Source organism: Xanthomonas sp. NCPPB 2933, assembly GCF_056725225.1.
Genome location: NZ_CM161518.1, coordinates 5013122 through 5070792 on the forward strand (window position 1 = coordinate 5013122; position 57671 = coordinate 5070792).

43 protein-coding genes and 1 other RNA gene (1 of these 44 cut by a window edge) are annotated in these 57671 nt (G+C 65.0%); 16 read left to right on the plus strand and 28 right to left on the minus strand.

Features of this window, described 5'->3' with window-relative positions; all coding sequences use genetic code 11:
• Positions 1-408 precede the first annotated feature (408 nt).
• The 3 genes from AC1PLU_RS21215 to AC1PLU_RS21225 form a co-directional block, all read right to left on the minus strand.
• Complete coding sequence (locus AC1PLU_RS21215; protein WP_481107164.1) at positions 409-2928, minus strand: PepSY domain-containing protein; 2520 nt, start codon at positions 2926-2928, stop codon at positions 409-411.
• 161 nt (positions 2929-3089) lie between these two features.
• Complete coding sequence (gene hemB / locus AC1PLU_RS21220) at positions 3090-4079, minus strand: porphobilinogen synthase (RefSeq protein ID WP_481107165.1); 990 nt, start codon at positions 4077-4079, stop codon at positions 3090-3092.
• Positions 4080-4166: 87 nt separating this feature from the next.
• Positions 4167-4409 carry a hypothetical protein gene (locus tag AC1PLU_RS21225; protein ID WP_176339772.1) on the minus strand — a complete coding sequence of 81 codons (243 nt, stop codon included), beginning with the start codon at positions 4407-4409 and terminating at the stop codon, positions 4167-4169.
• Between the two features lie 202 nt (positions 4410-4611).
• Between AC1PLU_RS21225 and AC1PLU_RS21230 the strand changes: the two genes are divergently transcribed.
• Positions 4612-5058, plus strand: a complete 447-nt coding sequence (locus AC1PLU_RS21230; protein WP_180314733.1) for a hypothetical protein — start codon at positions 4612-4614, stop codon at positions 5056-5058.
• An 874-nt stretch (positions 5059-5932) separates the two neighbouring features.
• On the opposite strand, the gene AC1PLU_RS21235 is transcribed toward AC1PLU_RS21230, so the two are convergent.
• The 4 genes from AC1PLU_RS21235 to AC1PLU_RS21250 all read right to left on the minus strand — a co-directional run bounded on the left by AC1PLU_RS21235 (position 5933) and on the right by AC1PLU_RS21250 (position 11760).
• A complete protein-coding gene (locus tag AC1PLU_RS21235; protein WP_481107166.1) occupies positions 5933-7732 on the minus strand; it encodes a DUF885 domain-containing protein in 1800 nt (599 codons plus the stop codon).
• A gap of 70 nt (positions 7733-7802) precedes the next feature.
• Positions 7803-8270, minus strand: coding sequence for a cytochrome c oxidase assembly factor Coa1 family protein (locus AC1PLU_RS21240; RefSeq protein WP_481107167.1), 468 nt, complete (start codon positions 8268-8270; stop codon positions 7803-7805).
• A gap of 243 nt (positions 8271-8513) precedes the next feature.
• Positions 8514-10742, minus strand: a complete 2229-nt coding sequence (locus AC1PLU_RS21245) for a S9 family peptidase (protein ID WP_481107168.1) — start codon at positions 10740-10742, stop codon at positions 8514-8516.
• Between the two features lie 328 nt (positions 10743-11070).
• Positions 11071-11760, minus strand: a complete 690-nt coding sequence (locus AC1PLU_RS21250; RefSeq protein ID WP_481108564.1) for a glutathione binding-like protein — start codon at positions 11758-11760, stop codon at positions 11071-11073.
• Positions 11761-12014: 254 nt separating this feature from the next.
• Between AC1PLU_RS21250 and AC1PLU_RS21255 the strand changes: the two genes are divergently transcribed.
• The 5 genes from AC1PLU_RS21255 (at position 12015) to AC1PLU_RS21275 (ending at position 19647) form a co-directional block, all read left to right on the plus strand.
• The gene (locus AC1PLU_RS21255; RefSeq protein WP_481094190.1) at positions 12015-15029 is read left to right on the plus strand and encodes a TonB-dependent receptor; all 3015 of its coding nucleotides are present in this window, start codon (positions 12015-12017) and stop codon (positions 15027-15029) included.
• 178 nt (positions 15030-15207) lie between these two features.
• The gene (locus tag AC1PLU_RS21260; RefSeq protein ID WP_481094259.1) at positions 15208-15909 is read left to right on the plus strand and encodes a SapC family protein; all 702 of its coding nucleotides are present in this window, start codon (positions 15208-15210) and stop codon (positions 15907-15909) included.
• Positions 15899-16912, plus strand: a complete 1014-nt coding sequence (locus AC1PLU_RS21265; RefSeq protein ID WP_481094189.1) for a cupin-like domain-containing protein — start codon at positions 15899-15901, stop codon at positions 16910-16912. Before AC1PLU_RS21260 ends, AC1PLU_RS21265 begins: the two co-directional genes overlap by 11 nt.
• A gap of 12 nt (positions 16913-16924) precedes the next feature.
• On the plus strand, positions 16925-18490 hold the full coding sequence (locus AC1PLU_RS21270; RefSeq protein WP_481094188.1) for a tryptophan halogenase family protein: 1566 nt from the start codon (positions 16925-16927) through the stop codon (positions 18488-18490).
• A gap of 140 nt (positions 18491-18630) precedes the next feature.
• The gene (locus AC1PLU_RS21275) at positions 18631-19647 is read left to right on the plus strand and encodes an energy transducer TonB (RefSeq protein ID WP_481094187.1); all 1017 of its coding nucleotides are present in this window, start codon (positions 18631-18633) and stop codon (positions 19645-19647) included.
• Between the two features lie 480 nt (positions 19648-20127).
• Here the strand turns inward: AC1PLU_RS21275 and AC1PLU_RS21280 are convergent, their stop codons facing one another.
• From AC1PLU_RS21280 to AC1PLU_RS21300, 5 genes are read right to left on the minus strand one after another with little or no spacing between them, the layout of a single operon-like run.
• Positions 20128-21321: an ABC transporter permease gene (locus AC1PLU_RS21280; RefSeq protein ID WP_317061135.1), complete on the minus strand. Its 1194-nt coding sequence runs from the start codon at positions 21319-21321 to the stop codon at positions 20128-20130.
• A complete protein-coding gene (locus AC1PLU_RS21285; protein WP_006449486.1) occupies positions 21318-22064 on the minus strand; it encodes an ABC transporter ATP-binding protein in 747 nt (248 codons plus the stop codon). Before AC1PLU_RS21285 ends, AC1PLU_RS21280 begins: the two co-directional genes overlap by 4 nt.
• 31 nt (positions 22065-22095) lie before the next feature.
• On the minus strand, positions 22096-23688 hold the full coding sequence (locus tag AC1PLU_RS21290) for an alpha/beta hydrolase (RefSeq protein ID WP_481094186.1): 1593 nt from the start codon (positions 23686-23688) through the stop codon (positions 22096-22098).
• Between the two features lie 60 nt (positions 23689-23748).
• The gene (locus AC1PLU_RS21295; protein ID WP_481094185.1) at positions 23749-23949 is read right to left on the minus strand and encodes a helix-turn-helix transcriptional regulator; all 201 of its coding nucleotides are present in this window, start codon (positions 23947-23949) and stop codon (positions 23749-23751) included.
• A complete protein-coding gene (locus AC1PLU_RS21300) occupies positions 23946-24533 on the minus strand; it encodes a hypothetical protein (protein ID WP_104551894.1) in 588 nt (195 codons plus the stop codon). Before AC1PLU_RS21300 ends, AC1PLU_RS21295 begins: the two co-directional genes overlap by 4 nt.
• 332 nt (positions 24534-24865) lie before the next feature.
• On the opposite strand from AC1PLU_RS21300, the gene AC1PLU_RS21305 reads away from it, so the two are divergent.
• Positions 24866-26437 (plus strand): GH39 family glycosyl hydrolase, encoded by a 1572-nt coding sequence (locus AC1PLU_RS21305; protein WP_481107169.1) that lies wholly within the window; start codon positions 24866-24868, stop codon positions 26435-26437.
• 26 nt (positions 26438-26463) lie between these two features.
• Here AC1PLU_RS21305 and AC1PLU_RS21310 read toward each other — a convergent pair whose 3' ends face one another.
• Complete coding sequence (locus AC1PLU_RS21310; protein WP_104551897.1) at positions 26464-26736, minus strand: metal/formaldehyde-sensitive transcriptional repressor; 273 nt, start codon at positions 26734-26736, stop codon at positions 26464-26466.
• 65 nt (positions 26737-26801) lie between these two features.
• On the opposite strand from AC1PLU_RS21310, the gene dmeF reads away from it, so the two are divergent.
• Positions 26802-27791 carry a CDF family Co(II)/Ni(II) efflux transporter DmeF gene (dmeF, locus tag AC1PLU_RS21315; protein WP_481107170.1) on the plus strand — a complete coding sequence of 330 codons (990 nt, stop codon included), beginning with the start codon at positions 26802-26804 and terminating at the stop codon, positions 27789-27791.
• Positions 27792-27880: 89 nt separating this feature from the next.
• On the opposite strand, the gene AC1PLU_RS21320 is transcribed toward dmeF, so the two are convergent.
• Positions 27881-28708: a ferredoxin--NADP reductase gene (locus tag AC1PLU_RS21320; protein ID WP_481107171.1), complete on the minus strand. Its 828-nt coding sequence runs from the start codon at positions 28706-28708 to the stop codon at positions 27881-27883.
• Positions 28709-28743: 35 nt separating this feature from the next.
• On the opposite strand from AC1PLU_RS21320, the gene AC1PLU_RS21325 reads away from it, so the two are divergent.
• The 4 genes from AC1PLU_RS21325 to AC1PLU_RS21340 all read left to right on the plus strand — a co-directional run bounded on the left by AC1PLU_RS21325 (position 28744) and on the right by AC1PLU_RS21340 (position 32271).
• Positions 28744-29763 carry an ABC transporter ATP-binding protein gene (locus AC1PLU_RS21325; protein WP_238601810.1) on the plus strand — a complete coding sequence of 340 codons (1020 nt, stop codon included), beginning with the start codon at positions 28744-28746 and terminating at the stop codon, positions 29761-29763.
• Positions 29760-30563 (plus strand): ABC transporter permease, encoded by an 804-nt coding sequence (locus tag AC1PLU_RS21330; protein WP_168959992.1) that lies wholly within the window; start codon positions 29760-29762, stop codon positions 30561-30563. Before AC1PLU_RS21325 ends, AC1PLU_RS21330 begins: the two co-directional genes overlap by 4 nt.
• Positions 30564-30568: 5 nt before the next feature.
• Positions 30569-31513 carry a 2-dehydropantoate 2-reductase gene (gene panE, locus AC1PLU_RS21335; RefSeq protein WP_481094180.1) on the plus strand — a complete coding sequence of 315 codons (945 nt, stop codon included), beginning with the start codon at positions 30569-30571 and terminating at the stop codon, positions 31511-31513.
• A 242-nt stretch (positions 31514-31755) separates the two neighbouring features.
• Positions 31756-32271, plus strand: coding sequence for a hypothetical protein (locus AC1PLU_RS21340; RefSeq protein WP_043889539.1), 516 nt, complete (start codon positions 31756-31758; stop codon positions 32269-32271).
• A 66-nt stretch (positions 32272-32337) separates the two neighbouring features.
• Here the strand turns inward: AC1PLU_RS21340 and AC1PLU_RS21345 are convergent.
• The 9 genes from AC1PLU_RS21345 to AC1PLU_RS21385 form a co-directional block, all read right to left on the minus strand.
• Positions 32338-32413: non-coding RNA, sX9 sRNA (locus AC1PLU_RS21345), on the minus strand.
• 65 nt (positions 32414-32478) lie between these two features.
• A complete protein-coding gene (locus AC1PLU_RS21350) occupies positions 32479-33138 on the minus strand; it encodes a single stranded DNA-binding domain-containing protein (RefSeq protein WP_481107172.1) in 660 nt (219 codons plus the stop codon).
• Between the two features lie 107 nt (positions 33139-33245).
• Entirely contained in the window at positions 33246-33653 is a 408-nt protein-coding gene (locus AC1PLU_RS21355; protein ID WP_481094178.1) for an acyl-CoA thioesterase, read from the minus strand.
• 386 nt (positions 33654-34039) lie between these two features.
• On the minus strand, positions 34040-34366 hold the full coding sequence (locus AC1PLU_RS21360; RefSeq protein WP_104552093.1) for a thioredoxin family protein: 327 nt from the start codon (positions 34364-34366) through the stop codon (positions 34040-34042).
• On the minus strand, positions 34338-34823 hold the full coding sequence (locus AC1PLU_RS21365; RefSeq protein WP_481107173.1) for a flavodoxin: 486 nt from the start codon (positions 34821-34823) through the stop codon (positions 34338-34340). Before AC1PLU_RS21365 ends, AC1PLU_RS21360 begins: the two co-directional genes overlap by 29 nt.
• A gap of 201 nt (positions 34824-35024) precedes the next feature.
• Entirely contained in the window at positions 35025-36068 is a 1044-nt protein-coding gene (locus tag AC1PLU_RS21370; RefSeq protein ID WP_006448529.1) for a ribonucleotide-diphosphate reductase subunit beta, read from the minus strand.
• Between the two features lie 181 nt (positions 36069-36249).
• Complete coding sequence (locus tag AC1PLU_RS21375) at positions 36250-38751, minus strand: ribonucleoside-diphosphate reductase subunit alpha (protein ID WP_481094177.1); 2502 nt, start codon at positions 38749-38751, stop codon at positions 36250-36252.
• Between the two features lie 1279 nt (positions 38752-40030).
• Entirely contained in the window at positions 40031-41071 is a 1041-nt protein-coding gene (locus AC1PLU_RS21380) for a DUF475 domain-containing protein (RefSeq protein WP_006449433.1), read from the minus strand.
• Positions 41072-41177: 106 nt separating this feature from the next.
• The gene (locus tag AC1PLU_RS21385) at positions 41178-43886 is read right to left on the minus strand and encodes a bifunctional acetate--CoA ligase family protein/GNAT family N-acetyltransferase (RefSeq protein WP_481107174.1); all 2709 of its coding nucleotides are present in this window, start codon (positions 43884-43886) and stop codon (positions 41178-41180) included.
• 203 nt (positions 43887-44089) lie between these two features.
• Between AC1PLU_RS21385 and AC1PLU_RS21390 the strand changes: the two genes are divergently transcribed.
• From AC1PLU_RS21390 to AC1PLU_RS21400, 3 genes are all read left to right on the plus strand, one after another.
• Complete coding sequence (locus AC1PLU_RS21390) at positions 44090-44875, plus strand: DUF4198 domain-containing protein (RefSeq protein ID WP_481107175.1); 786 nt, start codon at positions 44090-44092, stop codon at positions 44873-44875.
• A 141-nt stretch (positions 44876-45016) separates the two neighbouring features.
• Positions 45017-45916, plus strand: coding sequence for an EF-hand domain-containing protein (locus tag AC1PLU_RS21395; RefSeq protein ID WP_481107176.1), 900 nt, complete (start codon positions 45017-45019; stop codon positions 45914-45916).
• A 143-nt stretch (positions 45917-46059) separates the two neighbouring features.
• Positions 46060-48399, plus strand: a complete 2340-nt coding sequence (locus tag AC1PLU_RS21400; RefSeq protein WP_481107177.1) for a TonB-dependent hemoglobin/transferrin/lactoferrin family receptor — start codon at positions 46060-46062, stop codon at positions 48397-48399.
• A 91-nt stretch (positions 48400-48490) separates the two neighbouring features.
• On the opposite strand, the gene mgtE is transcribed toward AC1PLU_RS21400, so the two are convergent.
• Complete coding sequence (gene mgtE / locus AC1PLU_RS21405) at positions 48491-49858, minus strand: magnesium transporter (protein WP_481107178.1); 1368 nt, start codon at positions 49856-49858, stop codon at positions 48491-48493.
• Positions 49859-50406: 548 nt separating this feature from the next.
• Here mgtE and AC1PLU_RS21410 point away from each other — a divergent pair.
• Complete coding sequence (locus AC1PLU_RS21410; protein ID WP_481094172.1) at positions 50407-52218, plus strand: monovalent cation:proton antiporter-2 (CPA2) family protein; 1812 nt, start codon at positions 50407-50409, stop codon at positions 52216-52218.
• Positions 52219-52352: 134 nt separating this feature from the next.
• Here AC1PLU_RS21410 and zwf read toward each other — a convergent pair whose 3' ends face one another.
• The 4 genes from zwf to AC1PLU_RS21430 form a co-directional block, all read right to left on the minus strand.
• Positions 52353-54179 carry a glucose-6-phosphate dehydrogenase gene (gene zwf / locus AC1PLU_RS21415; RefSeq protein WP_481094171.1) on the minus strand — a complete coding sequence of 609 codons (1827 nt, stop codon included), beginning with the start codon at positions 54177-54179 and terminating at the stop codon, positions 52353-52355.
• Positions 54176-55975, minus strand: a complete 1800-nt coding sequence (locus AC1PLU_RS21420; RefSeq protein WP_481107179.1) for a glycoside hydrolase family 15 protein — start codon at positions 55973-55975, stop codon at positions 54176-54178. Before AC1PLU_RS21420 ends, zwf begins: the two co-directional genes overlap by 4 nt.
• Positions 55976-56038: 63 nt before the next feature.
• Positions 56039-56368 carry a low molecular weight protein tyrosine phosphatase family protein gene (locus tag AC1PLU_RS21425; protein WP_481108565.1) on the minus strand — a complete coding sequence of 110 codons (330 nt, stop codon included), beginning with the start codon at positions 56366-56368 and terminating at the stop codon, positions 56039-56041.
• Between the two features lie 26 nt (positions 56369-56394).
• Positions 56395-57671 carry the end of an ankyrin repeat domain-containing protein gene (locus AC1PLU_RS21430; protein WP_481107180.1) on the minus strand. The gene runs 2044 nt beyond the window's last position, so only the last 1277 of its 3321 coding nucleotides appear in the window; its start codon lies off the right edge, out of view; its stop codon occupies positions 56395-56397.

Genomic DNA, 57671 nt, shown 5'->3' on the forward strand with positions numbered 1-57671 from the left:
GCCCACCGTCGCGGGACACGCCGCAAGTACGTCCGTGTAGGCTCTTACGCGGCATCCATGCCGCGCAAGGTCCCGCGACGGTGGGCGGACAAGGACCAGTCGAGATGGTCGGTGTGCAAAGTGCAGGCAATGTGTGACTTGCGTTGTTTCGGGAAACGGGCAGTCCGATCAGTTTTCCAAAGAAAGCCGACTAACAGATGGCTCTTAACAAAGCAGCCAGAAAACTTCCTGGTGCGGTGTCCTCGCTGATTGCGGGACCGTGTGGCGGCATGGATGCCGCCACCGAGCCTCCATGGACGGATTTACGGCGTGTCCCGCGAGCGGTGAGGGCACCGCGCCCTCGACCAACCGGATTTTTTACGTGTTGTCAGCCACTCTAAGGCTGCGACACAGTGGTCATGACCGAGCTCAATACACATCGCGCCGATAACGCCCCGCTGCGGTCAACGACTCCAATCGCGTCTCACCCAGGATCTCGCGCAGCGCGGCATCGACTTCACGCGCCATGCTGTCCAGGCTGCCGCAGACGTACATCACCGCGCCGCGATCGATCCAGTGGCGTAGCGCATCGCCGGCTTCGCGCAGTTGATGCTGCACGTAGCGCTTGTGCGCCTGGTCGCGCGAGAACACCCAATCCAGTTGCTGCAGATGACCACTACGCTGCCAGTCCTGCAGTTCCTCGGCAAACAGCCGGTCGTGCGCGGCATGACGTTCGCCGAACAGCAACCAATGCCCGTGCACGCCTGCGAGTTCAGCCTCGCGCAACAAGCCGCGCAAGCCGGCGATGCCGGTGCCGTTACCGATCAACACCATCGGCGCGTGTTCGACACGATGGAAACCGGGATTGGTGCGCAGACGCGCATGCACTGGCGCGCCTACAGGCGCATGGCAGATCAACCAACCCGAGCCCAGACCGGGACTGCCATCGGCGCAGGTGGTCAGGCGCACGACGGCAGTCGCGGTGCCATCGGCCGGCACGCTGGCCAGCGAGTAGTCACGGGTGGGGAGCCAGGCGCAGGCATCCAGCCACGTTTGTGGATCGGGCGTGGAGGCCGGCGGCGTTGCTGGCGGTTCCGGCAACACGCGCTCGGCAGCGGCTTGCTGCAGCGGCAGCAGCTGCGCGTGCACATGCACCAGCGCATCGGGCTGCAGCCCCCACGCAGCCAGACAGGTGCGTACCTGCACGTCGGCATGCGCGGGCTGCACTTCTAGGATGTCGCCGGCCTGCCAGTGCGCATCGGCCGGCGGATGCAGATCGATGCGCCAGATCGGCGCGCCTTCGCTACCCGGGTTGAGGTGGGTGCGCGACGACAGTGTCAAGTGCATCAGCGTCGGCCGCGTCAATGGGACGGCGGCAACCGGTGCGCCGGCGATCTGCCCCAATTGCGCATTCCACTGCGCCAGGGCCTGCGGATCGGCGTTGTCCATTTCTACCGCGGGGAACAACGGCTGCGCGCCCTGCGTGTTCAACCATTGCTCGATCCGCCGCGAAAACCCGCAGAACTGCGCGTATTGGCGGTCGCCCAGCGCAAGCACCGCATATGCCAGCTGCGGCAGCGCCAGTCGCTGACGCAGCAACTCACGCTCGAAGCCGCGCGCCGCGTCCGGCGGCTCGCCATCGCCGAAGGTGCTGACCACAAACAACGCATGCCGGGTGCCTTGCAGGTGCTGCGCGTCCAGCTGCGCCAGCGAGCGCACCTGCACCGGCAGACCGGCGGCCTGCAAATGCCCGGCCGCCTGCCAGGCAAGGCGCTCGGCGAATCCGCTCTGACTGGCGAATCCGATCAACCACGGCTCGGCCTGCGAGGCCGCCGGTGCGCTGTGCAATACAACGCGCGCGGCGCGCAGTTCGCGCTTCTTGCGGCGGCGATCCAGGTACAGCATCCAGCCGGTGACGAAGAACACCGACATGCCGACACTGGCCAGCATCACCACGATGCGGCCCGGCAGACCGAAGAAACTCCCCGAATGCAGCGGGAACATGCTGACCAGCAACTGCTGCCCGTACGGCAGCAATGCGTAGTCCTGGCGTTTCAGCAGCGTGCCGCTGGCCGGATCGATTTCCAGATTGTCGTAAGCACGATCGTGGTCGGGATTGTCGGGCAGGAATCGCGCGCTCAGCGGTTGCCCGGCGCGGGGGGGAATACGTAGATCCAGCGCAGACGTGCGCGTGGCCGGGACGGAATCCAGAGTGCGCTGCACGGCTGCGAAATCCACCGTCGCCGGCCGATGATCGCGCCCGTCGCCGCGCATCGCCGGCTCGGTGCCGAGCAAGGCCACCATGCCATCGCGATACCAGGTGTAGGACCAGGTCAGCCCGGTCAACGCAACCAGCAGATACACCAGCAGACACCAGGTGCCGAATACCGCGTGCAGGCTCCACAGAAAACTGCGCCCCTGCCGACGCCATTCCACCGCCCACCAGGTGCGCAGACTCCACCAACGTCGCGGCCAACGCAGATACAGGCCCGATGCGCAGAAGAACAGCAGGATCAAGGTGCTTGCACCGGTCACTGCCTGGCCGCGCTTGCCGGCAGTCAGGTGGCGATGCAGATCTTCGATAAATGCAAACGCTCCGCTCAACCGCGGAGCGGCGACCTGTTCGCCGGTATAAGGATCGAAATACACCCGGCCGCCCCCTTTGCCGGCCAGGCGTGCGGTGGACGGACGCGCGCTGGTGGGGTCGATCAGCATGCGCGTGACCGCCTGCTGCTGGTCCAGATCGAGCTTGCGCAGCAATGCATCTATCGGCAACGGTCGCTCACCTGCCGCATGCCGCTCAGCCAACTGCGCGATGGCCGGATTGGCCAGCCGCACGATCTCGTTTTCGAAGGACATCAACGCGCCGGTCAGCCCCATCACCGACAGCACCAGCCCGGCGGTGATGCCGAGCAGCCAGTGCAGTTGGAACAGAACGGTCTTGAGCACGCGCGAGCAGCCTGGAGCAGTAGGCTCGCCATTGTAGATGAGAATCGTTATCGCAGTTTGGCGCACGGCTGGCGGTGCCGCGGCATTCGAATGCCGGCACGCCACGCTTGATTACTGCTCGATCCCCACCGTCATCCTTGTGCGTGCTGGCTGCACGGGAATCAGCCCTCGCGCAACCAACGCGCCACTTGCGGCGCGAAATACGTCAACACGCCATCGGCGCCGGCGCGCTTGAAGGCCATCAGCGCTTCCAGCACGCAGCGGCGCTCGTCCAGCCAGCCATTGGCGGCGGCGGCCTTGAGCATCGCGTACTCGCCGCTGACCTGATACGCGAAGGTCGGCACACGGAACTCTTCTTTGACCCGCCGCACCACATCCAGATACGGCATGCCTGGCTTGACCATCACCATGTCCGCGCCTTCTTCCAGGTCCAGCGCGATCTCGCGCATCGCCTCGTCGCTGTTGGCAGGGTCCATCTGATAGGTGGTCTTGTCGGCCTTGCCCAGATTGCCGGCGCTGCCCACCGCATCGCGGAACGGGCCGTAGAACGCCGAGGCGTACTTGGCCGAATACGCCATGATGCGCACGTTGAGATGGTCGTCGGCATCCAGCGCGCGGCGGATCGCGCCGATGCGGCCATCCATCATGTCCGAGGGCGAAATGATGTCCACGCCCGCTTCTGCATGCGACAGCGATTGCCTGACCAGCGCCTCGACAGTGATCTCGTTGAGCACATAGCCCTTTGCATCGATGATGCCGTCCTGGCCGTGCGTGGTGTACGGGTCCAGCGCCACGTCGGTCATGATGCCCAGCTCGGGAAAGCGTGCTTTCAGCGCACGCACCGCACGCTGCGCCAGACCGTCCGGGTTCCAGGCTTCGGCCGCGTCCAGACTCTTGCCGGACGGGTCGATCACCGGGAACAGATCGATCACCGGGATGCCCAGTTCCAGCGCGTTTTCCGCCTCGCGCAGCAACTCGTCCAGCGACAGGCGCTCCACGCCCGGCATCGAAGCGATCGGCGCGCGGCCGGATAACTCGTGCACGAACACCGGCCAGATCAAATCGTCAGTGGTCAGCGTGTTTTCGCGCATCAACCGACGCGAAAACGCGTCATGGCGCATGCGGCGGGGACGGTAGTGAGGATGGGCCATCGTGGGCTCCTGTCAGCAGCCGGCAAGTTTACGCCCGCCATCTGTCGCTGGACGCGCTGCGACGCTGTGTCGCAGCGCTGCAACGGGTCAGATCACCCCGCCGCCCAGGCCCAGGCGGATCACCCCGACCACGATCACCACGGCATTGAGCAGCAAGCCGGTCTTGGCACGCCCGCGGTTGCCGGCCGAGGTAAACAGCAGCGCGATCGCCGCGATCAGCGCGCCCACCGCCGCAAACGGAATCAGGAACCAGTTGCCCCAACCCAACAGGGGGATAAAGGCCAGAACCATCCACAGCAGCGCCACAATGCCCCACAGCAGGCTGATCAATCCCACGTGTCACCTCGTCATTCATAGAAGGCCTGAGCTTAGCGCCGCGCCCGCCAAGACGCAGTGGGCAGGTGGTCACCCTGACCAATGGCGGCTTGGCGGCAGCCTCACATGGGCATGGCTAGGGTGCGGCAAAGTCCGGCGCGATTCAGTGCGGGCGCCGGATCATCGCTGTCACTGTCGTTCAACAGGGGGCTTCACCATGAACAAGCATGTCGTCATCGCCGCTGGGCTCGCCATGCTCCTGGCCGGCTGCGCCAGCAGCTCCAAGGTCATGCTGGGCCAGGCGCGTGCGCCGATCGACCCGGCGCAGGTCCAGGTGTACTCCAACGCCCCGGTCGGCTCGGTGGAGATCGCCCAGCTCGAATCCACCAGCGCGGCCGGTTTCGGCACCCAGGGCCAGACCGATGCCGCCGTCATGCGGCTCAAGCGCGAAGCCGCCAAGCTCGGCGCCAACGGCGTGGTCATTGTGGGCGTAGGCTCGGAACGCTCCGGCGGCGGCCTGTCGGTGGGCGGCGGCAGCTACGGCGGCCGCGTCGGCGGCGGGCTGGGGATCGGGATCCCGACCACGCAGAAACGCGCGGCTGGTATGGCGATCTGGGTGCCTGCGGGGGTGGGTAATCCCACCAGTCCGTTGCCTGCGCGATAAAAGCTTTCTTTGGGTTCAGATATTCCGGCAAACGACCGGCATCAAAGGTGCTGATCGTTCTTGTTGGCCAACTAGTGCGCCCACCCTGCGCCTGCTTGTAGTGAAACCCAAAATCGGATGCAGTATCCTCCGGGAGCAACTAGGTTGGGACCGGCTAAGCACTCGCTTGCTGTTGTCTCGGTACCACGCTCGTAGTCACTGATCTTGGCTGAGCGCAACTCTTCACCTCAGTCATCTAAGGAATAGTCATGAAAAGCTGGATATGGATGTTGATGTTGGCGATGTGTTTCGTTGGACAAGCTGGGGCTCAAACCAAGGGGGTCAAGCTTGTCTGCCGATCCGATGACCCATTTGTCTTCTGTACGCAGGGTTGCAAAGATCAAGACAAGAATTGGACACCGATAGATCCAATTAGCGCTACCTGGGTCGCTGTACCTGGCTATTGCCTTTTTCCCAGTCCATCACCCTGTTGTGCAGGTCCAGTGTGCCTTCAGGCTTGGACTCCAACTGCCATTGCAGCTCTTAAGCAATATCAAAGCATTTGCCCTCAAGCAAAAAAACAGGGCAAGTGGACGGGGCAGCAGCGACCCGAGAATGTTCCATTTTCTCATTGAGCACATATGCTCACTTGGTGGTTCTGCAAATACAGCAGAATGCAGATCTTTGATCATGCGGCCGACTTATCAAACGTGACCTTTCCTAACGGGAACAGTCACGTTTGTTGTATTTCGAATAATCGCAATACCGCATTAATGCTGCTGCAAGTATGGACGTTACAAATCACCACATCGGCGCGGCCTTCAGGGCCGCGCCTTCGTTTTTTCAGTATTCGAACCACTCACGACAACCAGCTCAGCAAGAAACCCCGCTGCGATTACTTCCGCTGCGCAGGAACAAACTGCGTTTCCACCGCCTTGGCCAGCTGATCCGGCGGGAGCAGGCCTTGGTCGAGCAGGAAGTTGTTGAAGGCCAGGCGGTCGAACTTCTTGCCTAGTGCCAATTCGGTGCGCATGCGTAACTCGAGGATGCGGGTGTAGCCGTAGAAGTAGCTGCCGGCCTGGCCGGGGGCGCGGACGGTGTAGCGGTCCAGTTCCTGGCGGGTCATGGCGGGCGAGAGGCCGACGTCGTCTTCGAGCACCTGGCGGGCACGTTCGCGGTCGATCAGGCCGAGGTTGAGCATCGGGTCGAGCATCGCGCGGGCGGCGCGCAGCAGGCGGAACTGCAGGGCGATCAGCTGGCCGTCGAGTGGTTCGTACGGCACCATTTCGGCTTCGGCATACAGCGCCCAGCCTTCGACGTTGACCGAGTTGAACGCGAACATGCTGCGCGCCAGCGAGACGCCGCGTTCGACCATGGCGGTGAACTGCAGTTCGTGGCCGGGGCGGCCTTCATGTGCGCTGAGCGTCCAGGCGGCCGAGCCGAAGTTGAAGTCGTCGTACTGCTCCTTCTTGGCGCCATCGGCGGTCGGGTTGCCCAGTGGCAGCACAAACTGGCCCTGCTGGCCGGTGTTGCCGATCAGCGGTGCGGGCAGGAAGTGCGGTGCCGGTTGTGCGGCGCTTTCGGCGGCGCTGCCCAGGCGCATCTGCATGGGGCGCTTGGGCACATCGACGATGCGCTGCTGACGGATGATCGGGTCGATCTGGTCGATCACGCCGCGGTAGTGGGTTTCCAGCTGGTCGTCGGCGATGGTGTTGCCCTTGAGCGCGCGGATCACCTGCACGTAATCGCTGCCCTGCACGCCCTTGGCCTTGGCCACTAGCGGTGCGAGCTGTTGCATGACCGAGCGGGTTTCCATGAATTCCAGCTGCGCGCGCTGGATCAACTGCTGCGGGGCGATATCGATGCCGACCTGCTTGAGCTGGAACGCATACAGCGGCTCGGGCAGGCGGGTGTCCTTGCGCGCCTTGGGCAGCACCGTGGTGCGGGTCCATTTGGCGTAGTCCTTCAACTGGGTGGACATTGCTTTGAGCGCCTCGTCGGCGCCGGCGATCTTGTACTTGGCGAACAGTTCACCGATGCCGGCGACGTAGGTGTCCACGTTCGCCAGCGCCTGCTCCACTTCGCGTTCGGTTGGCTGCAACAAGGCCTTATTGCCGAGCTGTTCTTCGTAACGTTTGCGGGCCAGCGTGGTGGTGGGCGTGCTGCCCGGCACCAGGCCGACGTAACGCTTGAGGCGGTCCAGCGCCTTGGCGCGGCGCTCGGGCACGGTCTGGTCGGACAACAACCCGTTGAGGCCACTGAAGACCAGCTGCGGGGCGTCGCTCCACGGCAACAGGTAGCGCTCGTTGAGCTCGCTACCTTCGATGTTCTGTTCAGCCGCGCCGATCATGATCTGCAGATCCTGGCGCACGTTGGCATCGCGCTCGGTCGCCAGCTTGGCCTGCAACGCGGCACGCGCCTTGCTCATCGCGTCGCGATAGCGCGCGGCATTGTCCGGGCCCAGGTCGATGACCTGGTCGTCGTAGCCGGGCACGCCGAAGAAGCTGGCGTATTCGGGCTGAAACGGAGCCTGCGCAGTGAGCAGGATCTGTGCGTAGCCGTTGCTGGTCTGTACCCAGGCCGGCGTGGGGCGTTGGGCCGGCGCGGCCTTGGTCGTCTGGCTCTGGGCCGGGGCTTGGGACACCGGCAACGCGGTGCCCAGAACGAGCGCGACAGCAACGACAAGTGGTTTCATGGAAAGGCATCTGCAAAGAGAAGTAGCGCGACCCTACCCATCTGCGGCGGTGGCGGCAATGCGTCTTAGGTCATGGCTGGCAAGGCGGCGGCTGCGCGGTGGGCAACAGACTGATCGGATCGGCCTGTGCGCTGGCGAATGTCAACGTCTGGTACGTCCAGCGGCCGTGCCTGCGTGTGGCGTCCACTTGCACACTGCCCTGCCCGCGCGGCCCGTGCAGGCCAACACTGAAATGCGCTTCCCCTAGTGGACCGACATAACTGACGCTGCCGTCGGGCAGAAAAGCCTCGTCGATCGGCGTGCCCAGCGCTTGCATCACCCGTGTATCGGAGCGCGCGATGTGCAGCGCACCGCTGTACACATCGCTGGACTTCACCGCCCCGGTGATCACGTAGACCAGCGCGCCGACCACCAGCGCCAACACCACAAACAGCGCCAGCCCGATGCCGGGCACGATCCATTTCCAGTTGCGGCTCCAGAACTCGGGAGCTCGCACGCCGCGTTGCGGTGACCCCGGAATCAGTGGCGGGAGTGACATGGCAGGTCCTTTGCAGTGCGGTGAGCAACGGTTGAGGGGGGGCAGCTGGCCGCAACCACGCGTGCCTGTCAGTTGCACAAGAATGCCGACCCAGCACCGCTGGCGGAAGAACGGCAGACGTTGCGCCGACGCGGTGGCGCTTCCGTGTGATGGCCGCAGGTGTAGCGCGCCGCATCGATCACGATGAACACCAAGGCCTCAGTGAGCTGGCTGCGGCAACCGCGCAGCCAGCCGATGTCTGGATTAGGGCATCAAGCAACGCTGGATGAAGGCCTCTGCGGTCTTGTAACGATGCAAGGCAGTGCTGCCGGATAAGCCGTGTTTCGCACCTGGATAGGTCATCAATTCGAATGCAGTACCGCGCTGTTGCAGGTCGCTCATCAGCGCGGTGGAATTGGTGAACAACACGTTGTCGTCGGCCATGCCGTGGATCAGCAGCAGCTTGGCGCTCAGGCCGTCCAGATGAGTAGCGATGCGTGCGTGGCGGTAGCCGTCGGCGTTGCCGGCCGGCAGGTCCATGTAACGCTCGGTGTAGTGGGTGTCGTATAGCCCCCAATCGGTGACTGGTGCACCGGCCACGCCGCAGGCATACGCATCGCTGTGTTTGGCGAGCAGCATCAAGGTCATGTAGCCGCCGTTGGACCAGCCTTGCACGCCGATGCGCGTTGGATCGACCCAGCGCTGCGCCTTGAGCCAGGCCACACCCTGCAGTTGGTCGTCCACTTCGACAGTGCCCTGCTTGCCGTAAAGCGCACCGCCGAAGTCGCGGCCGCGCCGCGGGGTGCCGCGATTGTCCAGCGAGAACACCACATAGCCGCGCTGGGCCAGGTATTGATCGAACAACGCATCGCCACGGCTCGGCCAGGCATCGAGCACCGTCTGCGCGGCGGGGCCGCCATACACGTACACCATCACCGGATAGCGCTTGGCCGGGTCGAAGTTGTCCGGCTTGATCAGGCGATACTGCAGCGGAGTCTTGCCATCGGCAGCGGTGAGCGTGCCGAATTCCACCGGGCGCTGCGCGTCGCGGTACTTGGCGTAAGGGTGCTGCGGATCGGCCAGATCGTTCTTGAGCAGCGTGGCAATTTTTTCGCCATTGGCGCGGAACAGCTCGATCTGCGGCGGCGTGCTGGTGTTGGACCAGCTATCGACATAGACGCTGGCATTGCTGGCGAAACTGGCTACATGCGTGCCGTTGGTTTTTGAACGTTTTTCGATCGCACCACCTGCCAGCGGCACGGCGTAGATGTGGGTCTGGGTCGGCGACTCCTTGCTTGCGGAAAAGTACACCGTGCCGGCGTGCTCATCGACGGCGAGCAGTGCGTCGACCACCCAGGCGCCGGAGGTCAGCGGCGTGAGCGTGGCGCCGTCTTCGGAGGCAATGTAGAGATGCTCGTAACCGCTGCGCTCGGAGTTCCAGACAAAGCGGCCGTCCTTGAGAAAACGCAGGTCGTTGTTGAGCGGCACCCAGGTTGGCGAGGTCTCGGTGATGAGCACGCGCTGCTTGCCGCTGGCAAGCGTGGTTTCGATCAGCTCGAGTGTTTTCTGATCGCGCGATTGGCGTTGGAAGGTCAGCCGTTGCGGGTCGCGCCAGTCCACGCGGGCGAGATAAATATCGGAGTTGTTGCCCAGATCGATCCAGCGTGGCGTCGCACTGGCACGCGGTGCGATCACGCCCAGTTGCACGGCCACATTCGGTTGCCCCGCTTGCGGATAGCGCTGTTCGATCACCTCGGTGTGGTCGGCATAGACTTCCGGGCGTTTCTGCACCGGTACGCCGGATTCGTCGATGCGCGCGAAGGCAATCGCCGAATCGTCCGGCGCCCACCAATAGCCGGTGTGGCGATCCATTTCTTCGTCGGCGACGAACTCGGCCACGCCATTGCCGATGGTCTCGCTGCCATCGCGAGTGAGCTGCAGCTGTTTGCCGCTGGCCAGATCGATCACCCACAGATTGCGTTCACGCACGAAGCTGACAAAGCCGCCTTTGGGCGAGAGCTTGGGGTCGGTGGCGAAGCCTTCGCCGTGGGTAAGTTTGCGCACCGCCGCCGCGCCGGTCTTGCGCAGGTCGTACAGATACAACTCGCCGCCGAGTGGGAACAGCAACGCGTGCGCATCCGGCGCACATTGGTAATCGACAATGCCGGCGAAGGCGGCGATGCGTTGGCGTTCGCGGCGGGCCTTTTCGACATCGCTCAAGACTTCGGTGCCGGGCAACACGACCTTGGAATCGACCAGCAGGCGGGTCTGGCCGCTGGCGATGTCGTACTCCCACAGATCCAGTTGATTGCGGTCGCTGTCCTTGCCGCGCAGAAAGGTCACGCGCGAACCATCGGGGGCGACCTTGGGTTTCATCAGCGTCGGGCCGGACAGCGGCAACGGGCCGGTGATGGCGTCGAGGGTGAGTTTTTCGGCGTGGGCGGTGGTGATCGTGCTGAGCATGAGGGCAAGGGCGGCGAACAGGGAACGCATCGAAGATCCTGTCTGAAGACTGCGCACAGGATGCGGGGGTACTACGGATTTGAGAAGCGCGGCGATCCTGGCGTTGGCCGCTCAGGCGTGTGCGCGTGGGGATGGGTGGTGCCGGGGATGTGCATGTATCGCGAGCTGTCTGTGGGCGGTGGGGAATGACAAACGCGTCGCCACGCGTGGCGAGAGTGAGCAACTGGGGGTTCGCTGTCAGTCTCCGGCGACACCGTACCCTCACCCCAACCCCTCTCCCGAGGGGAGAGGGGCTTTGTGCAGATGCGTGTGTTGATTGGCTGCGCGTTCTGCAACGCTACTGCGCGTATCGCCGCCTTCAGCGCTTGCCGAACAAATGCTTGCGCTCTTCCTCGCCCAGCGGCTTGCCGGCGTTGGGGTTGACCTGGTCCTTGAGCGCATAGGCGCGGTGCGTGGCCGGGCGCGCGGCGATGGCGTCATGCCAGCGCTTGAGATGCGGGAAGGCGGCGTAGTCCGGCTTGAGGTCGCCATAGACCTCGATCCAGGGGTAGCTGGCCATGTCGGCGATACCGTACTCGGGGCCGGCCAGGAACGCGTACTCGGCCAGGCGCTTGTCGAGCACGCCGTGCAATCTGCGCACTTCGGCGTTGTAGCGGTCGATCGCGTAGGAAATCTTTTCCGGCGCATAGACGTTGAAGTGGCCCATCTGGCCGCTCATCGGCCCCAGCCCGCCCATCTGCCAGAACAGCCATTCCAGTGCGGCGATGCGGCCACGCGCATCGCGCGGCAGGAAGCGGCTGGTTTTTTCCGCCAGGTACAGCAGGATCGCGCCGGATTCGAACACGCTCTGCGCGGGGCCGCCATCGGCCGGTGCGTGGTCGACGATCGCCGGCATCTTGTTGTTGGGCGAGATCTGCAGGAAGGCCGGTTCGAACTGTTCGCCTTTGCCGATGTTGACCGGCTTGAGCGTGTAGTCCAGCCCGGCTTCTTCCAGGAACAAGGTGACCTTGTGGCCGTTGGGGGTGGGCCAGTAATACAGGTCGATCATCGGGTGCTCCAGTTCGGAAGGGGTTTGCACGCAGCTGCGTGCCGTGGCGTTCGATGGTACGACCAAGCCCGCTACCAGCGCGTGCGCTCGCCGTGGCCCCGAGTGGAACGATGTGTGACGCGATTGGGTCGCGACCGATGCTGCAGTGCAAATTGACTTCGTTAAGCCTGCGCTAACAAATGCGTGATTGTTTCATCGACCTTTGCCAGTCCTGACTTGGGGCCGGCTTTTTTTCGCTTGGGGAAGAAATCATCGTGAGAGAGCTCCGCACCCTGCCGCGCACGCGGCGCTTGACGTCTGCCTTGTTGTTCGCATTGTCGACGCCGCTGGCAGCGCAAACCGCGCCGGCGCCGCAGTCGGCCTCGACCGTCCCCGGCTCCAGCCAGGCCGACCCCGCCACGCTCGATACCGTGCAGGTCAGCGGTATCCGCGGCAGCCTCACCTCGTCGATGAACGTCAAGCGCGATGCGCAAGGCATCGTCGACGGCATCGTGGCCGAGGACATCGGCAAGTTCCCCGATACCAATCTGGCCGAGTCGCTGCAGCGCATCAGCGGCGTGTCGATCGACCGCTCGCTGGGCGAAGGTTCGCGCGTGACCGTGCGCGGCGTCGGCCCGGACTTCAACCTGGTGCTGTTGAACGGCCGGCAGATGCCCGGCGCCAGCATCGAAGAATCCAACGCCTCCAACTCGCGTGCGTTCGACTTCGCCAACCTGGCGTCCGAGTCGATCTCCGGCATCGAGGTGTTCAAGACCAGCCGCGCCAGCACGCCCACCGGCGGCATCGGTGCGACCATCAACATCAAGACCGCCCGGCCGCTGGACAACCCGGGCATGCATGCCAATGTGGGTTTGAAGGGCGTGCACGATGCGTCCAACGAGAACTTGCCGGGCCGCCTGCAGGGCGATGCGCTGACGCCGGAAATCTCTGGCATCTTCAGCAACACCTCGGCCGATGGACGCTTTGGCGTGTCGCTGAGCGGCAGCTATCAGGAGCGCGATTTCGGCTACAGCCAGGTCGGCGTGCCCAACGGCTGGCGTTCGTTCCGTGGCGACTCCACCGCCTACGGCACCATCCCGCAGCCGGGTGCGCCGGGCTCGGAGAACATCGTCAACCGCCCCGGCCCGAACGACATCTACTCGGTGCCGCAGAACCTCAACTATCGCGTGGTCGGCGTCGAGCGCCAACGCACCAACGGGCAGCTGGTACTGCAGTACAAGCCGCTGGACAACATCACCACCACGCTGGATTACACGTACTCGGAAAACAAGATCCAGCAGCAGCGCAACGAAATGTCGGTGTGGTTCAACTACGGCCCCTCGGCCAGTGCCTGGACCAACGGTCCGGTGGCCGGCCCGATCACCTACTCGGAATTCGTCAACCCGGCCACCAGCGATCTGGCCACCGCCGGCTCCAATGCGGCCACGCGCAACCAGAACAAGTCGCTGGGCTTCAACGTGGATTGGGCGGTGACCGATCAGTTCAAGCTCAACTTCGACATCCACCGCTCCACCGCCGAAGCCGGTGCGGACAGCCCGTACGGCTCGAGCAATTCGCTGGGCGTCTCGGGCTTTTACCGCGGCACCTCGGTGGTGGATTTCAGCAAGGATTTCCCGGTGTTGCAGCAGCAGTTGGGCTTCGGCCTGAACGGGCTGGACCCCTCGCGCACGCTGGTCACCGGCTCGGCATTCCGCAACAGCTACATGAAGTCGGAGATCGACCAAGCCCAGGTCAACGGCGACTTCACCTTCGAAAATTATTCGCAGTTGAAGTTCGGTATCGGCAGCACCGAGGTCAAGAACCGCTCGGCGTTTTCCAACGTGCAGCGCGATACCTGGGGCGGCAACGGCACCGCGGCCGACTATCCGGACGATCTGTGGATTCCGAGTTCGTTCGCGCAGTATTTCGATGCGATCGACGGCAGCGGCAATCCGGCGCAGTTCAACCAGCTGTTCCTGTTCGACTTCGAGCGCGCCCGTCAGGCCGCCGCGCAAGCGGCGGGCGATGACGCGCTGTACCGCATCTCGCCGGTGTTCACCACCGACCGCCGCGTGACCGAAAAATCCAAGAACGCCTACTTGCAGTGGAACAACAGCTGGGACGATCTGCGCGTGCCGATCAGCCTGGCCGCCGGTGTGCGTTACGAAGAAACCAAGGTGGACGCGCAGGCACTGGTGCCGGTGGCGGTGGGCATCGACTGGGTCGCCAACAACGAGTTGCCGATCCGCCTGGCCGATTCGGCGTTCGCCAGCGGCAGCGGCAAGTACGAATACTGGCTGCCCAGCCTGGACCTGAGCTTCAAGCTCACCGAGGACCTGGTGCTGCGCGGCAGCTACGGCGAAACCATCGGCCGCCCCGGTTGGGGCGACATCCAGGGCGGGCAGACGCTCAACCAGATCGCGCGCCTGGAAGGCGGCACCGGCCAGGAAGGCAACCCCGGCCTGAAGCCACTGCTCTCGCACAACATCGATTTCTCGCTGGAGTGGTACTACAGCGATGCCAGCTACGCCTCGGTGGGCTTCTTCCGCAAGAACATCGACAACTACATCGGGGTGACCACGCGCAACGACACCTCGCTGGGATTGAACACCCCGGTGGGCGGTGCGTACTGGAACGAAGCGCTGGGCAACGGCTGCGCCTCGGCCGACCTGACCTGTATCCGCAACTACATCTTCCGCAACCGCGGCGGCGCGCCCGGCGTGGTGCGCGGAGCTGACGATGCCAACGGCAATGCCACCGGCGTGATCAGCGGGCAGCCCGGCGACCCGGTGGCCAACTTCGCCATCACCGCGCCGGCCAACCAGCGCTCGGCGTCGCTGGATGGCTGGGAATTCAACCTGCAGCACATGTTCGGCGACAGCGGCTTCGGCGTGTCGGCCAACTACACCATGGTCGACTCCGGGCTGACCTACAACAACGCAGTGATCGGCGAGCAGTTCGCGCTGGAAGGCCTGAGCGATTCGGCCAACGTGGTCGGCTTCTACGACCGCGACAAGTGGCAGGTGCGTGCGGCCTACAACTGGCGCGACGAATTCCTGGCCGCACGTTTCGACGGCAGCGGCCAGCCCAACCCGGTCTATACCGAAGCCTACGGCCAGCTGGATCTGAGCGTCGGGTATCAATGGACCGAGAACCTGTCGTTGAGCCTGGAGGCGATCAACCTCACCGACGAGGTGCAGCGCCAGCATGGCCGTCACCCGAACCAGATCGTCTATGCCACCCAGACCGGACCGCGCTACATGTTGGGCGTGCGCTACAAGTTCTGGTGAGGCCGCGCTTTGCTCATGCAGTGATGCGCTTTTAAGCGCTCCCGGCAGCGAGTCTGCCGGAGCGTCTAGCACGACGCTCTCTTTGCGTTTCCCGGATGTGTTGCATCCGGGACTTGCCACGCCGAAGCAACTGTCCAAGCATGGGCCACGCGCCCCGCGTGATGTGTCACTTTCCCCCATGACCAATGCCGTGTTGTTGAACAATCTCGATCACCGCGATCTGCGCGTGATCACCACGCACGGCGCCGCCTTCGGCGATGACGTGATGTCGGCTGCGACGTTTCCGCAGGAATTTCGCCAGCTGCAAGCGCAGTACCCGATCGTGTTCCATCGCAATGGCGAGCGCAGTTTTCAGCCGCTGGCGTTGCTGGGCCTGCGCCTGGGCGAAAACCTGTTTCTGGACGGTGCACGCTGGGATGCGCCGTACGTGCCGCTGGCGATTCAGCGCCAACCATTCCTGATCGGCGAGCAAGCGGACGGACCGATGGTGCACGTGGATCTGGACAGCCCGCGCATCAGCCGCACCTACGGCGAGCTGCTGTTTCGCGAACACGGCGGCACCAGCGAGTTTCTCGACCGCATCAGCCAGGTGTTGCGCACCTTGCATGATGGCCTGGCGGCGAGCGAGGCCTTCGTCGCACGCTTGCTCAGCTACGATCTGCTGGAACCGTTCGTGTTCGAGGCCACGCTGGAAAACGGCCTGGAATGCCGCCTGGCAGGGCTCTACGCCGTCCACGAAGAACGCCTGCGCGCGCTCGACGATGCGGCGTTGCTCGAGTTGCACCGACACGGCGATCTGGAACCGCTGTACATGGCGGTGGCCTCGATCGCGCAGTTCCGCCATCTGCTCGACCGCATGCAGCGCCGCCATGCTGGCTGAGCCGCGCGCCATCGAAGAATTGCACGGACTGGACCCGCAACAGCTGGACCCAGCCTTGCTGCGCTCGACAACGCCGTTGGTATTGCGCGGGCTGGTCCGCGACTGGCCGCTGGCGCAGGCCGGCGCGACTTCTGCACAGGCAGCGGCCATGTATCTGCGCGGTTTCGACCGCGGCGAGGCGGTGGTGGCGCAGGTCGGCCCGCCGGAGATCGGTGGGCGCTTCTTCTACAACGCGGACATGAGCGGCTTCAACTTCCGCCCCGAACGCGTGCCGCTGAGCGTGGTGCTGGACACCCTGCTGCGCGATCTGCATAACCCGCAGCCACCGGCGATCTACGTCGGCTCCACCACGTTGGACACCTACCTGCCCGGCCTGCGCGCGCACAACCCGATCGCCCTGCCGCAGAGCGAACCACTGGCCAGCATCTGGATCGGCAACCGCACCCGCATTGCCGCCCATCAGGACCTGCCCGACAACCTGGCCTGCGTGGTCGCCGGGCGGCGCCGCTTCACCCTGTTTCCGCCCACGCAATTGGCCAATCTCTACATCGGCCCGCTCGACCTCACCCCGGCCGGGCAGCCGGTCAGCCTGGTCGATATCGCCGCGCCGGATTTGCAGCGTTTTCCACGCTATGCGCAGGCGCTGGAACACGCATTGGTGGCCGAGTTGGGACCGGGCGATGCGTTGTTCATTCCCAGCATGTGGTGGCATCACATCGAAGCGCTGGAGTCCTTCAACGTGCTGGTGAATTTCTGGTGGCGGCAGAGTCCGGCCTATATGGATTCGCCGATGAACGCGCTGATGCTGGCCCTGCTCACCATCCGCGACCTGCCAGCGGAGCAACGCGCGATCTGGCAGGACGTGTTCGAGCATTACGTGTTCGATGCCGACGCGCACACCGCCGCACATATGCCCGAGGCGGCGCGCGGTGTGCTGGCACCGATGGACGAGACCCGTGCGCGCAGCCTGCGCGCGCGGTTGCTGCAACGCCTGAATCGCTGAGGATCACTCGCCATGCCCGACACCACGCCTTCCGATCCGCAACAGCGCCCGGTGCGCCGCGTCGTCATCGCCGGTGGCGGTACCGCCGGCTGGATGGCCGCTGCGGCCTTGTCGAAAGTGCTGGGCCGGCAACTGCAGATCACCGTGGTGGAATCAGACGAGATCGGCACGGTGGGCGTGGGCGAAGCCACCATCCCCAGCCTGGTCACCTTCCACCGCCTGCTGGAGATCGACGAGGCCGCGTTCATGGCCGCCACGCAAGCCACCATCAAGCTCGGCATCGGCTTCGAGCATTGGCGCGATGTCGACCGGCACTACATCCACTCGTTCGGCCATACCGGCACCGATCACTGGAGCGCGGGCTTCCAGCATTTCTGGTTGAAAGGCCGGCAGCGCGGCGTAGCGCGCGACTTCGGCGACTACTGTCTTGAGCTGCGCGCCGCGCAGGAAGGCCGCTTTGCGCATCTGCCCAACGGCGGCATGAATTACGCCTATCACCTGGATGCCGGTCTGTACGCGCGCTTCCTGCGCCGCTTCAGCGAAGGCTTCGGCGTACAACGTATCGAAGGGCGCATCGGCAACGTAGAAACCGATGCGCACAGCGGCTATCTCACTGCGCTAACGCTGGAAAACGGCACGCGGGTGGAAGGCGATCTGTTTCTGGATTGCACAGGCTTTGCCGGCCTGTTGATCGGCAAGACGCTGGGCGTGGGCGCCGACGATTGGTCGCACTGGTTGTTCGCCGACAGCGCGCTGGCAGTGCAGACAGAATCGGTTGGTGCACCGGTGCCCTATACCCGCTCGCGCGCCGATCAGGCCGGCTGGATGTGGCGCATTCCGCTGCAGCACCGGGTGGGCAACGGCATCGTGTATTCCAGCCGCTACATGGACCAGGACAGCGCCGCGCAGGTCTTGCAGCGCAATCTCACTGGCCGCGCGCTGACCGAACCGCGCGCGTTGCGTTTCACCCCGAACCAGCGGCATCGGGTGTGGGAAAAGAATTGCGTGGCGCTGGGCCTGGCCAGCGGGTTTCTGGAGCCGTTGGAATCGACCAACATCCATCTGATCCAGCGCGGCATCATCCGCTTGATGCAGACCTTTCCGCAGCTCATCAACGATAGCGATATCGCCGAATACAACCGCCAGGCGGCCGAAGAAATCACCCATATCCGCGATTTCGTGATCCTGCACTACCACGTCACCGACCGCCGCGACACGCCGTTCTGGCGCGATTGCGCGGCGATGGAGATCCCCGACACGCTGCGGCATCGGGTGGAGTTGTTCCGCCAGAGCGGGCGGGTGTTCCATCAGGCCAACGAACTGTTTGCCGAGAACTCGTGGGTGCAGGTGATGCTGGGCCAGGGCATCACGCCCAAGCAGCACCACCCGGTGGCCGACCTGATGGGCGATGCCGAACTCGGTCATTTTCTCGAGAACATCCGCACGCGGGTCGATGCGGCATTGGTACGGCTGCCCGCGCATGCGGACTTTCTGCGGCGCTACTGCCCCGCTCCGCCATTGCCCGAGCCGGCTACGCGGCTGCCTGCCACTCCGGTACTCGCCACCCCGGCGGCATGACATTGCGCCCGACCTCGGCGCACCCCTTGGCTTAGACCGCCCCAGCAATGCTAGATTGCCGCTTTGCCGTCCATTGCGGGAACAGTGGCCGGCGCTCGCCGCAGCAACGTTATCTATCGCACTCGGGGTAAGGGGGACGCATGTTGGATCTGACACAGGGCCGTATGGCACGCCGGATCGCGCCAGTCATTTTGCTGGTTGGCCTGGCCGCTTGCTCCAAGCAGGAAGACAAGGCCGCCACCACCGCGCCGGCCACCGGCGCCACGCCCGCGGCACCGGCCGCCGCGCCCACGCCAGCCACTGCGGTATCGCCGCAGGTGCAGTCGATGGCCGCCGACCAGCTGCGCGCATCGGCCACCAAGGCGCTGCAGGACAACCGCATGTACGCCCCGGCCGGCGACAACGCGGTGGAGTACTACCTGGCACTGCGCGAGAAGCAGCCGCAGGACGCCACCGTCAACAGCGCGCTGACCGATCTGATGCCGTACACGCTGATTGCCGCCGAACAGGGCATCAGCCGCGAAGAATTCCCCGAAGCGCAGCGCCTGATCGCGCTGATCGAAAAGGTCGACCCCAAGGCACCGGCACTGCCGCGCCTGAAGACCGGCCTGGAAGCGGGCATGAAGACCGCCGCCAACCGCTCCGAGCAGGATGCAGAACAGGCCAAGAAGCTGGTCGAAGACAAGGCCAAGCAGGCGGCCGAGCAGAAGCGTCTGGCCGAGCAGCAGACCCGCGAGGCGGCCGCTGCGCAGCAGATCGCCGCGCAACAGGAAGCCGCGCGTCAGCAGACCGCCGAAGCCGAGCGCCAGGCCGCGACGCGCCGTCAGGCCGAGACGCCGGCACCGACCCCGGCCGCCCCGCGCCCGGCACCGGCTGCGGCTGCGGCCGCTGCACCGAGCGCGCAGTCGCTGCGCCCGATCAGCACCCCGGCACCGCGCTATCCACCTGAAGCGCTGCGCGCAGGCACCTCCGGCGAAGTGCTGGTGGAACTCACGGTTGGCACCGACGGCTCGATCACCGCCTCGCGCGTGCTGCGCGCCAATCCGCCGCGCGTGTTCGACCGCGAAGCCCTCAACGCGGTCAAGCGCTGGCGCTTCGAACCGGTGGCCGCACCGGTGACCACGCGGCGCACGCTGTCGTTTAACCCGGGTGGTTGAGTGGGGCGTTGAGCGATCGAGTAGTTCTGCATGCGGCTGAGTGAGTCCGTTGGTTGCTTGATTGCTTGGTCGTTGATTGGTTGATTGGTTGATTGGTTGATTGGTTGATTGGTTGATTGGTTGTTGGCTCATGGCCCATGGCCCATGGCCCATGGCTGCCGATGATCGATGCACTGCACTCCCGGCGAATGTCGGGCACCAAACAAAAAGCCCGCAGCGATGCGGGCTTTTTGTTTCCTGGTGATCCGTGCCCTCATCCGCCCTTCGGGCACCTTCTCCCGAGGGGAGAAGGATTAAAGCCCCTCTCCCCTCGGGAGAGGGGTCGGGGTGAGGGTACGGCGGCGAAGTGGACATCACGAACTTGATAGAGAACAGCCACATTGCACACAAATATCAACAATCGTAGCTACGCATTCGCACCAGCAATCCGTACCCTCATCCGGCGCTGCGCGCCACCTTCTCCCGGTGGAAGAAGGAACATCACCCGGAAATCGCCAACCGCTCCTGGTGATACCGCCGCACCGCCGCGTACCACAACACCGCCGCTACACCGAAGCCAGCCAGCAGATACACCGCCCAGGTCTGCGCATTGATCTGCTCATGGCGTATCACTTTCAACAGCATCTGGTTCTGCGCCAGAAACGGCACCGCGAAGTGCCACAGCTGCGTCTTCAACGGATACGCCATCAGCGCATAGCCCGGCAGCATCGGCAGCAGCAACAGCCAGGTCATATGCGCCTGCGCTTCCTTCATGCTCTTGGCAGCAGCGGCCAGGTAGGTCAGCAGCGAGGTGCCCACGAACAACATCGGGACCAGGATGAAGAGCATCTGCAACATCGGCAAAAAACCAACATTGAGCTGGCGCCCCAGGTTGGAGGTGGACAACTGCGCACTCAGCTTGAACGCCAGCAACGTGAGCAACAACGACACCATGCCGATCACGCAGGCGGCGGCGATCTTGCCGCTCACAATCGCGCTACGTGGCGCCGGCGTGGCCAGCAACGGCTCCAGCGACTGGCGTTCGCGCTCGCCGGCGGTGGCATCCAGGATCAGCGAGGCGCCGCCCAGAAACGAGGTAATCACCAGCAGCACCGGCAGCAGCATCGCCATCATCTGCCCACGCTTGGCGTCGGCGGTGGCCAGGTCCTGCGCGGCGATTTCCAGCGGCCTGCCCACCTGCGCATCGATGCCGCGTGCCAGCAGGCGCAATGCACCGACCTGCTGGCTATAAGCGCTGAGCGCGGCCTGCAACCGCATGCTCGGCACGTCGGCCTCGCGCCGCGTGCTGTCCTTGATGACCTCCACCAAGGCCGGGCGGCCGGCACGCCAGTCCTCGGCGTAGCTGTCGCTGATGCGCAGCGCCACATCCACCTCCTGAGTGCGGATTGCGGCGGTCAGATCGGCAGGCGCGGCGACCGCGTTGAGCCCTTGCGCAGCCAGAAAACGCACCAGATTCGGCGCGTTCTCGCGACCGAGCGTGGGGATCTCCAGCGGCTTGTCGATCTGCGTGCGCACGCGGCTTTCGCTCAGTGCGCCCATGCCCAGAATCAGGATCGGGTACAGCAATGGCGACAGCAGCAAGGCCAATGCCAGCGTACGGCGATCGCGGCCGATATCGCGTAACTCCTTGCGCAGTACCGTCCACAGGGTGGACAACAACGATGTGGTGCTCATGCGTGCAGTCCCTCATCCGAGCCAATCGCCTTGACGAAGGCGTCTTCCAGATTGTCTTCACCGGTGGCGGCGCGCAGTTCGTCGGCGCTGCCGCAGGCCACCACCGTGCCCTTGGCAACGATGACGATGCGATCGCACAGCGCCGCCACCTCCTGCATGATGTGGCTGGAAAAAATTACGCAGCGCCCCTCTGCACGCAACTGCTGCAGAAAGCCGCGCATCGCGCGCGTGGTCATCACGTCCAGTCCGTTGGTGGGCTCGTCGAGAATCACGTTGCGCGGGTCGTGCACCAGCGCGCGCGCAATCGCGGTCTTGGTGCGCTGGCCCTGGCTGAAGCCTTCGGTCTGACGATCGAGAATATCGTCCATGTCCAACGCGGCCGACAGCAGGCGTGTGCGCTCGGCAATCAGCGTGCGCGACATGCCATGCAACTCACCGAAGTAAGCGATGTTTTCGCGTGCGGTCAGCCGCTTGTACACGCCACGCGCATCCGGCAACACGCCAAGTGCGCGGCGCACCGTGACCGGATCGCGGGCGGCGTCCACACCATCCACGGTCACGCTGCCCTGGTCAGGCGACATCAGCGTGTAGAGCATGCGCAAGGTGGTGGTCTTGCCGGCGCCGTTGGGCCCGAGCAGGCCGGTGATCTGGCCATCGGCGGCGCTGAAACTGACCCCATCGACGGCTTTCACCAGCCCGGTCTTAGTCTTGAACGATTTGTGCAGGTTGTCGACAACGATCATGCGAGCGCCTCCGTGGCGTGGTCGGTGCGGCTCATGGTTCCCATCCGTTGAACGAGGTAAACGCGGGCACGTTGTTGAGATCGGCAACGCAGCGCGCATCCAGCTCACCGGCATTGGCGGTTTCGATGAACTGCGCCATCAGCTTGGGGATGCACCCCAGCGCCATGACGCTGTGTCCCTGCCCGGGTGCAACCAGATGCCGCCCATTGGGCAGTCCCTTGAGCACGGTGTCGGCATAGCGTGGCGGCGTGACCGGATCCAGCTGACCGGACAACAGCAAGGCCGGCACCTGCGAACGCAGCGGCTCGGTGAAATCGGCGGCGCGCTTGCCGGTGGGCCACACCGGGCATGCGGCAAAGACGCTGCGCGGCACATCCTCGCCCAGCAGCAATGCCTGGTGCGCGGGCACCGGACGATAGCGGTCGGCATCTTCGGCGCACACCACCGACCATTGCATGGGCTGGTTGATCTGCATGTCCATGTGCGACAACGCCATCAGCGGCGCGTAGCGACCTGCAGCGGCTTCGTCCAGCACCAACGGCAGCAGGGCAGCGCTCTGCGGTGCGTAGGAGAAGGTAAAGGCCAGACCGATCACTGCGTCGGCGGTCACCCGATCGCGCTTGATGGCGTTGGTGCGCAGATCGCGGTACTCCACTTCCGGCGATTCGGTCTTCAAGCGGTCCATGACGGTACGCAGCTGCGTGCGCACATCGGTGGGAAAGCGCGCGCGACAGGCCGCGATGGCACGGCATTGTTCGGACTGCAGGATCAAAGCGTCTTCAAACGTGCGTGCGAACTCACCGCTGATCACCAGATCGCTAGGCGCAACGCCATCGAGCACAATGGCGCGCGTTTGGGCGGGATAGCGTTTGGCATAGTGCTGCGCCACGCGCGTTCCATAAGACACACCGATCAGGTCGATGCGTGGTGCACCCAGGGCGGCTCTGACGGCATCCAGATCGCCGATGGCTTCGGCAGTGGTGTAGTAACGCGGGTCGGTATGGCGTTGCAAGCCTTCGGCACATTGCTGCGCATAGGCGGTCAATTCTTCCGGACTGGACGCCATGCCGGCCTGCAACGGCTTGCCATCGGCTGTCTCGCACCGCATGGGGTGAGATCCCCCGGTGCCGCGTTGATCGACCAGAAAAATGTCGCGATTTTTGCGTACCTCGCGTAACGCAGCCGCTGCGATGGCGGCAGCCTCGGTCGCCGATTGCCCCGGCCCACCGGCGATGAAGAACACCGGATCGGGCTTGTTGCCAGCGCCGGCATCGCTTTCCAGCCAGGCGATCTTCAAGTCGATCCTGCGCCCTGTCGGTGCGGCCGGATTCTCCGGCACGCGCAGGCTTGCGCACTGCGCTTCGATATTGCCGGCCGCGCTGCCGGAACTCAGCGTGCACGGTACGAATTGCAGCGTGCCGTAGCGATTGGCTGCGGCCGTGCCGGTCTGCGTGGTTGCCGCACGTGGCTGCGCGCTGCCGGGTGCAGTTGCGCCAGCCTTGGTTGCAGCAGGCGCATCTTTCGCAAGCGCGTTTTCAGCAGGTTTGTCTGCACGCTGACATCCGGCAGCCAGCATCGCGATCAGCAATGCCGCTACCACTGTGGGTTGCTTCACCATGTTCACCATCTCTCCTGGTATCCCCTATTCCCTGACGCCGCAGCCGGTCGGGTGTGACCGTTGCGACTACTGCCCGTCTTCAAACAGAAACACGTGCTCAATCGATTTCCCGAACAAACGCGCGATGCGAAACGCCAACGGCAAACTGGGATCGTACTTGCCGGTCTCCAGCGCATTGATGGTCTGCCGCGACACGCCCAGCCGCTCTCCCAATTCGCCTTGCGACCAACCGCTGGCCTCGCGCAATTCGCGTACGCGGCTGTTCATTGAAAGCGACGTGCGTTGATGCTTTTGGTGATGCCGTAAATTCCGCACAACAGCGGAAACACCCACAGCATCGCCACCGTTGCGGGGATGTCGATCAGCTCGGCGGCCTGCAGAAACCCACCGGTCATATACGCGCCGCTGACCAGGCCGGCGGCAATGGCGATCGACTCCAGTTCGATCCGTCGCTGCATCTCGTCCGAGTCGCGCACGTAGCGCGCCACCGCGCGGATCACCAACGCCACCAACACTGCGGGCAACAACGCGATCAGCACGCGCGCCCAGTTCGGGTCCACGTGGGCCAGCAGGTATTTCCAGACCAGCATCACCACCACGTACAACATCATCGGCACGCCGAATTCGCGCTGATAACGCCGCGCCAATGCGGGACGCGTGCTGTCGCGCATGCTGCCGCGCGACAGCCAAAACAGCAGCGCCAGCAACAGGCACGACACGCCCGCACCTGCACACAACCCGGCAAGGTAAGCGCTCAGTGGCAACAGCCGCCAATGGCCAAGCGCACCCACTGCGAGCAAGCCCAACCCCAGGCAGAGCGCGACCAGCGCGTTGCGGTTGTAGCTGGTCATGAGCTGCGCCTCTTCTGCGCTGTTGCGCTCGATGGCAGGCCAACGCTCCCCATCTCGGCACTGCCGCGCATCAACCGCTGCGCCGGCCAGCCCTGTGTGCAATCCGATTGCCAATGCTGCTGATGCATCCCTTTCACCTGTCAAGTCAACTTGACAGGCACGATGCTCTTGACGTGGCCAACTGTCAAGCACCCTTTACACGTCCGGCGACGCGCGGGCTGCCGTGTGTTTGCCGATTCAACCACGGCGAGAGGAGATGCATCCACATCCCTTCTGCAGCGCTGCACCGGAGCTGGGTTACGCTCCCTGATCAACTATTGGTGGGAGCGATGATGCGTCTGAAGATCTTGTTGGCAATCGCATTGAGTGGCTGCATGGCGACCTCGGCAGTGGCGCAAGAAATCGCACCTGCGCCGCGCACGATCCAGGTGGATCTGGCTGCCGCCAGCGGGCCGGTCGACCGTTTCTACGCTCTGTCGATTGGCTCGGACTTCCCCGGCACCTTGATCCGCAGCGACACCCAGGCACACCTGGTTCCTGCCGTGCAGGAGTTGGGCTTTCGCTACATCCGCTTCCACGATGTCTTCCATGACGTGCTCGGCACGGTGAAAGAAGTCGACGGAAAACTCGTCTACGACTGGACCAAGCTGGATCAGCTCTACGACGCGCTGCTGGCCAAGCGCATTCGTCCGTTCGTGGAATTGGGCTTTACCCCGAGCGCGATGAAAACCTCCGAGCAGACGCTCTTCTACTGGAAGGGCAACACCTCGCATCCGGATCCGGCCAAGTGGACGCAGCTGATCGATGCCTACGTGCGCCACATCCGCGCGCGCTACGGTGCCGACGAAGTGCGGCAATGGTATTTCGAGGTGTGGAACGAGCCCAACCTCAAGGATTTCTGGGAGAACGCCGACCAGCAGGCCTACTTCGCTCTGTACGCGAACACCGCACGCACGATCAAGGCGATCGACCCGCAACTGCGGGTCGGTGGTCCGTCCACGGCCGGTGCGGCATGGGTGCCGGAACTGTTGGCCTATGTGGCACACAACAAACTGCCGATCGATTTTGTCAGCACGCACACCTACGGCGTGGATGGCGGGTTTCTCGATGAAGACGGCAAGCAGGACACCAAGTTGTCCGCATCGCCGGATGCCATCGTTGGCGATGTGCGACGGGTGCGCGCGCAGATCCAGGCCTCGCCGTTCCCGGATCTGCCGCTGTATTTCACCGAGTGGAGCAGCAGCTACACGCCGCGCGATTTCGTCCACGAAAGTTACATCAGCGCGCCCTACATCCTGACCAAGCTCAAACAGGTGCAAGGCCTGGTGCAGGGCATGAGTTACTGGACCTATACCGATCTGTTCGAAGAGCCCGGCCCGCCGCCCACGCCCTTCCACGGTGGCTTCGGGCTGATGAATCGCGAAGGCATCCGCAAGCCGGCCTGGTTTGCCTACAAGTACTTGAACGCACTCAAAGGCCGCGACATTCCGCTGCGCGACGCACACGCATTTGCGGCGGTGGATGGCCAACGCATCGCCGCGTTGGCATGGGATTGGCAGCAGCCGGTGCAGGCGGTGAGCAATACGCCGTTCTATACCAGACAGGTGCCCAGCACCGAGAGCGCGCCAGTGCTGTTCCGGCTGACGCAGGTGCCGGCCGGCACGTATCAGCTGCAGGTGCGCAAGACCGGCTACCGGCGCAACGACCCGTTGTCGCTGTACATCGACATGGGCATGCCCAAGGACCTGGCGCCGCGTCAGCTGACCCAGCTGCAGCAGGCCACGCGCGATACGCCCGAACAGGACCGCCGCGTGCGCGTCGGCGCCGATGGCGTGGTGGAGATCCGCGTGCCGATGCGCAGCAACGATGTGGTGCTGATGACGTTGGAACCGTCTCCGCGCTGAGGACCGGCAACCACTGCTGAGCGTTCTTACTTCAGATAGGTCTTGAGGATGGCGGTGATGTCTTCCACCGCCAGCTCGCGGTCACCCAGCGCATCCGGTGCCGCCACGTGATGCTTGAGGTGCTCGCTGAGCAACTCGACCATCAGCCCCTGCGCCGCGCCGCGGAACGCCGCCACCTGCGTCAACAACGCAGTGCAGTCCACGTCCTGCGCCAGGGCTTTTTCCAGCCCCTCCACCTGCCCGCGGATCCTGCGCACGCGCGCGAGCAGTTTGGATTTGTCCTGATTCAGATGTGCCATTGCCATATACCCCCTGGGGGTATCCGAGATACCATAGGGGGGTATCGTAGCCAGAGCCCCTTCCGATGTCGATCACGCACGCCGCGCCGCACTGCGCGCAGTCGCACACCTTTGCCAGCACCAACCCGCTGGCCGAACACAGCACCCGCAAGGCCGTCATCCTGACCGTGGTCATGATGGTGGTGGAAATCGTCGGCGGCTGGACACTCAACTCCATGGCCTTGCTCGCCGATGGCTGGCATATGAGCTCGCACGCGCTCGCCCTGGGGCTTGCGTTGTTCGCCTACCGCTTCGCGCGGCGCAACGCCAACGATGTGCGTTTCACCTTCGGCACCTGGAAGGTCGAAGTGCTGGGTGGCTACACCAGTGCGATGCTGCTGTTGGGCGTTGCCGGCCTGATGGCATTTCAATCGGTGGAGCGTTTGTTTTCGCCCAAGCCGATCCAGTATCAGGAAGCCACGGTCATTGCGGTCATCGGACTGCTGGTCAACCTGATCTGCGCCTGGTGGTTACGCGATTCGCATGGCCATGGTCATGACCACGGCCATCACCATGGGCACGGCCATGAACACGCGCATGACGGTCATGGTCATGGTCACCACGACGGTCACGCCGATCTCAATCTGAGGGCGGCATATCTGCACGTGGTCGCCGACGCGGCGACTTCGGTCTTGGCGATTGTCGCGCTGGTCGCCGGCATGCATTGGGGCGTGACCTGGCTGGATCCGATCATGGGCATCGTCGGCGCGGTGCTGGTCACCGTCTGGGCGTGGGGACTGCTGCGCAGTACCGGCCGCGTGCTGCTGGATGCGGAGATGGATGCCCCGGTGGTGGAAGAAGTGAAGCAGGTCATCGCCGAGCTGCCGCATGCGATCGAGATCGGCGACCTGCATGTCTGGCGCGTCGGCAGCGATCGCTATGCTTGCGTGGTCAGTCTGATCACCGCGGCAGATATCGATGCGAAGCTGGTTCGCGAGGCGCTGCAGATTCACGAAGAACTGGTGCATATCACCGTCGAGTTGCAGCGCCCGGCACTGCACGCAGCGCGGGCGTAGCACCGCCTATGCGCAACCGCATGCACGTTGCATGCGGCACAGCGTGCATGCAGCTGCCGGCGCTATCGCTGCGCTGCGGACCTGGTTGCTCAGGTCTTCGAAGGCGCCGGGCTGACGTATTTCTCGCGGCGAATCTGCGCGTTCGGCAGGCCGGCTGCCTTCAAGGCTTCGATGCAGCTGTCCACCATGTCCGGGTTGCCGCACAGGTAGGCGATGTCGCCTTGCGCATCGGGCGCGAACTCCGCCAGCTGCTGCTGCACGTAGCCATGCCGCACATCGGCATGCGGCTGCTCGGGCAGCTCGCGCGAGAAACACGGCACGTAGCGGAACTGCGGGTGCGCATCGGCAAACGCACGGAAGTCGTCGCCGTACAGCAATTCGACCGGGGTGCGCGCGCCCTGCAGCAGCACCACCTGCACGCCACGGCTGGCGATCGCCTCGGCCAGCAACGGCAGCATCGAGCGGTACGGGGTGACCCCGGTACCGGTGGCGATCAGCACATAGCGCCGGTTGTGGTCGCCCGGCGGCAGGCAGAAGCGGCCGTACGGCCCGCTGGCCTGCAACTGGTCGCCGATCTGCAGGCCTTCGAACAGCGCAGTGGCCGAGCCGCCGGGCACGAAGCTCACCGCGATATCCACCGCCTCGCCCGGTCCGAACGCGTGGTCGTGGATGGTCGCCAGCGAATAGCTGCGCTTGGTCGGCGTGCCATCGGCGCCGCTGAAATGGATCTGGATGAACTGCCCGGGCTGGAAATCCAGCGGCTGCCCGTCGTCACGCAGGAACTGGCAGTGGGCCACGGTGGGCGCAATCATGCGCCGGTCGACAAGCTTGAGGGGGAATTGAACGGGCACGAACGTATTTAGGACAGTCTGTGATCGGGGCTTGCCCCCGCGGGCTTCTATAATAACGGCCTGCAACTCGCTGCGCCGTCACGCTGACGCGAAGGAACATCTTGAATTCTCCATCTCCGATCACCGCACCCGCGCTGCGTGTGTGCGATCTGCGCAAGACCTACGACAACGGCACCCAGGCGCTCAAAGGCGTCTCGCTGGACGTGGCGCCAGGTGATTTCTTCGCCCTGCTCGGCCCCAATGGCGCCGGCAAATCCACCCTGATTGGCATCATCAGCTCGCTGGTGAATCTGTCCGCAGGCCAGGTGGAAGTGTTCGGCACCGACCTGGTCCAGCACCGCAGCGATGCGATGCGGCTGATCGGCCTGGTGCCGCAGGAGGTCAACTTCAACCTGTTCGAAAAACCCTTCGACATCCTGGTCAACTACGCCGGTTTCTACGGCATGCCGCGTGCCGAGGCCGAGCGGCTGGCCGAAGCGGAGCTGCGCCGCTCGCACCTATGGGAAAAGGCCCAGGTGATGAGCCGCACGCTGTCCGGCGGCATGAAGCGCCGGCTGATGATCGCCCGCGCCATGATGACCCAGCCGCGGCTGCTGATCCTGGACGAGCCCACCGCCGGCGTGGACATCGAGATCCGCCGCGACATGTGGCGCGTGCTCAAAGAGATCAACGCCGCCGGCACCACCATCATCCTGACCACGCATTATCTGGAAGAAGCCGAGCACCTGTGCCGCAACCTGGCCATCATCAATCATGGCCAGATCGTCACCCAGGGCCCGATGCGCGAGCTGCTGGCCAAGCTCGATGTGGAAGGCTTTTTGTTCGATATCGACGGTGATCTGCCGGCCGAATTGCCGGTGATCGAAGGCACTACGCTCACCGCCATCGACGGCCACACGCTGGACCTGGACATGCCGCGCGCGATGGACCTCAACCGCGTGTTCGCCACGCTCGGCAGTGCCGGCATCCGGGTGCGCTCGATGCGCACCAAGAGCAATCGGCTGGAAGAGCTGTTCGTGCGCTTGACCGGTGATGCGCCGGCGCCAGACGCCGCCGCACCCGCGACGCCCATTCCCAACGGCACACCGCCAGCGCAGCCGCGCAGCGGAGGCCAGCCATGAACGAGATCCGCACCGTGACCGAACCCACCAACGCACGCCGCAACTGGATTGCGCTGGGCACCATCGTGCGTCGCGAAGTGCAGCGCATCCTGCGCATCTGGGGCCAGACCCTGGTGCCGCCGGCCATCACCATGACGCTGTACTTCTTGATCTTCGGCGGGCTGATCGGCTCGCGCGTGGGCGACATGGGCGGCTATACGTACATGCAGTTCATCGTGCCGGGCCTGGTGATGATGAGCGTGATCCAGAACAGCTACGGCAACATCTCATCGAGCTTCTTCGGCGCCAAGTTCGGCCGCCATGTGGAAGAGCTGCTGGTGAGCCCGATGCCCAACTGGGTGATCCTGTGGGGCTACGTCTCCGGCGCGGTGCTGCGCGGGGTGATGGTCGGCGCGCTGGTGCTGATCATCGCGATGTTCTTCACCCCCGTACGCATCCCGCATCCGCTGGTGACGCTGAGCACGGTGGTGCTGGGCGCGATCATCTTTTCGCTGGCCGGCTTCGTCAACGCGGTGTACGCCAAGAAGTTCGACGACGTGGCGATCGTGCCCACCTTCATCCTGACCCCGCTGACCTATCTGGGCGGCGTGTTCTATTCGGTGAAGTTGCTGCCACCGTGGGCCGAAGCGGCCACCCACGCCAACCCGATCTTCTACATGGTCAACGCCTTCCGTTACGGCCTGCTCGGCAGCTCGGACGTGCCGATCTGGGTGGCCTACGCGCTGATGCTGGGCTTTGTCGCGGTGCTCAGCGCACTGGCGCTGTGGTTGCTGCGCCGTGGTGTGGGCTTGCGGAGCTGATGACGATGGCGATGCATATCCTCATCCTCGGCGCCGGCGGCACCGGCGGTTATTTTGGTGGACGTCTGGCGCAGGCCGGGGTCGATGTCACCTTCCTGGTGCGCGATGCGCGTGCGGCGCAGTTGCAGGCCGATGGCCTGCGCATCCGCAGCCCGCTCGGTGATGCGGATCTGCCGGTGGTGCATGTCACCGCGCAGGACCTGCCGGCGCTGGTGGCGCAGCGGCCGTTCGATCTGGTGATCCTCAGCTGCAAGGCCTACGACTTGGACAGCGCGATCGAGGCGATTGCGCCGGCGGTGGGCGAGCACACCACGGTGCTGCCGATCCTCAACGGTCTGCGGCACTACGCAGCGCTGGACGAGCGCTTCGGTGCAGCGCGGGTGTTGGGCGGGCTGTGCTTCATCAGTGCGACCAAGGGCGAGCACGGCGAGATTCTGCACCTGGGCAAGCCGGCGGCGATGACCTTCGGTGAGCGCAGTGGCAGTGCCAGCTCAGCGCGGGTGCAGGCGTTTGCTGCGGTATGCGCGCAGGCAGGCATCACCCATGTGGCCAGCGAGCAGATCGCGCAGGAGCAGTGGATCAAGTACAGCTTCCTCACCGCACTGGCGGCGGCCACCTGCCTGATGCGTGCGCCGGTCGGTGCGATCGTGGCCACCGACGATGGCCGCGCGTTGATCAACGGCTTGTACAACGAATGCCTGTGGGCCGCCGATGCGGCCGGGCAGCCGATTCCGGAAGCTGCGCGCGCCAAGGCGCTGCAGACCTTGTTGCAGGTGGATTCGCCGCTCAAGGCCTCGATGCTGCGCGATCTGGAAGCCGGCCAGGACGTGGAAGCGGCGCAGATCGTTGGCGACATGCTGAAGCGCGTGCGCGAAACCGGACGCAACGCGCCGCTGCTGATGGCGGCGAATGTGCATCTGCAGGCGTATCAGGTGTTGCGGCATAGCTGATGCTGTTGGGGTGTGCGGGCGGTTGTTGGGCTGCGTGTAAACCGTACCCCCATCCGCCCTGCGGGCACCTTCACCCGTTGGGGGAAGGGTTGATGTCGATACGTCGAGGTGGCACGGCGTATCGCTGCATGTCATGCGATGCCGCGCGCCGCGCGCGATAGAAATCGGCATTGCCACTGCCTTCGCGCTGCAACGACGCGTTGCACACGATGCTCTGCATCCCCTCGCCCGTCGTGCTCGCCATGAAACTGCTCAGCCACCTGTTCCGTGCCGGTCACTTCGTGATCCTGGCGTTTTTCGTGCTGTGCGCGGCGGGTCTGGTGGCGATGGCCGGGCTGGAGCTGTGGCACGGGTTTACCCCCGGCGGCGACATGGTGGTGCGCGATCGCTTCAACGTGGTGCTGGAGGCGATCGGCCTGCTCACCGTGGCGCTGGTCACGCTGGAACTGGGCCAGACCATCTTCGAAGAAGAAATCCTGCGCGATGTCAAAGTCAGCGGCCCCACACGGGTGCGGCGCTATCTGTCGCGCTTTTTCGTGGTGATCGTGATTGCGCTGGCGATCGAAACCCTGGTGTCCATCTTCGAGCTGATGCACGACGACCCGGCCAAGCTGCCGTATGCGGCGGCGGTTGGCCTGTGCGCGGCGCTGCTGCTGATCGCCTGGGGCGTATTCGTCAAACTCAACCGCAGCGCCGAAGAGCTGGAGCCCGAGGCGATGGAAGAAACCAAGCGCGAGGACCGCGAAGTCGAGGAGTAAGCACTTCGCGCGCGGCCGCATGGCGTTGCGCTATAGCGGTCGACAGAGCCGTCATTATTTTTCAGTGGCTAACAAAGCGTAGCGAGTGGTCGTCAGATGGATGCGGACGGCGCGGAGGAACCGGAGTGTACGGGTGGTACATGCCGATTCCGAGCACCGGCCTAGCCCGCCTGGTTGTCGCGCAGTAGTTTTGATAGCCGCTCTTACTCAGGGTCGTGCAATGGCAGCCGCTGACCCTGGAGCACGTAGACGCATCGCCTCGGCGGATTCTTCCGCGCTGCGCTCCGGATCCGTGTCGACCAACGCGATCGCCGGCCGGCGCTCACGGCGCGACAGCAGGGTGATCCAGCCGGCCTCGATCGTGGTGATGCTGCCCGCCGGGTCGCCGCGACCGACCTGATGCCCACTGCTGCGCGGCTGGTCGGCCGCGATGTCCTGCCCGACCTCGGCGACCACACCACGCACCTTGATCCGGTCGCCCGTGCGTACGCGCGTGCCCATCCGCATCGTGTACTCGCTCTCACCGGGTACACCGATTCCGGTGTCATAGCCCTGATCGAGCACGAACACGGCGTCGGAGGTCGCATCCACGCCATCGCCTTCGTCCTGTACAAACCAGCCCACCACCTTGCCGCGATGGCCATTGCCCAGGGTTTCGGCAAGCTCCTGGCCCATCTCGTCGCTATCGCCCGCCAGGCTGCGGGTCACGATGCCTTCAATGGCCACTTTTTTCCCAAGCAGCGGACTGATGTCGGCGCTGCCCTGGATGCGACCGATCAGCACGCGATCCGGATCCATCGGCGCAACGGCCTTGTCACTCTGGGCCGGCAGCGGCGCGCGGCACGCGCCGAGCAGCGCGGTCATCATCAGCACCGCCATCCAGCGCGGTGCGCGGATCCTTCGCATCGCATGACTTCCTGTGAGTAAAGAGACCGAGTCTACCGCGCGCACCACTGCCGCCTACCGCAAGCGGTTCAGGCCTGCGGTGCGGGCAACGGCGTCACCGTGGTCGGCTTGCCATCGGCGCCGAGCGCAATCATCACGAAGTGGCCGCGCGTGCACAGCTCGCGCGCGCCGCTGAGCAGATCCTCGGCGATCAGCTCCACTTCCACCTTGATCGAGCTGCGCCCCACCGACACCACGCGCGCGATGGTTTCCACCATCTGGCCCTGCCGGATCGGCAATTTGAAATCCACCTGATCCGAACGCGCGGTCACCACCGCACGCCGCGCATAGCGCGAGGCTGCCAGAAACGCGGCCTTGTCCATCCACGCCAATGCCTGGCCGCCGAACAACGTGCCCATGTGGTTGGTGTGGTTGGGGAATACGATCTCGACCATGCGCACTTCGGTCGGGGGAGGCGTCTGCGGGCTGTCTGACATGCGGGTTTCCAAAGAGGGGGATGTGCGGCCATTGCGTGCCAAAGCGATTGCAACAGCCGAACGCGCGCCGGAGATGCCTTCAGGCCGCAGCGGCGTCCGCCGGAACGCAGCGCCGCTGCTGTGTCGCTGTCCGTCGTGCCTACGCTGGCGCAGATACGCGTTGGAGGAAATGCTGCTGGCTCAACTGCATTGGTCGATGGCTGGCAGTCTGCGTGGCGCATGCCCGCGCACTGCGTTGCGCGCGATATGTTTTTTATCGGGAATGCGGTCGCGGCCGGGGCCGCTCCTACGAGAGCGCTGAGTTCACGTCATCGTTCGCTTGTCGATACGGCGGCGTGTACCGAGATCTTCGATGACGCGCATCGAAGATAGGTTACATCGACGACTCAGAGGCTGCTCTTGACCGCGGTTTCCACCTGCGCCGGCGACTGGAAGCCCGGCAGGCGCGCCACTTCGCTGCCATCGCGATACAGCGCCAGCGTCGGCGTCTGGCGCAGGCCGAGGTCGCGGAAAAATTCTTCGCCCACCACTTCCAGCTTCACTTTCAACAAGGCCACACCGTCGGCCGCAGCGCTGACGGCGAACTTGTCCAGCGACATATCGAGCATGCGGCAGCCCGGGCAGTTGTCCTTGTAGAAATCCACCAGCGCGCGTGGATGCGCAGCCAAGGCGGCGGTGTAGTGCTCAGGCGAGGTGACGGTAATGGTCTGCATCATGGAATTGATTCTTGCATTGGGCCAGGACCGCATCGGTCCAGGTAGCGATGGCCTGCGCATCGCGCACGCCGTGGGGCATCTGTTCGATGGTCAAACGTGGAAACGGGCTGGCGAAGAACTGTGCCATACGGTGCACCGCGCCGCAGAAATAGTCTTCGCCCCACTGCGTTTCGCCGGTGCCGAACACCGCCACCTGCGGTGGCTTGCCCAGCGTTTCGACCAGCTCGACGATGAAGCGTTTCATCTCTGCCGGTGTACGGCCACCGTTGTCGGTCCAGCTGCCGAGCAGAACCAGTTCGTATTGGCCGGGCGCGTGCGGCACTTGCGCCAGCGTCTGCACATCGGTTTCCACCCAGGTCACCGCATGACCGGCCGCTTCGCAGTGCAAGGACACACTGCGCGCAACATCACGCGTGTTGCCGCTCAACGAGGCGAGTGCGAGCAGGATGTTCATGGGGCGGAGATTCGGGAGTCGTGATTAGGGATTCGTTGAAAGCAGGGATTGGAGAGTCGGAGTTGGGGATTCGTCAAAGCACATCAAGTTGCTGCTGCGAATCCCGTCCGCCCAATCTCCAATCCCGGATCCTGATGATTCGTAAAGCGCATCAATGCTGCTGCGACGAATCCCAAATCCCGAATGCCTAATCCCGGCTCCTCACAGATCGTCGAAGCCGTTATCCGAATTGGTCTTCTTGTACGAGGCATTCCGCATTTCGAAGAAGTCGGTCTTGGTCTCGGTGAAGTTGTCGGCGTAGGCCTTGATCCACGGCATCACGTTGTCGTTGGCGCCTTCGTACAGCTTCTCGATGCCGAGCATGCCGGCCATCTTGTTGGCGCGGTACTTCACGTAGCGGATCATCTCGTCCACGTCGATGCCGTCGATGCCGTCCAGCACTTCGGCCGTCCACACCGTTTCCAGGTCGATCGCGTGCTCGAAGGCCTTGTGCACGTAGTCGGTGAGCTGGTCGCCCTGCAGCGCCTGGTTCTCGCCGATGATGGCGCGAATCAGCTCGCTGATGAACTTGGAATGCGCCAGCTCATCGCGGTTGATGAAGCTGATGATCTTGCCGGTGCCGGTCATGCGGTTCTGGCGGACCAGATTGTAGAAATACGCAAAGCCGGAATAGAAGTTGATGCCTTCCAGGATCGAGGACTGGATCAGCGCGCGGATCAGCGTTTCGGCGGTCTTGTCGCGCAGGAAGTCGTCGTAGGCGCCCATGATCGGCGCGTTGCGCTTGATGATGGTCGGGTGCGTGCGGGCGAGCTCGAACACGCGGTTCTGATCGGCCAGGCCGGTGATCGAGGCCAGCACGTAGCTGTAGCTCTCGTTATGGATCACTTCCTGCTGGCCGATGATCGCGGCATTGGCATGCGCGGCCGGGTCGGTGATGTATTCGGCAACGTTGTAGATGAAGCGCGTCTGCGGCGAATCCAGCGTAGCCAGCAGGCCGATGATCGAATCGTAGGCATTCTTCTCGCGCGCCGACAGCTCGTTGTACTGGCGCGCGTCGCCCTTCATGTCCACCTCGTCGGGGATCCAGAAGTTGGTCGACAGCTCTTTGTAGGCCCGATAGAAGGACGGGTACGGGATGTCGTTCCAGTTGAGGATGCCGGAGGTCTGGCCATTGATGATGGCGGTGGAGCGGTTGGGGTGACGCGGCTCCAGGATCTTGATGCGCTCAAGCGGTGTTGCGGACATGTGGGTCTCTACTCGTGTTCCGGGCGCCGTCCACGTGTACAGCTGGGCGGCGACAACAAATCGTGCTGGAGGAAAGCCCCCTGAGTGAGGGGGCGCGCCGAAGGCGCGGGGTGTGGAAGCTGATGAGCCGGGGCCCATGGTTCGCAAGGCGAACCATGGGGAGCTGAAGCGCGAATGCGCTTTAGCTCGAACACCACTCGCATTCGCTGATGTCGATATCGTTGGAGCGCACGTAGTACGTGGTCTTCAAGCCTTCGCGCCAGGCGGTCATGTGCAGATCCAGCAACGTGCTCGCACGGATGGTGCTGGGCACGTAGAAGTTGAAGCTGATCGACTGGTCGATGTGGCGCTGGCGACGCGCGTTCTGGCGCACGCTGGCGAACTGGTCGACCTTGTAGGCGCCCTTTTCGTAGTACGGCCAGGTTTCCAGCGACAGGCCGGGCGCGGCGACCGGACGACGGAAGTCCTTCTTTTCTTCGTAGTAGAACGCGCTGTAGATCGGGTCGATCGAGGCGGTGGAACCGGCGATCTGCGCGGTGCTCATGTTCGGCGCAACCGCCAGCATCCAGGCATTGCGCACGCCATTGACGGCCACCTGCGCGGACAGCTCCAGCCACTGCGGGCTGTTGTAGTCGCGCGCACGGAAGTACTCGCCGGTGTGCCAGTCGCTGCCGCGGAACACGCTGTAGGTGCCCTTTTCCTTGGCCAGCTCCATGCTCGCCTGGACGGTCAGATAGTTGATGCGCTCGTACAGCTCGTCGCTGTAATCCTCGGCTTCCTTGGCGTTCCAATGGATGGACTTCTGCGCCAGCAGATGGTGCCAGCCGAAGGTGCCCAGACCGATCGCGCGGTACTTCTGGTTGGTGATGGTGGCCTGCGGCACCGGCAGCTGATTCAGATCGATCACGTTGTCGAGCATGCGTACCTGGATCGGGATCAAGCGCTCCAGCACATCGGCGCCCAGCAGATCGGCCTGGTCGTCCTGCGCGATGATCGCGCGGCCCAGGTTGATCGAGGACAGGTTGCACACGACGAAGTCGCCCGCCTTCTTGGTGGTGACGATCTGATTGCCGCTGATGATCTCCTGCATCATCCGCGTGGGGCTCATGTTCTGCAGGATCTCGGTGCACAGGTTGGACGAATAGACCATGCCCTCGTGCTTGTTCGGATTCTTGCGATTGACTTCATCGCGATAGAACATGAACGGATTGCCGGTTTCCAGCTGGCTGACCATGATGCGCTTGAAGATTTCGATCGCCTTGACGGTCTTGCGCGTGATGCGCTCGTCGGCGACGACTTCTTCGTACTTGCGACGGAAGCTGCTGTTGGCGTCGCCCTTCTTCTCGTCGTAGAAGTCCTGCAGATACCAGCCCTTGATGCGCTTCACTTCGTGCGGATCGAACAGGTACCAGTCGCCGCGACGCTCGACCGCTTCCATGAACAGGTCGGGGATGCACACCGAGGTGAACACGTCGTGCGCGCGCAGACGCTGGTCGCCGTTGTTCAGGCGCAGATCCAGGAACGACTCGATGTCGCGGTGGAAGATGTCCAGATAGACCGCGATGGCGCCCTTGCGCTGGCCCAGCTGGTCCACCGACACCGCGGTGTTGTTGAGCTGCTTGATCCACGGCACCACGCCGCCGGACGAATTGGACACGCCGCGGATCGCCGAACCGGACGAACGCACATAGCCCAGGTACGCACCGACGCCGCCGCCGTGCTTGGACACGCGCGCCACGTCGGTGTTGGAGTCGTAGATGCCCTGCAGGCTGTCGTCGACGGTGTCGATAAAGCAGCTCGACAGCTGGCCGCCGACCTTGCCGGCATTGGCCAGCGTGGGCGTGGCCACGGTCATGTACAGGTTGGACAGCGCCCAGTAGGCCTCGCCCACCAGCTGCATGCGGCGCTCGCGGCTGCCCTTGCCGGTGCCGATCTCGTCCTGCATCAGGTACAGCGCAATCGTCAGCCAACGCTCCTGCGGCAGCTCGAACACGCCGCGCGAATTGTCGGTGGCCAGGTAACGGGTGGCCAGCAGGTACAGGCCGTTGTAAGCGAACAGCTTGTCGCGCTCCGGCTCGATCATCTTGCCGGCTTCGATCAGCTCGTCCTTGGAGTAGCGGCGCAGGATGTCGTTGGAATAGACATTGCGGTCGGCCAGGCTTTCCTGCAAACCGACGAACGAGCCGTACTTCTGGCTGGCGTCGTAGAAACGGTTGCGGCTGGCGCGCTTGTACAGGCGGCGCAGGTACAGACGCGCAGCGAAATGCTCCCATTCCGGGGTGGTCAGATCGACGCGGGCCTCGGCCTCGCGGATCAGGTGGTCGACCAGATCGTCGGCGTTGACGCTGTCCTTGCGGTCGACAAAGCCGAACACCGAACGCTTGTAGTCGGCCACGTCCAGCTGCGGGAATTCGGCATGGATCTGGTCGATGGCGCGCTCCAGGCGCTCCGGCTCGAACGGAATCTTGCGGTTGCCGGCTTCCTTGGTGATCCAGGTAGAGACGGTTTGTTCTTCGATGGTCTGTGCGTGCATTGCAATGGCTTGGCGGGGGGGCGGCACAACATCCGACGGGTCGGTCAATTCAGGCGCGCCGCAACCAGGTGCACCGACACTGGCCGGAACGCTGGGGGTGGTGGCTAAGGTACCGGCGGCGATCGCGGCAAGGGTGTCGTTGGTGGTCATGCGTCCTCCATGCGTAGGCACACGAACCCGGCTGGGGACGGGCTGCGACCGATTCTCCGGACTCCCTGGACAGCGATGACGGTGGGCGACGACCAGCACGCAAGACCCAAGGTCTGCGGCGGCATCGACACCACCAGCCATCTCCTTACCGGAGATTCCACGGCCGCCACCGCGCGGTGTGCTGTCGCGCAGTGGTCGGTGGCGAAACAACAGCGGCGCAACGAGACCACGCCGCCTGCTCCAGGCGACGCCCGGATGGCTGTGATCGTTCGTTGCTGCCGCCGCGGAGAGGCTTTTGATTGGCAACCTGCTGCAAATCATGCTCTCACTGGTCCGGACGCCTTGGGGCGACCAACCACCAACTCCCCCAAGATAGTGGGGTCACCCGGAGGGGTCAACACCAAATGTGGGAAAACCCCGAAAACCCTTGCGGCACAAAGCACTGTCTGACGAACGGTCGATGCCGACCCCGGAACCCGCCAATTTGGCTGCGCAGTCAAGGCCCCAACCGGCAATTCTGTCGATCAGTTGGGTCCGGTTGGGTTGGCTGCGACACCCATCGATACTGAAGCCGGTCACAGTTGGCCGTGACTGCCTCAGGCGGCACCGCACGCTTGGCGCGCCTGGTCTGACCCCAGCGACGGGAGGAACTCGCCACTGCCGAATCCAGGTTGAGGGCGCGGTGCCCTCACCGCTCGCGGGACACGCCGTGAACCCATCCCTGGGGGCTCGGTGGCGGCATCCATGCCGCCACACGGTCCCGCAAGCGGTGAGGACACCGCACTAGACAGTTTGCTGACTGTTTTATTGAAAGCTATGCACACCGATCAACTCGACTGGTCCTTGCCCGCTCACCATCGCGGGACCTTACGCGGCATGGATGCCGCGTAAGAGCCTACATGGACGTACTTGCGGCGTGTCCCGCGAGGGTGGGCGGGCAAGGGCCCTGCAGCAAACTCACAGCATCAAGAGCGCAGCGAGGACACTGCACCAGAAAGTTAGTCGGTTGCTTTATCGAAAACCGCGCACACCGATCAACTTGACTGGTCCTTGCCCGCCCAACGTCGCGGGACCTTACGCGGCATGGATGCCGCGTAAGAGCCTACACGGACGTACTTGCGGCGTGTCCCACGACGGTGGGCGGGCAAGGACCCTGCAGCCAAGCCACAGATCTAGCAGCGCCGGGTCCTTCAGCAGCACCCGTCCGATAGCCGCAAAGGCGCTGTCAGGCCGCTCTCAAGTGACAGCGTTAAGCCCTGAGCGCGGCCCGTGAGCGGCATCAGATCTCGGTCGGGCCGACGTGGTGGCGCTTGCGGTAGCGGATCGACGACCACACCGAGGCGGCGATGAAGGCCACCCCGATCAGGCCGGTCAGCACTTCCGGCACGTGGTACACGGTGCCGACCAGCATGATGATCGCCAGCACGCCGATGGCGTAATGCGCGCCGTGCTCCAGGAACACGAATTCGTCCAACGTGCCCTTGTGCACCAGATAAACCGTCATCGAGCGCACGAACATCGCGCCGATCGCCAGACCCAGCATGATGATGACCACATCGCGGGTGATCGCGAACGCACCGATCACCCCATCGAACGAGAACGAAGCGTCCAGCACTTCCAGGTACAGGAACGCGGCGATGCCCGAGCGCTTGGCCGGGCCCATGCCATCTTCGCTCTCTTCAGACTCGAACAAGGCATCCACGCTGCCCACCAGCAGATACAGCAGGATGCCGCCCAGGCCGGCGAACAGCACGCTCTGGAAGACCGCATCGGGCAGGAACAGCTTGGTGCACAGCAGGACCGTCACCGCCACGATCACCGACATCGCATCGGCTTTGCCCAGCTTGCCGACCAACCGCTCCACCGGCCCGAGCCAGTGCAGCTTGCGCTCCTGGTCGAACAGGAAGTTGAGGAACACCAGCAACAGGAACATGCCACCGAAGGCAGCGATGGACGGGTAGTTGTCGGTCAACACCTGGCTGTAGCGGTCCGGCTCCTTCAGCGCCATCTGCATCACCGGCACCAGGCCCATGCCGGTGGCCACCGACACGATCACGATCGGAAACACCAGGCGCATGCCGAACACCGCGATCAGGATGCCCACGGTCAGGAACAGCTTCTGCCAGAACGCGTTCATGTGCTTGAGCACACCGGCGTTGACCACTGCGTTGTCGAACGACAACGACACTTCCAGCACGCTCAGCACCAGGCATAGCCACAGCGCCTGCCACAGGCCCATCGAGGTGGTGTGGCCCCACCAGGCAGCAACGCCCAGGCAGACGGCTGTAACCAAGAACGACATTCTGAAATCGCGAAACATTGACACTCCCAGGCGGGCCGAGACGACAGCCGGAGCAACGGGCCAGGGCAAGGCCCGGCAGATCCGGCATGCGGTGAGGAGGGGGAACCGCGGCGTGACGCTAGGGTCAGGCCGGGCGCGGCTCGCCCATTATAGGGAGTGTCACCGCCATCAGGGTCGCATCGTCCGGATCCGGGCGTACCCCGAAGCCCAGGCTCTGGCACATCGCCAGCATGGTGCGGTTCTCTCGCAGCACCTGGCCTTCGATCTGCTTCAGGCCCAGCCAGCGCGCGTACTCGATCATGATGCGCATCAACTGCCAGCCGATGCCATGGCCCTTGAGGTCGGAGCGGATCAGGATGCCGTACTCGCCGCCTTCGTAATCGGCGTCGGCATGCAGGCGCACCGCGCCGAGCATGTCGCCGCTCTTGGGATCGATGGCCACCAGTGCGATCGAGCGCGCGTAATCGAGCTGGGTCAGCCGGGCGATGAATTCGTGGCTGAAATGCTTGACCGACTGGAAGAACCGCAGCCGCAGGTCTTCGTCGGTGACCCGCGCGAAGAAGGCGCGGAACAGCGCATCGTCTTCCGGGCGCACCGGGCGCACCAGCGCATGCGTGCCATCGCCGAGTGCGATCTGGCGCTCCCATTCCTTCGGATACGGAAAGATCGCAAAACGCGGATGGCCGCGGCCCTTGTGCAGCTTGCGCGCTGGCGCCACCGCCACGCGCGCGTCCAGCGCGATCACGCCATCGCGGTCGGCCAGCAACGGGTTGATATCCAGCTCGGTGATTTCGGGGATGTCGGCGGCCAGCTGCGCCAGCTTGACCAGCACCAGCGCCACCGCGCGCTCGTCGGCCGCCGGCACGTCGCGGTAGGCCTTGAGGATGCGCGAGACCCGCGTGCGCCCGATCAACTCGTGGGCCAGGCGCAGGTCCAGCGGCGGCAGCGCCAGCTCGCGGTCGTTGATCACTTCCACCGCGGTGCCGCCGCGGCCGAACACGATCGCCGGGCCGAACACCGGGTCGTCGGCAATGCCGGCGATCAGTTCGCGCGCCTTGGGCCGCAGCACGGTGGGCTGCACGATCACCCCATCGATGACCGCATCGGGCTGCGCGGCGCGCGCGCGTGCCAGGATGCCGGCCGCCGCTTCGCGTACCGCCGCCACGCTGGACAGATTCAGGCGCACGCCGTCGACATCGGACTTGTGCGCGATGTCGTTGGACAACACCTTCAAGGTCACCGTGCGGCCGACGGCCAGCAGCGGGTCGGCCAGCAATGCGGCTTCGTTGGCGGTGGCGGCCACCTGCAGCGGCACGATCGGGATGCCGTAGGCGGCCAGCAAGCGGTTGGTGGCGACCGGATCCAGCCAACGGCGGCCGGCAGCCAAGGCTTCATCGACCACCGCGCGGGCGATGCCGGCATCTACCACGAAGTCTTCCGGCAGGCTGGGCGGGGTTTCCATCAGCGCCGCCTGCGCCTCGCGGTAGCGCACCAGGTGGGTGAAGCCGCGCACCGCATCCGATTCGGTGGCGTAGGTGGGCACGCGCGCGGCATTGAGCGCGGCGATCGCTGCATCGTCCTGGCCCAGCCACACCGCGAAGACCGGCTTTTCACGCTGATAGCGGTCGCGTTGGTCCAGCGCGCGGGTCAACGCCTTGGCCGCATCGGCCGAGGAGGTGAAGGCGGTCGGCACGTTGACCACCAGCAGCGCGTCGTTCTCGGGGTCGTCCAGCAGCGCTTCGATCGCCGCGGCATAGCGCGGCCCATCGGCGTCGACGATGATGTCGACCGGATTGCTGCGCGACCAGCCTTCGGGCAGCGATTGATCCAGCCGATCCAGGGTCTTGGCCGACAACTCTGCCAGGGTGCCGCCGCGCAGCACCAGTTGGTCCACCGCCAGCTGCCCCACCCCGCCGCCATTGCTGAGAATGGCCAGGCGCCGGCCGGGAAAACTGCCGAGCCGGCCCAGCGTTTCGGCGGCGGCGAACAGCTCGTCCAGCGCGCCCACCCGCAACAGGCCGGCACGCGCGAATGCGGCGCCATACACCGCATCCGAGCCGGCCAGCGCCTGCGCGTGCGTATCGGCATTGGGATTGATGCGGAACTGGCGCCCGGACTTGACCACCACCACCGGCTTGGCGCGCGCGGCGGCGCGTGCGGCCGACATGAACTTGCGCGCATCGCCGATGCGTTCGACATACAGCAGGATCGCGCGGGTGCGGTAGTCGGTGGCGAAGTAGTCGAGCAGATCGCCGAAGTCCACATCCAGCGTATCGCCCAGCGACACCACCGCCGAGAACCCGACCGAGCGCGCCACGCCCCATTCCACCAGCGCGGCGGCAATCGCGCTGGATTCGGAAATCAGCGCCAGATCGCCCGCCTGCGGGCAATGCGCGGCGATGCTGGCATTGAGCCGTGCATGCGGGGCGATCACACCCAGGCAGTGCGGGCCGAGAATGCGCATGCCCTTGGCCCGCGCCGAGGCTTCCATGCGCGCAGCCGGCGAGCCGGGGCCGCTGCCGAGACCTGCAGTCAGGATGATCGCCGCGGCCACCCCGCGCCGTGCGGCAATCGAGACGATGCGCGGCACGATGCGCGCCGGCGCGGTGATCACCACCAGGTCCGGCACCCAGGCCAGATCGGTCAAGCGCGCCACCGTGCGCACACCATCGATCTCGCTGTAACGCGGGCTCACCCAGCCGATCTGCCCGGGAAACCCGGCCGCGCGCAGGTTGCGCACCACCGCGCGTCCGGCCGAGCGATCGCGCGGACTGCCGCCCACCACCGCCACGGTGGTGGGACGAAAGACCTGCTGCAGGTGATAGGTGCTCATGGGGCAACGACGACGACGGGGGAAGCGGACACGGTACACGTCGGCCCAAGCCGACGTCATCGACCCGAGGGCTGCAGGACAGCGACGGCGTCCACACACTTGTTGTGAACGATTCGCATTTTCGTTAATATTGCGTGGTCAGCCAGCTTTCAGCGCCGCCCCGCGCCCATGCCGCCAGCGACTCATTCGGAACAGGGCCCCCCATGAAACTGCTGACCTTGTCGGCGCTGCTGCTTGCCGCCTCTGCCTCTGCGCACACGCCTTATCTGGCACCCAACACCTTCGCCCCCCAGCCCGGTCAGACGGTGACCCTGGACGCGGCCTTTGCCGAGACCTTCTTCGTCCCGGAAGCGGCCTTCGACCAGAGCCACTTCAGCATCACCGGGCCCGATGGCCGCGATGTCGCACCGCTCCGTGTGCAGGCGCTCGACACCCGCACCGTCGTCGAACACACCCTGGGCAAGCAGCCCGGCACCTACCGGGTCAGCACCGGCCTGCGCGTGGGCGCGCAGTTCCGCACCTGGGAACTGGACGGCAAGCGCGAGACCGTGCGCGACCCGAAGGTGACCATGCCCAAGGGCGCCACGCTGATCGCCAGCTTCCAGTCGCGCACCCTGGCGGAAACCTATCTGAGCGTCGGCAAACCCGATCGCAGCGCGCTGGCGCCGCGCAACCAGGGCCTGGAACTGGTGCCGGTGACGCATCCCAACGACCTGTATGTCGGCGAGAGCTTCGTCTTCACGGTGCAATACGACGGCGTGCCGCTGGCCAAGCAGACCGTGGACATCAGCGAGGCGGTGTGGACCTCCGATCGCAAGCCGACGTCGATCAGCGTGACCACCGACGCGGCCGGCCGTGCAACCTTGAAGCTGGACCGCGCCGGCACCTGGTTGGCGCTGACCCGCCACCGCACCCCGGCGCCGGCCGACGCCCCGGTGCGCGAGTACAGCAACAGCACCACGCTGACGTTTCAGGTGCTCGAACAATAGCGCCGCGCAACCGCTGCGGCGGTTGCGTTGCCCTGGCGGCATGACTCCACCGGCGCGGTCCCTCCGCCCGGCATCGCGATCCACCTGCAGGCCCAGCCAACGCTACGGCCCGGCACCGTTTTCCCCATCAAGAGGCAATCCATGAACACTGGCTCCCTGGCCGGCGCGTGCCTGTGCGCGCTGCTGCTTCCTGCTACCGCTCTCGCCCAGTCCGCGCCGCGCCCGCTGCTCGGCGGCCACGGCAACAACGTGCAGGCCTTCATCACCCAGCATGACGACGACCGCGACGGCCGCATTACCACCGCCGATTTTGCGAACTTTCGCCGCAGCCGCTTCGATGCCACCGACCGCAACCACGACGGCACGGTCGACGAGGACGAATACGTGGGCGAGTTCCGCGAGCGCCGCCAGCGTGCACTGGAGCAGGAACGCAGCGCACAGGCCGCGCAGGGCAAGACACGCTTTACGGCATTGGATGCCGATGGCGACGGGCAGGTCTCGCGTGCCGAATTCGACGCGGCCGGTGCGCAGGACTGGGCGCGCGGACAGGCAGCCGTGTCGGCCGCTGCGAAGGCTGCGTCGGGCGACACAACGGCCGCCTTCGACCGCGATGGCGGCCGTCCCGGCATGCCCGACAGCGGCTCGGCCGAGGGCTTTCTCGCGCTGTACGACGAGAACGGCGACAGCAAGGTGGGCGAGGCGGAATACGCAGACCTGCGCGCGGCGCAGTTCGCGGGTGCCGACGGCGACCGTAACGGCGTGCTGTCGCCGGACGAATATCGGGTCGAATTCGAGGACCGCCTCAACCGCCGCCTCACCGCGCTCGAACTGGCCGACGACCGCCAGGTGCATGTGCGCTTCAAGGTGCTCGACACCGACAAGAACCAGCGCATGAGCTTCGCCGAATACCAGGCCTCGGGCCTGCGCACCTTCGCCCGCGTCGACCGCAATCGCGACGGCGTGGTCGATGCCAGCGACGCCGCGTTGCCTGCTCCTGCAACTGCGCCTGCCCCGGCCGCCTCCCCGGCTCGCGCCGACTGACTTTCCCGCCGCGGGCCTCGCTGCCCGCAGCGCCCGGCCCGCCACTGGCGGGCCCCACCCAGCCACGCGGCCATGCCATGCCGCCCGCAGCCAGGTCCGCGCCTTACCGCGCCCATTCCTCTTTCCTGACTGTGGATCCCACGATGACCTCGACACCGACCCTGCTGGCCCTGGCGATCGCCGCCGGCCTGGCCTTCCCGCTGCATGCCGAACAGGCACCCGCCGACGCCACCACCTTCGACCCGGTGGAAGTGAAGGCCGCACGCGACAAGCGTGCCTCCACCAACCAGAACGTCACCACCCTCGACACCGCGCAGTTGCAGCACGAACAGGCGGAAAGCATGGAAGACCTGGTGCGCTACATCCCCGGCGTGAGCATTGCCGACATGGGCCGCTTCGGCGAAAACGGCTTCAACATCCGCGGCCTGGAAGGCGACCGCGTGGCGATGACCATCGACGGCCTGTCGATGGCCGAAGGCGTGGAGACCGCGCGCGACTACGAGTTCTTCCGCGCCGGGCGCGGCGGCGTGGACGTGGATTCGCTCAAGAGCGTGGACATCGTCAAGGGTGCCGATTCCATCAGTGCCGGCAGCGGCGCGCTCGGTGGCGCGGTGGTGTTCACCACCAAGGATCCCTACGACTACCTCAAGGCGCAGGGCAACGACAGCTATGTCGGCCTGAAGACCGGCTACACCGGCCACAACGACCAACTGCTCGGCAACATCACCGTGGCCAACCGCACCGGCATCGTCGAATCGATGCTGACCTATACCCGCCGCGAGGGCCACGAATCGGAGGGCTGGTACTCCAGCACCGAGATCGACACCGGCAGCGCGCGGCGCACGCCCGACCCGATCGACAGCGAAAGCGACAACGTGCTGGCCAAGCTCGACGTGGTGCCGAATGCGCAGCACCGCTTTGGCGTGGTCTACGAACGCAACCGCTCGCAGAACCGGCTCGACAACCTGAGCCGCGTCAGCGCGCCCAGCTACGCCGAGCGCATCGGCGAGGACAGCAACGACCGCGACCGCTACGGCCTGCGCTACATCTGGAACGCGAACAACGCGCTGTTCGACACCCTCGAGGCGCAGCTGGACCGCCAGCAGACCGAGAGCCGCGGCACCACTCGCATTCTTACCCAGAGCGGCAGCTCGAGCACCCCGGCCACCGCCGCCACCACCCGCTGCACGGTGGCGCTGCCCTGCCGCCGTGCCGAAGACCGCGACACCGAGCAGACCCTGGACCGCATCGCGGTCGACTTCGACAAGCTGGTGCATGGCAACGGCTGGTCGCAATCACTGCTGTATGGCGCCGCCTGGCAACGCCGCAGCATCGATTTCAGCGCGATCGACTACCGCTGGAACAACGCCGGCATGCTGGACACCGCCACCGTCGACCCGGCGCAAGTGCCGCAGACCGATGCCGACACCTGGAGCGTGTACCTGCGCGACCGCATCGGCCTGCTCGACGACCGCCTGCAGCTCACCCTGGGTGCGCGCTACGACCATTACCGCTACGCACCGACGCTGTCGCCCACCTTCATCGATACCACCGGCACGGTGCGCGCGGTGACCTTCGCCGCACCGACCTGGCAGGCAGGCATCAGCTACGCCGTCACCCCGCAGCAGACGCTGTGGTTCCAGGCCGGGCGAGGCTTCCGGGCGCCGACCACCGCCGAGATGTACGCCCCCACCAGCATCACCGCGCTGACTGAGGTCGCCACCGGCAACACCGTCAACGTGCCCACGGTGGCCGCCAATCCGAACCTAGAAGCCGAGCGCAGCCTCAATCTGGAACTGGGCTGGCGCTGGGAGAGCGAGTGGGCGCGCGTGGGCCTGTCGGTGTTCCGCGACCGCTACGACGATTTCATCCAGAGCGAGACCGTCACCGCCAACGCCGGCACGCTCTACCAGACCTGTACCCGCGGCGTGTGCACCACGCGCAACGGCTACGCCTACACCACGCTGCTCAATGTCGGCCAGGTCGAGGTCAAGGGCGTGGAACTGGATGCGCAATTCAAGCTCGGCGACGCCTGGCTGCTGCGCGCGGCATGGACCCACAACCAGGGCGAGCTGGAAGACGGCCGCCCGCTGGACAGCATCAATCCGGATCGCGGCGTGCTCGGCCTCAGCTGGCAGGGGTTGGACGAGCGCCTGCGCGTCACCGCCAACATCACCCATGCGCTGGCCAAGAAGGCCAAGGACGTCAATGTGGAGAACGATATCTTCGGCGTCCCGGCCGAGCCGTTCCTCAGCGACGCCTACAGCGTGGTCGATCTGTTCGGCAGCTATCGCTTCAACGCGCATGTGCGCGTCAATCTGGGCGTGTACAACCTGTTCGACGAGCGCTATTCGCAATGGGCGCGCATCCGCAATGTCACCCGTGGCGATTTCTATCTGTACGGCTATGCCACCGACGACGGCATCGGCCGCTACAGCGAACCTGGCCGCAATGTGCGCGCGACGTTGTACGTGAACTTCTGACCGGCACTTGCCGCCCCGCATCGCTGCACGGCCTGCCGTGCAGCGATGCGGAATGGACCAAGCAATACGGCCTGGCCATCACCTCTCCGCGCTACAACAACGTGCCGCTGAGAATTGCGGCAGCGATGCTGAAATAGATCACCAAGCCGGTGACATCCACCAGCGTAGCCACGAACGGGGCCGACGCGCTGGCCGGGTCGAAGCCGAAGCGTTGCAGCACGAATGGCAGCATCGAGCCGGACAGCGAACCGAAGGTGACGATGCCGATCAGGGCCGCGCCGATGGTCAGCGCCACCATCTGCCAGTGCGGGCCATAGTCGTACAGGCCGGCGGTCTGCCAGATGGTGATGCGCACGATCGCCAGCAGGCCCAGGATCGTGCCCAGGGTCAGCCCGGTGGGCAGCTCGCGTAGGGCCACTTTCCACCAGTCGCCCAGGCGGATTTCGCGCAACGCCAGCGAGCGGATCAGCAGCGAGGTGGCCTGCGAGCCGGAGTTGCCGCCCGAGCTCATGATCAGCGGAATGAACAGGGTCAGCACCACCGCCTTGGACAGCTCGTCCTCGAAGTGCTGCATCGCGCTGGCGGTGAGCATTTCGCCCAGGAACAGCACGCTCAGCCAACCGGCGCGCTTCTTGATCATCTGGCCAAAGCCAATCTGCATGTAGGGCTTGTCCAGCGCCTCCATGCCGCCGAACTTGTGCACGTCCTCGGTGGATTCGGCGATCAGTGCATCCAGCACATCGTCCACGGTGACGATGCCGAGCATGTGGCCGTGCGCATCCACCACCGGGATCGCGAGCAAGTCGTGGCGACGGATCAGCCGTGCGACTTCCTCCTGGTCCAGCGCCGGGTCCACCGTGACCGGCGGGTTGACCTGCGCCACGTCCAGGATCGGTGCGTCGTCTGCGCCGGTGATCAGCCGGCGCATGGTGACCACCTGGGTCAGCACGCGGCTGTGCGGGTCCAACAGATAGATCGCATAGACCGTCTCGCGGCTGCGCTCCACCTCGCGGATGTGCTGCAGGGTGCGGCCTACCGTCCAATCGGCCGGCACCGCCACGAACTCGGTGGTCATCAGCGCGCCGGCGGTGTTGGGCGGGTAGCGCATCAAGGCCTGGATCGACAGCCGCGCCTCGGCACTGAGCAGCCACAGCAGCGGCGCGCGCTGCTCGGCGTCCAGGCCGTGGAAGATGTCGGTGGCGCGGTCGTCGGCCATTTGCCCGAGCAAGGAGGCAGCCTGTTCGGCCGGCAGTTGCGCCACCAATGCACTGGCATCGTGCAGCTCGGGTTGTTCGAGCAGTTTCACCGCACGCGGTTGCGGCAGCGCGGCCAGCACCTGGGCCGCATCGTCGCGGTCGAGGGTGTTGAGATATTCCACCGCATCGGCCGTGTTGCGCTCGGCCAGGGGTGCGATCAAGGCGTTGACGCCTTGGGCAAGGCGCAGGGTTTCGTTGTACATGGGGTTCGCCTGGTGACGACCGTCGTCGATGACAGCCGGCGAACCCAAAGCCTCAGGCGCGCGCCAGCTGGGTCATCGACCCGGGTCTAGGGTGACTGTCGCTGGACATGAGAAAGGCTCCGAGAAGTGCCTACCGAACCGGTGATCCGGGCGGCGGCGGGGCGCAGTCTGCGCGCCTGAGCCGGCTTGGTCAATGGCTCGCACAAAGCACGTTTAAGCGAGCGTGCAGTCCGCCGATCTTGCCGATGCGCAGCATGCGCAGGAGGATGCGTCTCATCGAGATGGCAGCGAGCGTGGGCCGACGGCGCACATGCGTGCTGTGGTTGCGACACCGGTGCGCTGGCCGCGGCCTTGAACACGCTTGCCGGCCAGCGCTGCCGAGGGCCACGCTTGGCTCCAGACACGCTGCCACCGACGCGCTGATCGGAAGCAGCAAACCGGCTATCGCAAACCCGTGGCCGCTGCGCATTGCCGGCGACTCTGGCACGTCGGTGCCAGCTGGTCAGCGGCAGTGCGCGGCATAATGCGCACCTCAACGGAGAGTGCGCATGCATAGCGGCGGTCTGGAACTGGCTCTGGTGCTGATGCTGGCCGCCATCGTGGCGGTGCCGGTGTTCAAGCGCTTCGGGCTGGGCGCGGTATTGGCCTATCTGGTCGCCGGTGTGGTGCTCGGGCCCGACGGCGTGGGCGTGGTGCAGGACGCCGAACGCATCAGCGGCGCAGCCGAAATCGGTGTGGTGATGCTGCTGTTCGTGATCGGCCTGGAACTGTCGCCGTCACGTTTGAAGGTGATGCGCCATTCGGTGTTCGGCGCCGGCGCCACCCAGGTGGTGGTGACCACGCTGATCCTGGGCGGCTTGCTGATGCTCGGCAATCTGGGCTGGAAGAGCGCGTTGATCGTCGGCGTGGCGCTGGCGTTGTCGTCCACTGCGGTGGGCCTGCAGCTGCTGGCTGAACGCAAGGCGCTGGGCAGCGACTACGGGCGCCTGGCGTTCGCCATTTTGCTGTTTCAGGATCTGATCGCCATTCCATTGCTGGCCGCCATTCCGCTGCTCGGTGGCAGCAAGAACGCCACGCTGGCATGGCCGGATGTGGCCAAGGCGGTCGCGGCATTGGCGCTGGTGATCCTGTGCGGGCGCTTCGTGCTGCGCTATCTGTTCAATATGGTGGCGCGCACGCGCATGCCGGAAGTGTTCACCGCCAGCGCCTTGCTGGTGGTGCTGGGCACCGCCTGGATCATGCAGGAAGCCGGATTGAGCGCCAGCCTGGGCGCGTTTTTGGCTGGTGTGCTGCTGGCCGATTCGGAATTCCGCCACGAGCTCGAATCGCAGATCGAGCCATTCGAAGGCCTGCTGCTGGGGCTGTTCTTCATCTCGGTCGGCATGGGCATCGATCTGAACCGGGTGGTCGCCGAGCCATGGCTGATCGCCAGCGGCGTGGCGATCCTGCTGGTGGTGAAGTTCTCGCTGCTGGTCGGTATCGGAAGCGTGGCCAAGCTGCCGCTGCGCAGTAGCCTGATGCTGGGCAGCGTGTTGTGGCTGGGCGGCGAATTCGCCTTTGTGGTGTTCAACGAAGCCGATCGCGTCGGCTTGCTGGAGCGCGCCAACCACGACCGCCTGGTGGCCATTGTCGGCGTGTCGATGGCGCTGACGCCGGTGTTGCTGCTGGGCATGCAGCGCATCCTCAACGGGCCGCTGCGGCTGCATGCGCCCAAGTCCGAACGCCCGTTCGACACCATCGATGCGCAAACGCCCAAGGTGCTGGTCGCCGGCATGGGCCGCTTCGGTCAGGTGGTCGCGCGTCTGCTCACCGCGCGGCATGTGCCGTTCGTGGCGCTGGAACACAATCCGGACACCGTGGAAGATTTGCGCCGCTTCGGCAGCCAGTTGTACTACGGCGACCCCACCCGCCCGGAACTGCTGCGCGCCGCCGGTGCCGACCGCATCAAGGTGTTCGTGATCGCGGTGGACGACCCGGAAACCAACATCAAGGCGGTGCGGCTGATCCGCCGCCTGTACCCGCAGGCCACGGTGCTGGCACGTGCACGCAATCGCCAGCACGCCTGGAAACTGATGGATCTGGGCGCCGAACCGTTCCGCGAGGTATTCGCCTCCAGCCTGGAGCTGAGCGAACGCGTGCTCACCTCGCTCGGCCTGGGCGAAGCGGTTGCCAAGGATCACGTCAAACGGTTCCGCCAGCACGACGAAGAGTTGCTGCATCGCCAGCACCTGGTCTATGACGACGAAGCCAAGGTGATCCAGACCTCGCGCGATGCACGCGCAGATCTGATGAATCTGTTCGAAGCCGACGTCAAGGCGGATGTGGATGCCGAACCCGCACCGGTAACGCCCGATCGCTGAGCTTTGCGTAGGAGCGCGCTCGCGCGCGATGAGGCGTTATCGGTAACGCCTCATCGCGCGCGAGCGCGCTCCTACGGGATTTCTGCACACCCAGCCGCCGCACGATCGCAGCGGCTGCATGTCGATCGCATCACTCAGCTGCGCGGTGTGCGACCTGCGGTCTTGCTGGCCGACTTCTTCGCTGTGCTTTTGCCAGCCGCAGCTTTGCTCACGGTCTTCGCTGCGGCTTTTGCGACCTTCTTCGTCGCGCGCTTGGTGACGGATGTCTTTGCCACCTTGCCGGGCGAACCGGCTGCGCCTTGAGCGGATTTTGCAGCAGGTGCGGCGGCACGTTTGGGTGTCGCCTTGCTCGCTTTCTTCGCGATCTTTTTGGTGGCTTTCTTGACCGGCGTTGCAGCGCTGCTGCGTGCTTCCGGTGCGCGGCGCGGCGGTGGCTTGCGCCCCGGAGTGAGCGCGCGCCAGGCGTGCCCGCCATTCATCGCCAGCAAGGCATCGGCGGCCGACGGGCCAGCGCTGCCTGCGGCGTAATTGGGGAAGTCGCTTGGCGGTTGTTTCCAGGCATCCAGGATCGGCTGCACGATACGCCAGGCGGCTTCCACCATGGCCGCATCCTGGAACAGGCCGGCCTCGCCCTTCATGCAGTCCTGCAGCAGGCGCTCGTAGCCCACCGTGTATTCCTTGGGAAACCAGTCGCGGTAGCGGAAGTCCATGCGCACCGGTGCCAGCGCGACCTGCGCGCCCGGGCGCTTGACGTCGAACTGCAGCGAGATGCCCTCATCAGGTTGAATGTGCAGCACCAGCCAGTCGGGGCCATAACCGCCCACTTCGGTGCTGCGGAACGGTGCCAGCGGCGCAGGCTTGAAGCGGATCGCGATCTCGGTGGTGCGCTCGCGCAGCCGCTTGCCGGTGCGCAGGTAGAACGGCACGCCGGCCCAGCGCCAGGTGTCGACCTGCAGTTTCATCGCCACATAGGTTTCGGTTTCCGAATCCTCCGGCACGGTGTCTTCTTCGCGATAGCCCGGCACCGCGCTGCGGCTCACCGCGCCGGAGGCATATTGGCCGCGTACCACGTCTTCGGGTTTGATCGGGCGTACTGCTTCGATCACTTCCGCGCGGCGACGATGCATCGCTTCGGTGGTGAAGGCGGCCGGCGGTTCCATCGCAATCATCGCCAGCAACTGGAACAGGTGGTTCGGGACCATGTCGCGCAAACAGCCGGTGGGATCGTAGAAACGTCCACGGCCTTCCACACCGATGGTTTCGGCGGCGGTGATCTGCACATGATCGATGCGGTCGCGATTCCACACCGGCTCGAACAAGCCATTGGCAAAACGGAACGCCAGAATGTTCTGCACGGTTTCCTTGCCGAGGAAATGGTCGATGCGGAACACCTGATCCTCGTGCAAGACGCGGGCGACGGTGGCGTTGAGCGCGACGGCGCTGGGCAGATCGTGGCCGAACGGTTTTTCCACGATCACCCGCCGCCAGCCCTGCCCCTCGCGCTGTTTGACCAGCCCGGCTTCGCCCAGGTTGAGCAGTACCGGTTCGAAGAAACGTGCGGCGGTGGCCAGATAGAACAGCACATTGCCCTGGGTGCCGTAGCGCTTGTGCAGTTTCTCCAGCACGCCATCCAGCGTTTGATAGGCACCTAAATCAGTAAAATCGCCGCGCAGATAATGCATGCGCTCGCGCAGCCACTCCCAGGTGTCGGTGTCGAACTCGTCGGTCTGGAATTCGGCATCGCGACTGCTGAGCAGCTCGGTCATCGACTGACCCATCATCGTGCGCCACGAACGCTCGCTGATATCGCCGTGGTCCATGCCGACGATGGCGAACTGCTCGCCCAACGCACCGGCCCGGCGCAGGTTGTACAGCGCCGGCATCACCAGGCGCTTGGTTAGATCGCCGCGTGCGCCCAGCACCACGATGATGCACGGCGGGGTGGTCTCTTGCTCATTCATGGACGTGTTTCCTTTTCGCCCATGCGTCCGTGCAGGCGCAATGCCGCATTGACCAGGGCCACGTGGGAATACCCTTGCGGGAAGTTGCCAAGCATGCGCTTGCTGCGCGGGTCGTACTCTTCGGCGAGCAGGCCCACGTCGTTGCACAATCCGAGCAGGCGCTCGAGCAATACGCGCGCCTGCTCGGTGCGCCCGAGCAAGGCGTAGTTTTCCACCAGCCAGAAGCTGCAGGCAAGAAAGGTGCCCTCGCCGGCCGGAAGGCCATCGGCGCTGTCGTCGGCGCGATAGCGTTCGACCAATCCATCGATGGTCAGATCGCGTGCGATGGCATCGGCGGTGGCGGCGATGCGCGGATCCTCCGGCGGCAAAAATCCTACGATCGGAATCAGCAGCAGCGAGGCGTCCAGCCGGTCGGAGCCATAGCTCTGTACGAAGTGACCATCCGGATGCACGCCGTTTTCCAGCACTTCGGCGCGAATTTCCTCGGCAAGCCGGCCCCAATGTGCGCGTTTTTCTGCGTCGGCATTGGTGATGCCATCGCGCGCGCCGCAATCGAACGCCAGCCAGGCCATCACTTTGGAATGCACGAAATGACGGCGCTCGTCGCGGATTTCCCAGATGCCTTCATCGGGCAGGCGCCACAGGTCTTCGAGCGTATCCAGGATCTTTTCCAGCAGCGATGCCGACGAGCCATCGTCGTCGGACGGCGGCGCCACGCCCTTTTCGCGCGCGTAATGGAACGCGCCGATCAACTCGCCATACACATCGAGCTGGAACTGATCCACCGCACCATTGCCGATGCGTACCGGGCCGGAGTTTTCGTAGCCGGGCAGCCAATCCGCTTCCCATTCCTGCAGCCGGCGCTCGCCGGCGATGCCGTACAGCGCCTGCAGTTGGTCCGGCGAACCGGCGATGGTGCGTTGCACCCAGTCGCGAAACGCTGAGGCTTCATCGCGATAGCCGGCCTGCAACAACGCGATCAGCGTGAACACCGAATCGCGCAGCCAGCAGTAGCGATAATCCCAGTTACGGGTGCCGCCCAGATGCTCGGGCAGCGAGGCCGTGGGCGCGGCGACGATGCCACCGGTGGGCAGATAGCTCAGCCCCTTCAACACCACCAGCGAACGCCGCACCTGCTCGGTCCACGGACCGACGTCGGTACAGCGACGTGCCCAGCCATGCCAGAACGCGGTGGTCCGTTGCAGCGCCTGTTCCGGATCGATTGCCGCTGGCGTGGGCTGATGCGACAGGCCGTGGCTGAGCAGAAACCAGGTGCTTTCGCCCTCGCGCAGCGTGAAGTCTGCCTCGGTGCCCAGGTCCTCGCCGTGCAGTTGCTGCGGCGAGCGCAACGCGATTTGGTCGGGACCGGCGATGGCGCGAATGCCACCCTCGATGCCGGTGACCCACGGCACCGTACGGCCATAGTTGAAGCGAAACGTCAGCCGCATGTGCATCGGCACTTCGCCCTGCACGCAACGCACGATCCGCACCAGATGCTGGTGACTGTCGCTCTCATCGCTGGAGACCATGAAGTCGACCAGTTCCACCGTGCCGGTGTCGGTACGCATGCGCGTGCACAGCACCAGACTGTCGTCTTCGTAAGCGCGTTCGCTGCGGAATGCGGCGACCGGCGACAACGCCCATTGCCCGTGTTGCTCATCGCCCAGCAGGGATGCAAAAAACGCATCGGAATCGAAACGTGGCAGACACAGCCAGTCGATGGTGCCGCAGTGGTCGACCAGGGCCGCGCTGTGGCAATTGCCCAGCATGGCGTGGTCTTCGATACGCACGCTCATCGTAGAGGCGCTTCCTTCGTGCGAGGGAACGCCCAGTCTTGCATGCGCAGTGTCGGGATCGGGTTACGACTGCGCCGGCAGACGCAGCAACGGTGGCACCGTGTGTTCCAGGCGACGGATCAGTGCAGGGTCCATATAGGCGTAGTCGTCGGGAATGTGCAGGCAAATCAACCGGCAATGGCGCAACTGCGCGGCGAAACGTTTGCGCAACAGCTGCAGGTGCCGGCGCTCCATCACCAGCACCAGCTGCGCTTCATGCAACAGCTCGGGTGTGACCTGCACGTCCGCATCTGCGGCCAGCCCGGCCGATTGCGTTTGCACGCCCGGCCAGTCGGCGAACACGCGTTCGGCGGTGGGGCTGCGCAGGCGGTTGCGGCTGCACACGAACAGCACCCGCAACGGTGCGCCGCCGCGCTGGCTCAGCGGCCTTCGCGCAGGAAGCGCGCCATCGAGGACACACCTGGTAATGCGGGCTCGAACTGGCCGGCTACATCGATGAAGCCGCGCATGATCGCGATCTCGCGCGGGGTGCGATTGAGCGCATCGCGGCGGTCGCTATCGGCGCCGGCACGCAGCAGGCGCTGCACCAGCAATGGCAAGCCATGCAGTGCGGCCAGATGCAACGGACCGAAGCCGCGTTGATCGGCCACATCCAACGAAACGTCTTCGTCGAGCAGGCGTTCGACGCCGGCCAGCACCACTTGCTCGTCGCAGGCGGTGCCCGGTTCGGCGCGCGCGCCCAGCAACAGCAGCAACGGGCTGACCCGGCCACCGGCCAGATACTCGGGGTCGGCGCCGGCCAGCAGCAAGGTGTCCAGCAAGGCCAGCAGGCGGCTCTTGTCGCGCGCGGTGAACCCGTACAGCGCGGCGCAATGCAGCGGCGCCAGGCCTTGATCGTCGTTGGCGTGCACATCGGCCGCCGCAGTGAGCAGGCGCGCCACGATATCCGGCAGGCCCAGCGCGCAGGCCAGCATCAGCACGGTAACGCCGCCGGGCAGGCGATGCTCGATCTGCGCGCCGGCCTGCAGCAACGCGGCCACGATCTCGGTCTGACGCATGCTTACCGCCGCCGACAACGGCGTAGCGCCGCTGTTGGCCGCGCGTTGCGGATCGGCGCCGCGCCCGAGCAGATGCGCCACCACGCCGAGATGGCCGCCACCGGCGGCGCGCAACAGCGCAGTGCAGCCTTGCGCGTCGATCGCATCGACCGGCAGGCCGAGATCGATCAGGCGCCGCACCGCATCGGTGTCGCCGGTCATGGCCGCAGCCGGCACATCGGCTTCGCGCAGCGTGCGGTGCGGCAGCGACCAGATACGCCAGTCGAGCCAATCGGCCAGATCGCGGCGGCCGATCGACAGCGCCACGCCCAGTGGGGTCTGCCCGTCGGCCGCGCGCGCTTCTGGCGAGGCGCCTTGTTTGACCAGCAATTTCAGCGAGGCTTCGCGGCCCAGCGCGGTGGCCAGATGCAGCGCAGTCATGCCGTGGCTGTCGCGTGCCTCGCGGTCCACGCCGTGTTCCAGCAACCACTGCTGCAGGCGCAGCCAGCCCAGCCGCACCGCAAGCGACAACGGCGGGTCGCCGGCCGCCGACGCGGCAAACGGGTCGGCGCCGCGTTCGAGCAATTCCAGCGCGAACTGTTCCAGCCCGCGCGATGCCGCATCGTGCTGCACGCAGGCGCTGAGCAGGCGGGTCAGGC

Excerpts from the sequence above, each read along its gene's own strand:
- hemB (WP_481107165.1), bottom strand. The coding sequence starts at position 4,079 with ATGGCCCATCCTCACTACCGTCCCCGCCGCATGCGCCATGACGCGTTT.
- AC1PLU_RS21230 (WP_180314733.1), top strand. The coding sequence starts at position 4,612 with ATGAACAAGCATGTCGTCATCGCCGCTGGGCTCGCCATGCTCCTGGCC.
- AC1PLU_RS21235 (WP_481107166.1), bottom strand. The coding sequence starts at position 7,732 with ATGAAACCACTTGTCGTTGCTGTCGCGCTCGTTCTGGGCACCGCGTTG.
- AC1PLU_RS21240 (WP_481107167.1), bottom strand. The coding sequence starts at position 8,270 with ATGTCACTCCCGCCACTGATTCCGGGGTCACCGCAACGCGGCGTGCGA.
- AC1PLU_RS21245 (WP_481107168.1), bottom strand. The coding sequence starts at position 10,742 with ATGCGTTCCCTGTTCGCCGCCCTTGCCCTCATGCTCAGCACGATCACC.
- AC1PLU_RS21250 (WP_481108564.1), bottom strand. The coding sequence starts at position 11,760 with ATGATCGACCTGTATTACTGGCCCACCCCCAACGGCCACAAGGTCACC.
- AC1PLU_RS21260 (WP_481094259.1), top strand. The coding sequence starts at position 15,208 with ATGACCAATGCCGTGTTGTTGAACAATCTCGATCACCGCGATCTGCGC.
- AC1PLU_RS21265 (WP_481094189.1), top strand. The coding sequence starts at position 15,899 with ATGCTGGCTGAGCCGCGCGCCATCGAAGAATTGCACGGACTGGACCCG.
- AC1PLU_RS21270 (WP_481094188.1), top strand. The coding sequence starts at position 16,925 with ATGCCCGACACCACGCCTTCCGATCCGCAACAGCGCCCGGTGCGCCGC.
- AC1PLU_RS21275 (WP_481094187.1), top strand. The coding sequence starts at position 18,631 with ATGTTGGATCTGACACAGGGCCGTATGGCACGCCGGATCGCGCCAGTC.
- AC1PLU_RS21280 (WP_317061135.1), bottom strand. The coding sequence starts at position 21,321 with ATGAGCACCACATCGTTGTTGTCCACCCTGTGGACGGTACTGCGCAAG.
- AC1PLU_RS21285 (WP_006449486.1), bottom strand. The coding sequence starts at position 22,064 with ATGATCGTTGTCGACAACCTGCACAAATCGTTCAAGACTAAGACCGGG.
- AC1PLU_RS21295 (WP_481094185.1), bottom strand. The coding sequence starts at position 23,949 with ATGAACAGCCGCGTACGCGAATTGCGCGAGGCCAGCGGTTGGTCGCAA.
- AC1PLU_RS21300 (WP_104551894.1), bottom strand. The coding sequence starts at position 24,533 with ATGACCAGCTACAACCGCAACGCGCTGGTCGCGCTCTGCCTGGGGTTG.
- AC1PLU_RS21305 (WP_481107169.1), top strand. The coding sequence starts at position 24,866 with ATGCGTCTGAAGATCTTGTTGGCAATCGCATTGAGTGGCTGCATGGCG.
- AC1PLU_RS21310 (WP_104551897.1), bottom strand. The coding sequence starts at position 26,736 with ATGGCACATCTGAATCAGGACAAATCCAAACTGCTCGCGCGCGTGCGC.
- dmeF (WP_481107170.1), top strand. The coding sequence starts at position 26,802 with ATGTCGATCACGCACGCCGCGCCGCACTGCGCGCAGTCGCACACCTTT.
- AC1PLU_RS21330 (WP_168959992.1), top strand. The coding sequence starts at position 29,760 with ATGAACGAGATCCGCACCGTGACCGAACCCACCAACGCACGCCGCAAC.
- panE (WP_481094180.1), top strand. The coding sequence starts at position 30,569 with ATGGCGATGCATATCCTCATCCTCGGCGCCGGCGGCACCGGCGGTTAT.
- AC1PLU_RS21340 (WP_043889539.1), top strand. The coding sequence starts at position 31,756 with ATGAAACTGCTCAGCCACCTGTTCCGTGCCGGTCACTTCGTGATCCTG.
- AC1PLU_RS21350 (WP_481107172.1), bottom strand. The coding sequence starts at position 33,138 with ATGATGACCGCGCTGCTCGGCGCGTGCCGCGCGCCGCTGCCGGCCCAG.
- AC1PLU_RS21355 (WP_481094178.1), bottom strand. The coding sequence starts at position 33,653 with ATGTCAGACAGCCCGCAGACGCCTCCCCCGACCGAAGTGCGCATGGTC.
- AC1PLU_RS21360 (WP_104552093.1), bottom strand. The coding sequence starts at position 34,366 with ATGCAGACCATTACCGTCACCTCGCCTGAGCACTACACCGCCGCCTTG.
- AC1PLU_RS21365 (WP_481107173.1), bottom strand. The coding sequence starts at position 34,823 with ATGAACATCCTGCTCGCACTCGCCTCGTTGAGCGGCAACACGCGTGAT.
- AC1PLU_RS21370 (WP_006448529.1), bottom strand. The coding sequence starts at position 36,068 with ATGTCCGCAACACCGCTTGAGCGCATCAAGATCCTGGAGCCGCGTCAC.
- AC1PLU_RS21375 (WP_481094177.1), bottom strand. The coding sequence starts at position 38,751 with ATGACCACCAACGACACCCTTGCCGCGATCGCCGCCGGTACCTTAGCC.
- AC1PLU_RS21380 (WP_006449433.1), bottom strand. The coding sequence starts at position 41,071 with ATGTTTCGCGATTTCAGAATGTCGTTCTTGGTTACAGCCGTCTGCCTG.
- AC1PLU_RS21385 (WP_481107174.1), bottom strand. The coding sequence starts at position 43,886 with ATGAGCACCTATCACCTGCAGCAGGTCTTTCGTCCCACCACCGTGGCG.
- AC1PLU_RS21390 (WP_481107175.1), top strand. The coding sequence starts at position 44,090 with ATGAAACTGCTGACCTTGTCGGCGCTGCTGCTTGCCGCCTCTGCCTCT.
- AC1PLU_RS21395 (WP_481107176.1), top strand. The coding sequence starts at position 45,017 with ATGAACACTGGCTCCCTGGCCGGCGCGTGCCTGTGCGCGCTGCTGCTT.
- AC1PLU_RS21400 (WP_481107177.1), top strand. The coding sequence starts at position 46,060 with ATGACCTCGACACCGACCCTGCTGGCCCTGGCGATCGCCGCCGGCCTG.
- mgtE (WP_481107178.1), bottom strand. The coding sequence starts at position 49,858 with ATGTACAACGAAACCCTGCGCCTTGCCCAAGGCGTCAACGCCTTGATC.
- AC1PLU_RS21410 (WP_481094172.1), top strand. The coding sequence starts at position 50,407 with ATGCATAGCGGCGGTCTGGAACTGGCTCTGGTGCTGATGCTGGCCGCC.
- zwf (WP_481094171.1), bottom strand. The coding sequence starts at position 54,179 with ATGAATGAGCAAGAGACCACCCCGCCGTGCATCATCGTGGTGCTGGGC.
- AC1PLU_RS21420 (WP_481107179.1), bottom strand. The coding sequence starts at position 55,975 with ATGAGCGTGCGTATCGAAGACCACGCCATGCTGGGCAATTGCCACAGC.